The sequence below is a fragment of the Burkholderia sp. MSMB1498 genome (genome assembly GCF_001526245.1).
GTDB lineage: Bacteria > Pseudomonadota > Gammaproteobacteria > Burkholderiales > Burkholderiaceae > Burkholderia > Burkholderia savannae.
The window spans coordinates 111,761-169,431 of record NZ_LOYJ01000128.1; the positions used below are offsets into that span (position 1 = coordinate 111,761).

The 57,671-nt window shown below is 69.0% G+C and carries 48 protein-coding genes and 1 riboswitch (2 of these 49 running past the window's edge); of the genes, 15 read left to right on the plus strand and 33 right to left on the minus strand.

Going from position 1 to position 57,671, the window contains the following annotated elements; all coding sequences use genetic code 11:
• Positions 1-1,124, minus strand: partial view of an acyl-CoA dehydrogenase family protein gene (locus WS91_RS30685; protein ID WP_038744327.1) — the 5' portion only. Its footprint begins 109 nt before the window's first position; only the first 1,124 of its 1,233 coding nucleotides appear in the window; the start codon lies at positions 1,122-1,124; its stop codon lies off the left edge, out of view.
• A 153-nt stretch (positions 1,125-1,277) separates the two neighbouring features.
• On the opposite strand from WS91_RS30685, the gene WS91_RS30690 reads away from it, so the two are divergent.
• Both WS91_RS30690 and WS91_RS30695 read left to right on the plus strand, forming a co-directional pair.
• Positions 1,278-2,204: a LysR family transcriptional regulator gene (locus tag WS91_RS30690; protein ID WP_059671651.1), complete on the plus strand. Its 927-nt coding sequence runs from the start codon at positions 1,278-1,280 to the stop codon at positions 2,202-2,204.
• Between the two features lie 90 nt (positions 2,205-2,294).
• Positions 2,295-2,696: an OsmC family protein gene (locus WS91_RS30695; RefSeq protein ID WP_059644556.1), complete on the plus strand. Its 402-nt coding sequence runs from the start codon at positions 2,295-2,297 to the stop codon at positions 2,694-2,696.
• Positions 2,697-3,191: 495 nt separating this feature from the next.
• Here WS91_RS30695 and WS91_RS30700 read toward each other — a convergent pair whose 3' ends face one another.
• A complete protein-coding gene (locus WS91_RS30700; protein WP_052145000.1) occupies positions 3,192-4,418 on the minus strand; it encodes a DUF3472 domain-containing protein in 1,227 nt (408 codons plus the stop codon).
• A 107-nt stretch (positions 4,419-4,525) separates the two neighbouring features.
• Between WS91_RS30700 and WS91_RS36555 the strand changes: the two genes are divergently transcribed.
• The gene (locus WS91_RS36555; protein WP_156432572.1) at positions 4,526-4,675 is read left to right on the plus strand and encodes a hypothetical protein; all 150 of its coding nucleotides are present in this window, start codon (positions 4,526-4,528) and stop codon (positions 4,673-4,675) included.
• A 74-nt stretch (positions 4,676-4,749) separates the two neighbouring features.
• On the opposite strand, the gene WS91_RS38265 is transcribed toward WS91_RS36555, so the two are convergent.
• The gene (locus WS91_RS38265; protein WP_082758440.1) at positions 4,750-5,253 is read right to left on the minus strand and encodes a LysR substrate-binding domain-containing protein; all 504 of its coding nucleotides are present in this window, start codon (positions 5,251-5,253) and stop codon (positions 4,750-4,752) included.
• A 45-nt stretch (positions 5,254-5,298) separates the two neighbouring features.
• Positions 5,299-6,180 (minus strand): Dyp-type peroxidase, encoded by an 882-nt coding sequence (locus WS91_RS30715; protein WP_059581132.1) that lies wholly within the window; start codon positions 6,178-6,180, stop codon positions 5,299-5,301.
• A 1,000-nt stretch (positions 6,181-7,180) separates the two neighbouring features.
• Here WS91_RS30715 and WS91_RS30720 point away from each other — a divergent pair.
• The gene (locus tag WS91_RS30720) at positions 7,181-9,175 is read left to right on the plus strand and encodes an ABC transporter ATP-binding protein (RefSeq protein ID WP_059671630.1); all 1,995 of its coding nucleotides are present in this window, start codon (positions 7,181-7,183) and stop codon (positions 9,173-9,175) included.
• Positions 9,176-9,542: 367 nt separating this feature from the next.
• On the opposite strand, the gene WS91_RS30725 is transcribed toward WS91_RS30720, so the two are convergent.
• On the minus strand, positions 9,543-10,241 hold the full coding sequence (locus tag WS91_RS30725) for a DJ-1/PfpI family protein (protein ID WP_059581126.1): 699 nt from the start codon (positions 10,239-10,241) through the stop codon (positions 9,543-9,545).
• Between the two features lie 87 nt (positions 10,242-10,328).
• Between WS91_RS30725 and WS91_RS30730 the strand changes: the two genes are divergently transcribed.
• The 5 genes from WS91_RS30730 (at position 10,329) to WS91_RS30750 (ending at position 15,530) form a co-directional block, all read left to right on the plus strand.
• Positions 10,329-11,393 (plus strand): GlxA family transcriptional regulator, encoded by a 1,065-nt coding sequence (locus WS91_RS30730; RefSeq protein WP_059581121.1) that lies wholly within the window; start codon positions 10,329-10,331, stop codon positions 11,391-11,393.
• A 167-nt stretch (positions 11,394-11,560) separates the two neighbouring features.
• Positions 11,561-12,601: a tryptophan--tRNA ligase gene (gene trpS, locus WS91_RS30735; RefSeq protein ID WP_038751052.1), complete on the plus strand. Its 1,041-nt coding sequence runs from the start codon at positions 11,561-11,563 to the stop codon at positions 12,599-12,601.
• Positions 12,602-13,002: 401 nt separating this feature from the next.
• On the plus strand, positions 13,003-13,674 hold the full coding sequence (locus tag WS91_RS30740; RefSeq protein ID WP_059671631.1) for a glycine zipper 2TM domain-containing protein: 672 nt from the start codon (positions 13,003-13,005) through the stop codon (positions 13,672-13,674).
• Positions 13,675-13,953: 279 nt separating this feature from the next.
• Positions 13,954-14,229, plus strand: a complete 276-nt coding sequence (locus WS91_RS35180) for a DUF4180 domain-containing protein (protein WP_060356297.1) — start codon at positions 13,954-13,956, stop codon at positions 14,227-14,229.
• Positions 14,230-14,582: 353 nt separating this feature from the next.
• Positions 14,583-15,530: a CPBP family intramembrane glutamic endopeptidase gene (locus tag WS91_RS30750; RefSeq protein ID WP_059671633.1), complete on the plus strand. Its 948-nt coding sequence runs from the start codon at positions 14,583-14,585 to the stop codon at positions 15,528-15,530.
• A 106-nt stretch (positions 15,531-15,636) separates the two neighbouring features.
• Here WS91_RS30750 and WS91_RS30755 read toward each other — a convergent pair whose 3' ends face one another.
• The 9 genes from WS91_RS30755 to WS91_RS30795 all read right to left on the minus strand — a co-directional run bounded on the left by WS91_RS30755 (position 15,637) and on the right by WS91_RS30795 (position 28,169).
• Positions 15,637-16,920, minus strand: a complete 1,284-nt coding sequence (locus WS91_RS30755; RefSeq protein WP_059581112.1) for a chloride channel protein — start codon at positions 16,918-16,920, stop codon at positions 15,637-15,639.
• Positions 16,921-17,003: 83 nt separating this feature from the next.
• Positions 17,004-17,070, minus strand: a riboswitch (Fluoride riboswitch).
• A 146-nt stretch (positions 17,071-17,216) separates the two neighbouring features.
• The gene (locus WS91_RS30760) at positions 17,217-17,939 is read right to left on the minus strand and encodes a haloacid dehalogenase type II (protein WP_038751047.1); all 723 of its coding nucleotides are present in this window, start codon (positions 17,937-17,939) and stop codon (positions 17,217-17,219) included.
• 403 nt (positions 17,940-18,342) lie between these two features.
• Positions 18,343-19,371, minus strand: coding sequence for a chemotaxis response regulator protein-glutamate methylesterase (locus WS91_RS30765; protein WP_038751045.1), 1,029 nt, complete (start codon positions 19,369-19,371; stop codon positions 18,343-18,345).
• Positions 19,372-19,375: 4 nt separating this feature from the next.
• Positions 19,376-21,787 carry a hybrid sensor histidine kinase/response regulator gene (locus WS91_RS30770; RefSeq protein ID WP_059671634.1) on the minus strand — a complete coding sequence of 804 codons (2,412 nt, stop codon included), beginning with the start codon at positions 21,785-21,787 and terminating at the stop codon, positions 19,376-19,378.
• The gene (locus tag WS91_RS30775; RefSeq protein ID WP_059581104.1) at positions 21,784-22,512 is read right to left on the minus strand and encodes a chemotaxis protein CheW; all 729 of its coding nucleotides are present in this window, start codon (positions 22,510-22,512) and stop codon (positions 21,784-21,786) included. The genes WS91_RS30770 and WS91_RS30775 overlap by 4 nt, the downstream gene beginning before the upstream one ends.
• Complete coding sequence (locus WS91_RS30780) at positions 22,493-24,640, minus strand: CheR family methyltransferase (RefSeq protein ID WP_059671635.1); 2,148 nt, start codon at positions 24,638-24,640, stop codon at positions 22,493-22,495. Before WS91_RS30780 ends, WS91_RS30775 begins: the two co-directional genes overlap by 20 nt.
• Positions 24,637-25,173 carry a chemotaxis protein CheW gene (locus WS91_RS30785; protein ID WP_038751037.1) on the minus strand — a complete coding sequence of 179 codons (537 nt, stop codon included), beginning with the start codon at positions 25,171-25,173 and terminating at the stop codon, positions 24,637-24,639. The genes WS91_RS30780 and WS91_RS30785 overlap by 4 nt, the downstream gene beginning before the upstream one ends.
• A 28-nt stretch (positions 25,174-25,201) precedes the next feature.
• A complete protein-coding gene (locus WS91_RS30790) occupies positions 25,202-26,878 on the minus strand; it encodes a methyl-accepting chemotaxis protein (RefSeq protein WP_059671636.1) in 1,677 nt (558 codons plus the stop codon).
• Between the two features lie 193 nt (positions 26,879-27,071).
• Positions 27,072-28,169 (minus strand): hybrid sensor histidine kinase/response regulator, encoded by a 1,098-nt coding sequence (locus WS91_RS30795; RefSeq protein WP_059581092.1) that lies wholly within the window; start codon positions 28,167-28,169, stop codon positions 27,072-27,074.
• 820 nt (positions 28,170-28,989) lie between these two features.
• Between WS91_RS30795 and WS91_RS37710 the strand changes: the two genes are divergently transcribed.
• Positions 28,990-29,430: a MaoC family dehydratase gene (locus WS91_RS37710; protein ID WP_231752118.1), complete on the plus strand. Its 441-nt coding sequence runs from the start codon at positions 28,990-28,992 to the stop codon at positions 29,428-29,430.
• A gap of 248 nt (positions 29,431-29,678) precedes the next feature.
• Here WS91_RS37710 and WS91_RS30805 read toward each other — a convergent pair whose 3' ends face one another.
• From WS91_RS30805 to WS91_RS30830, 5 genes are all read right to left on the minus strand, one after another.
• Entirely contained in the window at positions 29,679-31,112 is a 1,434-nt protein-coding gene (locus WS91_RS30805; RefSeq protein WP_059671637.1) for an aldehyde dehydrogenase family protein, read from the minus strand.
• A gap of 46 nt (positions 31,113-31,158) precedes the next feature.
• Positions 31,159-32,799, minus strand: coding sequence for an acetolactate synthase large subunit (locus WS91_RS30810; protein ID WP_038751030.1), 1,641 nt, complete (start codon positions 32,797-32,799; stop codon positions 31,159-31,161).
• A gap of 328 nt (positions 32,800-33,127) precedes the next feature.
• On the minus strand, positions 33,128-34,708 hold the full coding sequence (locus WS91_RS30815; protein ID WP_059581084.1) for a Na+/H+ antiporter: 1,581 nt from the start codon (positions 34,706-34,708) through the stop codon (positions 33,128-33,130).
• Between the two features lie 198 nt (positions 34,709-34,906).
• Entirely contained in the window at positions 34,907-36,193 is a 1,287-nt protein-coding gene (locus WS91_RS30825) for a DUF445 domain-containing protein (RefSeq protein ID WP_038751025.1), read from the minus strand.
• Positions 36,194-36,222: 29 nt separating this feature from the next.
• The gene (locus WS91_RS30830; RefSeq protein WP_038751067.1) at positions 36,223-36,756 is read right to left on the minus strand and encodes a GNAT family N-acetyltransferase; all 534 of its coding nucleotides are present in this window, start codon (positions 36,754-36,756) and stop codon (positions 36,223-36,225) included.
• 170 nt (positions 36,757-36,926) lie between these two features.
• On the opposite strand from WS91_RS30830, the gene WS91_RS30835 reads away from it, so the two are divergent.
• Positions 36,927-38,579 carry a phospholipase D family protein gene (locus tag WS91_RS30835; RefSeq protein ID WP_038751065.1) on the plus strand — a complete coding sequence of 551 codons (1,653 nt, stop codon included), beginning with the start codon at positions 36,927-36,929 and terminating at the stop codon, positions 38,577-38,579.
• Positions 38,580-38,633: 54 nt separating this feature from the next.
• Here WS91_RS30835 and WS91_RS30840 read toward each other — a convergent pair whose 3' ends face one another.
• The 5 genes from WS91_RS30840 to andAc form a co-directional block, all read right to left on the minus strand.
• Positions 38,634-39,050 (minus strand): HIT family protein, encoded by a 417-nt coding sequence (locus WS91_RS30840; protein ID WP_038751023.1) that lies wholly within the window; start codon positions 39,048-39,050, stop codon positions 38,634-38,636.
• Between the two features lie 183 nt (positions 39,051-39,233).
• Positions 39,234-40,475, minus strand: coding sequence for an anthranilate 1,2-dioxygenase system ferredoxin--NAD(+) reductase (gene andAa, locus WS91_RS30845; protein ID WP_059671638.1), 1,242 nt, complete (start codon positions 40,473-40,475; stop codon positions 39,234-39,236).
• Positions 40,462-40,791 (minus strand): anthranilate 1,2-dioxygenase ferredoxin subunit AndAb, encoded by a 330-nt coding sequence (gene andAb, locus WS91_RS30850; RefSeq protein ID WP_038751020.1) that lies wholly within the window; start codon positions 40,789-40,791, stop codon positions 40,462-40,464. Before andAb ends, andAa begins: the two co-directional genes overlap by 14 nt.
• A 21-nt stretch (positions 40,792-40,812) precedes the next feature.
• On the minus strand, positions 40,813-41,310 hold the full coding sequence (gene andAd / locus WS91_RS30855; RefSeq protein WP_038751018.1) for an anthranilate 1,2-dioxygenase small subunit AndAd: 498 nt from the start codon (positions 41,308-41,310) through the stop codon (positions 40,813-40,815).
• Between the two features lie 13 nt (positions 41,311-41,323).
• Positions 41,324-42,601: an anthranilate 1,2-dioxygenase large subunit AndAc gene (gene andAc, locus WS91_RS30860; RefSeq protein ID WP_038751016.1), complete on the minus strand. Its 1,278-nt coding sequence runs from the start codon at positions 42,599-42,601 to the stop codon at positions 41,324-41,326.
• A gap of 202 nt (positions 42,602-42,803) precedes the next feature.
• Here andAc and andR point away from each other — a divergent pair, with 202 nt between their 5' ends.
• Positions 42,804-43,829, plus strand: a complete 1,026-nt coding sequence (andR, locus tag WS91_RS30865; protein ID WP_059671639.1) for an anthranilate 1,2-dioxygenase regulatory protein AndR — start codon at positions 42,804-42,806, stop codon at positions 43,827-43,829.
• Between the two features lie 37 nt (positions 43,830-43,866).
• On the opposite strand, the gene WS91_RS30870 is transcribed toward andR, so the two are convergent.
• Positions 43,867-44,754 (minus strand): LysR family transcriptional regulator, encoded by an 888-nt coding sequence (locus WS91_RS30870; RefSeq protein ID WP_038751012.1) that lies wholly within the window; start codon positions 44,752-44,754, stop codon positions 43,867-43,869.
• Positions 44,755-44,843: 89 nt separating this feature from the next.
• On the opposite strand from WS91_RS30870, the gene WS91_RS30875 reads away from it, so the two are divergent.
• Genes WS91_RS30875 through catC form a run of 3 tightly spaced genes read left to right on the plus strand, consistent with a single transcriptional unit; the run spans position 44,844 to position 47,241 of the window.
• Complete coding sequence (locus tag WS91_RS30875; RefSeq protein ID WP_038751011.1) at positions 44,844-45,977, plus strand: muconate/chloromuconate family cycloisomerase; 1,134 nt, start codon at positions 44,844-44,846, stop codon at positions 45,975-45,977.
• Between the two features lie 33 nt (positions 45,978-46,010).
• Positions 46,011-46,913 carry a catechol 1,2-dioxygenase gene (gene catA / locus WS91_RS30880; RefSeq protein WP_059671652.1) on the plus strand — a complete coding sequence of 301 codons (903 nt, stop codon included), beginning with the start codon at positions 46,011-46,013 and terminating at the stop codon, positions 46,911-46,913.
• Positions 46,914-46,950: 37 nt separating this feature from the next.
• Positions 46,951-47,241, plus strand: a complete 291-nt coding sequence (gene catC / locus WS91_RS30885) for a muconolactone Delta-isomerase (protein WP_038751009.1) — start codon at positions 46,951-46,953, stop codon at positions 47,239-47,241.
• Positions 47,242-47,503: 262 nt separating this feature from the next.
• On the opposite strand, the gene WS91_RS30890 is transcribed toward catC, so the two are convergent.
• From WS91_RS30890 to cyoB, 8 genes are all read right to left on the minus strand, one after another.
• Positions 47,504-48,913 carry an efflux transporter outer membrane subunit gene (locus WS91_RS30890; protein WP_038751007.1) on the minus strand — a complete coding sequence of 470 codons (1,410 nt, stop codon included), beginning with the start codon at positions 48,911-48,913 and terminating at the stop codon, positions 47,504-47,506.
• Positions 48,910-52,095, minus strand: a complete 3,186-nt coding sequence (locus WS91_RS30895) for an efflux RND transporter permease subunit (protein ID WP_059671640.1) — start codon at positions 52,093-52,095, stop codon at positions 48,910-48,912. Before WS91_RS30895 ends, WS91_RS30890 begins: the two co-directional genes overlap by 4 nt.
• Before the next feature lie 10 nt (positions 52,096-52,105).
• Positions 52,106-53,314, minus strand: a complete 1,209-nt coding sequence (locus WS91_RS30900; RefSeq protein WP_059671641.1) for an efflux RND transporter periplasmic adaptor subunit — start codon at positions 53,312-53,314, stop codon at positions 52,106-52,108.
• A gap of 162 nt (positions 53,315-53,476) precedes the next feature.
• On the minus strand, positions 53,477-54,766 hold the full coding sequence (locus WS91_RS30905; protein ID WP_059671642.1) for an ATP-binding protein: 1,290 nt from the start codon (positions 54,764-54,766) through the stop codon (positions 53,477-53,479).
• The gene (locus WS91_RS30910; protein WP_059671643.1) at positions 54,750-55,496 is read right to left on the minus strand and encodes a response regulator; all 747 of its coding nucleotides are present in this window, start codon (positions 55,494-55,496) and stop codon (positions 54,750-54,752) included. The genes WS91_RS30905 and WS91_RS30910 overlap by 17 nt, the downstream gene beginning before the upstream one ends.
• A 339-nt stretch (positions 55,497-55,835) precedes the next feature.
• Positions 55,836-56,168, minus strand: a complete 333-nt coding sequence (cyoD, locus tag WS91_RS30915; RefSeq protein WP_010110343.1) for a cytochrome o ubiquinol oxidase subunit IV — start codon at positions 56,166-56,168, stop codon at positions 55,836-55,838.
• Positions 56,169-56,777, minus strand: a complete 609-nt coding sequence (cyoC, locus tag WS91_RS30920; protein WP_059671644.1) for a cytochrome o ubiquinol oxidase subunit III — start codon at positions 56,775-56,777, stop codon at positions 56,169-56,171.
• Positions 56,777-57,671: the final stretch of a cytochrome o ubiquinol oxidase subunit I gene (cyoB, locus tag WS91_RS30925; protein WP_059671645.1), read on the minus strand. 1,112 nt of this gene lie beyond the right edge of the window; only the last 895 of its 2,007 coding nucleotides appear in the window; its start codon lies off the right edge, out of view; its stop codon occupies positions 56,777-56,779. The genes cyoC and cyoB overlap by 1 nt, the downstream gene beginning before the upstream one ends.

The window sequence follows — 57,671 nt, forward strand, 5'->3', positions numbered from 1 at the left end:
TAGAGCGCCGCGAGCGGAAAGTCGTTCGACAGGCCCGCGCCGCCGTGGATCTGGATCGCCGCGTCGGCCGCCTGCTGCGCGACCGCCGGCACGACCACCTTGATCTGCGAGATCAGCGACAGCGCCGCCTTCACGCCCTGCGTGTCGATCGTCCACGCGGCCTTCAGCGTCAGGAGGCGCGCCTGCTCGATCGACATCCGCAGGTTCGCGACGACGTCGCCGTTGCCGCCGAGCTTGACGAGCGGCTTGCCGAACGCGGTGCGCGTCGTCGCGCGCGCGCACAGCAGCGTGAGCGCCTTCTCCGCCGCGCCGAGCGCGCGCATGCAATGGTGGATACGGCCCGGCCCGAGCCGGCCTTGCGCGATCTCGAAACCGCGCCCCGGCCCGAGGATCACGTTCGACGCGGGCAGCCGCACGTTCGTGAAGCTGACTTCGCCGTGGCCCGACGGCTCGTCGTACGCATTGAACACGGGCAGCATCCGTTCGATCTTCACGCCGGGCGCGTCGAGCGGGCACAGCACCATCGTGTGCCGGCGGTGCGGCTCCGCCTGCGGATCGGTGAGCCCCATGAAGATCACGACGCGCGCGAGCGGATGGCCGATGCCCGTCGACCACCACTTGCGGCCGTTCAGCACGACTTCGTCGCCGTCGATCGCCGCGGTGGCCCGCATGTTCGTCGCGTCCGACGACGCGACCTCCGGCTCCGTCATGCAGAACGCCGAGCGAATCTCGCCCGCGAGGAGCGGCTCGAGCCAGCGGCGGCGCTGCTCGGGCGAGCCGTAGCGCGCGAGCACCTCCATGTTGCCGGTGTCGGGCGCGTTGCAGTTGAACGCTTCGGGCGCGATGAACGAGTGCCCCATCAGTTCGGCGAGCGGCGCGTACTCCGCGTTCGACAGCCCCGCGCCGCCGTGCTCGGCCTGCGGCAGGAACAGGTTCCACAGGCCGGCCGCGCGCGCCTTCGCCTTCAGCGTTTCCATCACGTCGGGCTGGCGCCAGAGGCGCCAGTCGGCGCCGCCCGTCGATTGCTCGACATAGCGCGCCTCGACGGGCGCGATCTCGTCGCGCATGAAGCCCGCGATGCGCTCGCTCAGTTCGCGGCTGCGGGCCGAAGGGGAGAAATCCATGGCGTCTCCGTGTGGTCGGTTCGAATGAAGACGAGCGTACGCGATCCTCGACAATCGATGAAATGAATATTTATTATGCAAGGACATAGACTTCACTGATGGGCTTGCGCGATCGCGCGAGCCTTCCCGGAACGCCGAATCCCCGACATGCCGATGCCGCCCGACCACCGACTCGACCTGAACCTGTTCCGCGTGCTCGACGCGGTCTACGTGCAAGGCGGCATCAGCGCCGCCGCGCGCGCGCTGCACCTGACGCAGCCGGCCGTCACGCACGCGCTGAACCGGCTGCGCGCGCACTTCGGCGATCCGCTCTTCGTGCGGCAGGGCAACAAGGTCGTGCCGACCGAGCGCACGCGCGCGGTGATCGCCGACGTCCAGCTGCATCTGAAGGGGCTGCAGGACGCGGCGCGCGCTCAGACGCGCCTCAGCCCGGACGCGCTCGACCTCGGCTTCGTCGTCGGCGTGCGCGACGTGCTCGAATCGATCGCGCTGCCGCAGCTCGTCGCGTCGCTCGCGCGCGACGCGCCCGGCGTGCGGCTCGTGAGCCGCCGCGTGCCCGTCGCCGACATCGAGCGCGAGCTCGGCAGCGGCAACCTCGATCTCGCGATCGAGCGCCGGGTGCCCGCGGGGCCCCGGATCGTCGGCGAAAACGTGGTCGACGACACGCTCGTCGTCGCGATGCGGCGCGATCATCCGCTCGCGGGCGCGCCGCTGCGCCGAGCCGACTATTTCGCCGCGCGGCACGTGACGGTGTCGCCGCTCGGCGAACCGCACACGCTCGACGTGCTGCTCGGCGCCGACGGCCGCTTCCGCCGCATCCAGCTCGTCTGCCAGCACTATTTCGCCGCGTGCCAGATCGCGGCGTCGGGCGATCTGCTGCTGACGCTGCCGCGCTCGTACGCGCTACGCATGACGCGGCTCCTGCCGATCGCGGTCCAGCCGCTGCCGCTGCGGCTCAAGCCCTATCCGATCCTCGCGTACTGGCACGAATCGCGCGAGCTCGACCGCGCGCACCAGTGGCTCCGCGAGCGCGTGATCGATGCCGTGCGCGCGGCGTCGACGCATCCCGCGGGCGCATGACGGCCGCTGCACGCGGGCGCGAAGCCGTTTATGCTCGTGAATCGGGGCCGGCATGCCGGCCGCTCCTTCCCTTTACCTCGAGGACACGCGATGCCGCTCATTCACGCCTCAGCCGAAATGGCGCTCGACGCGCCGAACTACGTCGTCGATCTCGAAGCCGGCAAGCATCGCCTGCAAGGCGACGAAAACGAGCACGAGGGCGGCGGCAACGTCGGGCCCGCGCCGTACGAGCTCGTGCTGTCGGGGCTCGCCGCGTGCACGGTCGCGACGCTGCGGATGTACATGCAGCGCAAGGAATGGCCGGCCGCGCGCCTCGCCGCGCGCGCCGAACTGCACGTCGACCGCGAGGGCGCGCAGTACGTGCGGCGCACGATCGCGGTCGACGGCGCGCTCGATGATGCGCAGCGCAAACGGCTCGCGGAAATCGCCGAGAAGACGCCCGTCACGCTGTTCATCAAGCGCGGGACGCGGATCGAGACGACGTTGAAGTGACGGATGCGGCGGCGCGGCGTAGGGCGGCGCGACGTGCCGCGTTGCGCTGCGACACGCGGCGGCCTCGTGCGTGCCGCGTCGGGCGTGCCGCATTGCGCCGCACCGTGCCGTGTCAGGCGTCAGGCGTCAGGCGTCGGGCGTCGGGCGACGCGGTGACGCGCCTCGATCGCTTAGCGGCGGCGATGCGGGACAAATCGGGCCCGCCCGTTCGATGGATGCGCGTTGCAGGCTCTCGCGCGTGCGCGCTTCGCATCCGCGGCGGCGGCGGTGGCGGTGGCGGCAGCGCCGCTTCAGTCACCGGCGCCGACCTCTCGGCAGCCGCACGTAAGCTCGCCCGCCAGAACCGAACCGGCGGCGGCACCGCGCCCGGCCGTCGCACCGACCGCCCGAACCGCGAGCGACGATGCAACCGGGCGGCATGCAACCAAGCGGCGAGGCGGGGCCAGACGACGCGTCACGCCCCACGCCGCCGAACGGGCGCGACGCGCCCGAGGGTCAAGGCAGCGTCAGCAGAATCGACTTCGGCCCGCCCGGCAGATTGTGCGGCTGCCCCACCGCGTAGCCGCCCGTGCTCATCCGGAAGTTGCCGTTGACCACCGAGAACTGATAGTTCGAGCAGATCTCGTTGTGATCGGGCGTGTAGACGGCCGACGTCGTCGCCTTCTTGACCGCGACCCACCGCCCGGCCACCCTGTCGAACGCCCATACGTTGCCGTACTGTCCGGCCCGCTGCGTCGCGTCGAGACACGACGCGCCTTGCGTCGCCCAATCCTCGACGAAGCTGTTCGCGAAATTCGCCGACTGCAGGCTCTTCTGATAGCGCAGCGTCGCGATCAGCTCGCGCACGTTGGTCGACGTGTCCGTGAACCACACCGAATAGTCGGTCTGGTTCTGCCCGGCGACGGGCGCGATCGACGCCATGAAGCGATATGTCCGGCCCGCGACGGGCGCATGGCTCTTCGAGCACTTGTAGCCGGTGCCTTCGCCGCCGAACTGCGTGCAGCTGACGCCCGGCCCCTTCGCGATGATCTGCGGCGACTTGCCGTTCGCGTCCCACACTGAAAACAGGACCAGGCCGTTCTGCTTGCCGTCGACCGACTGGATGCCGGTGTAAGCGCCCGGCCAGCCGATCGCTTCCCAATAGGTGGTCGGCGCGAGCGCTTCGGGCGTCACGTCGACGCTGAACGCGGTCCAGCCGCTCGCCTGCTGGTAGTTCAGATGGACGGAGTTCGCGCGCGTGCGGTGCGGCTGCGCCGAGCCGCCGATCGCGACGCTCTGCGCCGTGCCGTCGAACCTGCGGATGCTCGCCACCGCCGTTTGCGCGCCGCCGCTGCCGGCGATCCACCACGCGGACGCGACCCCGTCCGCGCCGGTCGACGCGTTCACCGGAAAGAGCCAGCCCGACGCACTGCCTGCGCCCCGCGGCTGCCACGCGACATCGCAGCCGGAAACCGGCTGGCCCTTGTTCGTCACCTTCACCGTCAGCATGACGGGGTTGTGCGTGCGGTTGTTCGACGTGATCGCCGGATCGTAGAGCGTCGACGAGAACGCCGAGCCTTGTCTCGCGACGAGCGGTGCGCTCGTCGACGAAGCGATCACGGAGCCGTTCAGGCAGGCGCCGGCGGCCGTCGCGTCGACGGCCGCCACGGCCAGGACGGTTGCTGCGATGCACTTGAATTTCAATTCGATCCTCCTCGTACGGATGTTTCGATTGGCGGACATGCGTCGTGCACTATAAGCGACGCTCACTCGCCCGATGAAAATAACCGACCATATCCGACGGGATAATCAATTTCTTTTAATATTTAATATGTTATCTACTTGTTTAAATGATCGAAGCCGACTCCGTGAAAATCGGCGCCGCGCTTTTCATCGGCCCGTCCGGCGGCTCGCAACGCGCAACACTGCTCACTTCGCCCGAACGAAGCGGCGCTGCCGACAGGAAATCGAAGCCGTTCGAAAAACGTCCGTTCCGATGAATCGATTGCCGCCGATTAAACATCAGGCTGCCGATTGATTGCGCATTCACGTCGGTATTCGCCGGCAGCGCGAATCAGCCTCGATCGCATTCGAAATCCGTCGACCGGATGCCCCGAACGCCGATTCCCGGAATGCTTCGAGTGACGGGGAACGATCGCCGCGACGCCGCGCCGATGCCGGTTCGTACGAAACCCGGCGTGCCGGGCGCGTCGATGTCGCGATAAACGACCATCTTGCGCCGATCCTCGCGCGGGGATGCGGGAACCGGCGATACGCCGAGCCCCGCGCCGACGAGACTCACGGTGGTGTCCCTCCGGATCGCACGCTGCGAGACCTGCGGCGTGCAGCCCGCCTGAGCGCGCGCGTCGACGATGCGGCCGTGCAAACCCAAGCCTTCGGATTCGGGAGACAAGGCCCACGGCACAGCGGCGAGCGATGCGAGCGGCACGGCGCCGGCGCCGGCGCGGCCGATCGCGAGCCCGGCGTTTCTGCGCAAGCCCTGACGGAAGATTCGGGCGCGCAACGCGGCGACGTGGAACGGTCCGCCGGCACGCGCGCAAATTGACGGACGCTGCACGCGCCGGCCGCACGGACGCCCGTGCGGCGACGCCGCGCGACCGCGTTACAGCCCGAGCGCCGACAGATCGAGCTTGCCGCCCTTGGCGGGCGGACACCAGAAGAACGAGCCGGTGATCGGCTGCGTGAAGCGGAACAGGCCGTCGTGCACGCCGTCGGTCGCGCCGATCATCCGGCGCATCTGCACCTCGAACGCGCGGAACGAATGTCCGAATGCGACGAAATACAAGCCGGCGCGGCGCTCGTCCGCCCACGGCGACGAGCGCCGCAGCACCTTCGCCTCCGGCTTGAAGCTCTCCTGCTCGGTGCGCTTCACGTGCGCGTACGCGGGCGCGTCTTCGAGTTCTTCGTTGTCGTCCTTGCGGCGGCCGATGATCCGGTCCATTTCGTCGCCCGGGATCTCGCGCATCTTGCCGAAGTCGTGCACCCATTGCTGGACCGCGACGAAGCTCGCGCCGTCGAAGCCCGCGCCCTTGCCGGACACGAACGCGGTTTCGATCGCCTCGTCGCCTTCCGGGTTCTCGGTGCCGTCCTCGTAGCCGGACAGGTCGCGGTCGTCCGCGTAGCGGAACGCGTTCGCGGCGCAGTCGAGCTCGAACGCGGGCGCGACGAGCTGCTCGATCTCGCGCGAGCGCACGGTGGCCGCGCCGAGATCGTCGGCGCGCAGCCAGACCCAGAGCGCCGCGGGCGTCGACGGCACCGGCGCGCCCGGCACCGACAGCTCGGGAAACTCCTTCAGGCCGTCGATCTTCTTGTCGAGCGCCTGCACGAGCGACGGCCCGATGCCGATCACCGTGTCGACGCCGTCAATGGCGTCACGCAACGCAGCGAGCGCGCTCGCCGCACGCTCCGGATGCGTGATCCGGAAGGACAGGTAGCGGCTCGCCGCCGGAATCGGAGCCAGAATGCCTTGCTGAAAATCGCTCATCGTTTCCTCGATGCAGTGTTCGGTTCTACAGGGTGGGGGACGCCGGATTGTCCCATAACGTCGGGACGCGCCTGCTTGGGACGTGCCTGCTTGGGAAGTGCCCGTTCGGGACGTGCCCGTTCGGGACATGCCCGTTCGGGAGCGGCCCTTCTGGGAGAGACGCGTTCGGGGCTGCATGTTTGGGACGTGCCCGTCTGGGACGCGCCCGCTTGGGACATGCCCGCTCGGCGGGCGTCCGTTCGCGCCGTCCCGGTCGGGAACGCGTCGTCCCGAGCACATGCGTTCGCCGCGGCCCCCCCGGAACGGGGAGCCACGGTCGCAATACACGCGCTCGAAGCATGTCCGGCCGCGCGCAAGCCCAAACCGACGCACCCGCCCGGGACATATCAGCGGACGCATCCCGCCCGCGACTTCCGCATCGGCGACATGCACGCCGTGACAGCTTCGCGCGCCGCGGACGTGTACGCGCACGCGCGCGCGTACACGTCCGCGTGAACCGCTTCGGCCCGCCGGGCGCGGGCGCGCCGGGCGCATAGCGCCACACGCATACGCCCATACGCCCGTACGCCCGCGCGTGGCAATCGCGGCGCACGTCGAGTCCCGATGCCAACCCACTCCCTCCGCCCCCAATCGAACGCGGCGAGCCGCATCGCCGCGCATCGCCCCGTATCGAATCGGCAACATCCATTCGTCTGACATTGCAGCAATGCGAAACGGCCGCTAGAATCGCTTCACGAGTTGAACTCCGCTCGCTTTCACTCCACTCACCCAACGTTCGAAGGAGGTGCCAGATGTCGCGAATGCATGTCACCTCCCCGACGGCAGTTCCACGACGCGCGTTCTAAGTCGTCGTCTTCGCGGGCCGCTATCCAGCCCGCACAGCTTCCGGACAGTTCCCCGCCTTCGCTTCGCGCGCTGACGCGCAGCGGCATGCGTCCGGCTTTCGTTTCGAACAACAATCGACAAGTCCCGTTCGCCACGAGCGACCGGGCCCCGACAAATGGCCCAAAAAACAACCCATCCGGGTGGACGAGCGTTTACCGACGTGCTCGCGTTCACCTTCCGGCACTGGCGCGCGCAACCCGCGCGCATCGCCGCCATCGCGTTCTTCGCGCTCGCCACCGCGCTCGGCGACGTGCTGACGCCGCTCTTCGCGGGACGCCTCGTCGACGCGCTGTCGCACGGCGTCACCGCCGCGGACAAGGCGCTCGCATGGAGCCGCGCGCTGCACGCGTTCGGCATGCTGATCGGCATCGGGCTCGCTTGCACGCTGCTGCGGCAGGCGGCGTTCCGCAACATCATCGTGCTGACGCTCGAGATGATGAGCCAGATCGCGGCGAACGCGTTCCATCGCGTGCAGCGCTTTTCGACCGACTGGCACGCGAACAGCTTCGCCGGCTCGACCGTGCGCAAGATCACGCGCGGCATGTGGGCGATCGACCTGCTCAACGACACGCTGCTCGTCGCGCTGCTGCCGTCCGTCGTGATGCTCGCGGGCGCGACGCTGCTGCTCGGCTCGCACTGGCCGGTGATGGGCGCGGTGGTCGGCGGCGGCTCCGTCGTGTTCATCGCGGTGACGGTCACGATGTCGCTGCGCTTCGTCGCGCCCGCCGCGCGGCTCGGCAACCTGTGGGACACGCGTATGGGCGGCGCGCTCGCCGACGCGGTGAGCTGCAACCCGGTCGTCAAGGCGTTCGGCGCGGAGACCCGCGAAGAGGCGCGGCTCGACGGCGTCGTGTCGAAGTGGCGCGCGCGCACCCGCCGCGCGTGGCGGCGCGGCACGCTGAACGGCGGCGTGCAGGGCGCGATGCTCGTCGCGATGCAGGCGGCGATCCTCGGCGCGGCGCTGTGGCTGTGGGCGCACGATCGCGCGAGCGTCGGCGACATCGCGTTCGCGCTCACGACGTTCCTCGTGCTGCAAGGCTATCTGCGCGACATCGGGATGCACATCCGCAACCTGCAGCGCTCCGTCAACGACATGGAGGAGCTCGTGTCGCTCGAGCGGCAGCCGCTCGGCATCGACGACAAGCCGGGCGCGAAGCCGATCTCGATCGCGCACGGCGAGATCCGCTTCGAGCACGTGACGTTCGGCTACAGCGGCGCGCATGCGAAGCCGCTGTACGACGATTTCTCGATCCGGATCGCGCCGGGCGAGCGGATCGGGCTCGTCGGGCATTCGGGCTCGGGCAAGACGTCGTTCATCAAGCTGATTCAGCGGCTGTACGACGTCGACGGCGGGCGCATCGCGATCGACGGGCAGAACATCGCCGACGTCACGCAGGCTTCGCTGCGCAGCCAGATCGCGATCGTCCAGCAGGAGCCGCTGCTGTTCCACCGCACGCTCGCCGAGAACATCGCGTATGCGCGGCCCGGCGCGACGCGCGGCGAGATCGAGCGCGCCGCGCGGCTCGCGAGCGCGCACGAGTTCATCGCCGAGCTGCCGCAGGGCTACGACACGCTCGTCGGCGAACGCGGGATCAAGCTGTCGGGCGGCGAGCGGCAACGCGTGGCGATCGCGCGCGCGTTCCTCGCCGACGCGCCGGTGCTGATCCTCGACGAAGCGACGTCGAGCCTCGATAGCGAAAGCGAAGTGCTGATCCAGCAGGCGATGGAGCGGCTGATGGTCGGACGCACGACGCTCGTCGTCGCGCACCGGCTGTCGACGGTGCGCGCGCTCGATCGGCTGATCGTGCTCGACAAGGGGCGCATGATCGAGGAAGGCAGCCACGACGAGCTGATCCGGCTCGAAGGCGGCGTCTACCGGCGGCTGTTCGAGCGGCAGGCGCTCGAGCTCGCGAAGGGCCTGATCGAGCAGACGGGCGGCGACGCCGCCGAGTGGCTGCGCGACGAGCATGACGGACGCGACGAGCGCAACGAGCGCGGCGAACGCGACAAGCCCGGCGTGCTCGACGGACACGACGCGCGGCGCGCGCATCGCGCGCCCGACGGCGGCGACGGGCGGATCGACGATTCGGCGGTCGCTGTCGAGAAGTAGCCGCGGGCGCGACGAAGGCAAGGCACGGGCGCGCGCGAGCGCGCCGACCGTCTTGCGTCGCTTCGTCTTGCGTCGCGCTCGCGCGATGCGCTTCACGCGACGCGCGCACATCACGCGCAATCGCGACGCCCCGCACGCACGCCCCGCGTGAACGGCGCGCAGCGTCGCGGCGTTCGATCCACGCGGTCAAACGCGATTCGATCGAATCGCGACGAACGGAGCGGAGCCACGCAGCGCGGCGTCGCTTCGAAGCGCACGCTGTCCGCGCGAGCGCCGCCCCGCGATCCGGCGGCATCCGCCCGCGCCCCGCGCCGCCGCGCTCCGCTATCTCCGGCTCGCGCCCCCGTCCGTCAACGGACCATACGCGTCAACGCTCCGCCCGGCCGCGCTCCAGCGCCGCCGCCACGCGCGCGACCACCTGCTCGCGCCGCGCGAGCACCGGCTTCGACCGCTCGCGCACGCGCTCGACGATCCGCGCCGGCGCGGTGTCCGGATCGCCCGCGTCGAACGGCGGCGCCGGCGCGTATTCGAGTTGCAATTGCACGGCCTGCGCAACGTCCTCGCCGACGAGTTCCGCCGCGAGCGTCAGCGCGAAATCGATCCCCGCCGTCACGCCGCCGCCCGTCACGAGGTTGCCGTCGCGCACGACGCGCTCGCGCACCGGAATCGCGCCGAGCGGCGCGAGCAGCGAATGGAACGCCCAGTGCGTCGTCGCGCGCCGGCCGCGCAGCAGCCCCGCCGCGCCGAGCACGAGCGCGCCCGTGCACACCGAGCTCACGTAGCGCGCGTGCGCCGCCTGCCGGCGGATGAACGCGAGCGTGTCCGCGTCCTCCATCAGATCGGCGACGCCCATGCCGCCCGGCACGCAGATCACGTCGAGCGGCGGACAGTCGTCGAACGTCGCGTCCGGCGCGAGCGCGAGCCCGCTGCTCGCCGCAACCGGCTCGCGCGTTTTCCAGACGAGCCGCGCCGTGACGCCCGGCAGCGACGCGAACACGTCGTGCGGCCCGGTCAGGTCGAGTTGCTGCACCTGCGGAAACAACAGTAATCCCACTTCGATGGCCATTCCTCACCTCCTCCTTTTCGCAGTTGTCGCACCGCGCCGCGCGCCCGCGCCGGCGTCGTGGACAAACCGACTGTACGCAAGTACCGTATGGCGGATATGCCAAAGTCCCCACGAATCCCGCCAGCCGAGCCGCTCATATCCGTGCCCGCGCCCGCCGCCGCGCGCCGCGCCGTACACGTGCTCGCCTTCGACGACGTGCAGTTGCTCGACGTCGCCGGGCCGCTCCAGGTGTTCTCGACCGCGAACGACTTCGCGGCGCAACGCGGCCTCGCGATTCCGTACGCGCCGCGCGTCGTCGCCGCGAACGCGCGTTCGGTGGCGTCGTCGGCGGGGCTTGCGTTCGTCGCCGCGCCGCTGCCCGCCGCGCGCGAGCCGTCCGACACGCTGATCGTCGCGGGCGGCTGGGGCGTCCACGACGCGGCGCGCGATCCGCGGCTCGTCGACTGGGTGCGCCGCCGCGCGGCCCGGACGCGGCGCGTCGCGTCGGTGTGCTCGGGCGCGTTCGTGCTCGCGGCGGCGGGGCTGCTCGACGGCCGCCGCGCCGTCACGCACTGGTCGCGCTGCGAAGAACTCGCGCGGCGCTACCCCGGCGTGCGCGTCGACCCCGATCCCATTTTCGTACGCGACGGCAACGTCTGGACGTCGGCAGGCGTCACGGCCGGCATCGATCTGGCGCTCGCGCTCGTCGAGAACGATCTCGGCCGCGCGCTCGCGCTCGACGTCGCGCGGCATCTCGTCGTGTTCCTGAAGCGGCCGGGCGGCCAGGCGCAATTCAGCACGGCGCTGACGCTGCAGCATGAAGGCGGCGGCTTCAGCGAACTGCACGCGTGGGCGGCCGCGAATCCGGGCGCGGATCTGTCGGTCGCGGCGCTCGCCGCGCGCGCCGGCATGAGCGAGCGCAGCTTCATGCGCCGCTATCGCGAGGCGACCGGCAAGACGCCCGCGCGCGCGATCGAGCAGATGCGCGTCGAGGCGGCGCGCAATCTGCTGGCCGGCGGGCCGCTGCCGATCAAGCGCATCGCCGCGCGCTGCGGGTTCGGTTGCGAGGAAACGATGCGGCGCAGCTTCCTGCGCATACTCGGCGTGACGCCGCGGGCGTACCGCGAGCGGTTCGCGCCGCATGGCGCGAGAACCGAAAATGTGCGACCCTAGCCGCATGTCCACGCAGCTTCCTCCCCTCTCGCACTGCTGGCGCCGCGCCTGACGCAGCGGCATAGTCACATCCCGTTCACGACCATGCCGCCGCATCCGGCCGGCATTGCGTCGATCGCGCCCCAGCTCGGCCCGGATTGCGGCGGTTCTTCCCGGAGAAACCGTTCATGCAAGACGACATCTCGATCCCGGCACGAGCGCCGATCGCGCTGACGGGCGACCGCCCGACCGGCCCGCTGCACCTCGGCCATTACGTCGGCTCGCTGAAGACGCGCATCGCGCTGCAGGACACCCACCGGCAGTTCATCCTCGTCGCCGACACGCAAGCGCTGACCGACAACGCGCACGATCCCGACAAGGTCCGCCGCAACGTGATCGAGGTCGCGCTCGACTATCTGGCCGTCGGCATCGATCCGCGCAGGAGCACGATCGCCGTGCAATCGGGGCTGCCCGCGCTCGCCGAGCTGACGCTCTTCTATCTGAACTTCGTCACCGTCGCGCGTCTGGAGCGCAACCCGACGATCAAGGACGAGATCCACGCGCGCGGCTTCGGCCGCGACATTCCCGCGGGCTTTCTCTGCTACCCGGTCGCGCAGGCGGCCGACATCACCGCGTTCAAGGCCGACACGGTGCCCGTCGGCGACGATCAACTGCCGCTCATCGAGCAGACGAACGAGATCGTCCGGCGCATCAACCGGCAGGCGGGCGTCGACGTGCTGCCCGAGGCGAGCGCGCTGATCTCGTCGACGGGGCGGCTGCCGGGCGTCGACGGCCGGGCGAAGATGAGCAAATCGCAGGGCAACGCGATTGCGCTGTCGTCGCCGCCGGCGGCGATCGCCGATGCGGTCAAGCGGATGTACACCGATCCGAACCACTTGCGCGTGTCCGATCCGGGCACGGTCGAAGGCAACGTCGTGTTCACGTATCTCGACGCGTTCGACGACGAGCCGGACGAAGTCGAGCGGCTGAAGGCCGCGTATCGCGCGGGCGGGCTCGGCGACATGACGCTCAAGCGCCGCCTCGAAGACAAGCTGCAGGCGCTGATCGCGCCGATCCGCGAACGGCGCGCGCAGCTCGCGCGCGAGCCGGGCTACGTCGTCGACGTGCTGAAGGAAGGCACCGCGCGCGCGAACGACGTCACGCAGCGCACGCTCGACGACGTGCGCGATGCGCTGGGCGCGTTTTCGTACCGGCGGTTCGTCGGGTGACGCGCGCGTCGGCGCGGAGCGACGTTGCGCCTTTTCGCCTTTTCGCCCGTTTCACCGTTTCACCGTTTCACCGTTTCACCGTTTCACCGTTTCGACGTTTCGACGTTTCGACGTTTCGCCGCAGCACCGGGACGCTGGAGCGTCTGGGTATCGCTGCATGGCGGCATCGCTTGGCGTGTGCCGTTCGAGCGTGTCGGTCGGATCGCTCGACGCACGCGCTCGACAACGCGCCGTTTCCTCGGACGAATCGTTTCACCGGCCCGAAAACAGCCGTCCCGGACGGGATTTCCGCACGCGCCGACCGCGCGGCTACAGACTTTACACACTGTTACGCGCGGCGCTCATCCAACGATGACGGCATTCCCTATACTGCCGCCGTGCAATAGCAACCACCCGCTACCATGAACACGAAGCCCATCCGAAAGACGGCAACGCAGCGCCCGGCTTTCACGAAGACTGCTCTGCTCGCGTCGCTCGCCGCGACGGCCGCGCTGTCGCTGAGCGCATGCGTCGCGCCGGGTGCGTACGGACCGTATGGTTCGCAGCCGCAGTACGGCGCGCCCGTCTATTCGCAGCCGTCGTATGCGCAGCCGTCGTACTCGCAACCGTCGTACGCGCAGCCCGATTACTCACAGCCTGCACAGCCTGATTACTCGCAGCCCGGTTATCCGCAGCAAGGCTATGCGCAGCCCGGCTATCAATCCGGCTATCAGCAGGGCTATCAGCCCGGCTACTCGACCCAGTACGGCACGATCGCCGGCATCCGCCCGATCGGCGGCGCGATCGGCCCGTCGGGCGTCGCGGGCACGGTCGTCGGCGCGCTCGTCGGCGGCGTGCTCGGCAACCAGATCGGCCGCGGCCATGGCCGCGACGCCGCGACGGTCATCGGCGCGCTCGGCGGCGCGGTCGCGGGCAACCAGATCGGCCAGCAGATGGGCGCGCAGCCGAGCGCCTATCGCGTCGACGTGCAATTGAGCGACGGCTCGATGCGCTCGTTCGACCTGCAGACGCCGGGCGATCTGCGCCCAGGCGATCGCGTGCGCATCGACGGCAATCAGATTTCACGGTATTGAATCGCGCCGCCCGACAGCGGCGGCGGCCGCGTACGCGGCGCATGAGCAAAGCGACGGAAAGCTCGGGGCCGGCCGTTACGGCCGCCCGGCTCCCGTCGTTTTTTTATGCGGCATCGCGAAGCCCGCCTCGAACGTCCGGCCGCGTGATCGTTCGACGATTACGGCCGCCCGGCTCCCGTCGTTTTTTTATGCGGCGTCGCGAAGCCCGTCTCGAACGTCCGGCCGCGTGATCGTTCGACGATTCGCGGCATGCGCCGGACTGCACGAGCCGACGCATCCTTGCGTCCCTTTCGCCTTCCTCGTCTTCGCGAGCAGGCGTACATCGACTTCCTTGGCCTCGTCACGCGCGTCGCCGGACACCTCGCGCGGAAGCCGATCCACTATCGCGCGAGGCTCGCCGCCGTCGGCGACATCGACGCGGCGCTCGCGCGCGGCCGCGCGTTGCGCGAACTCGTGCACGAAACAAATCGCGGCGATACGTTCTGGTTCGCCGCAGATGTCGGCGCGCTCGCGCAACGGCTGCCCGAGCGCAGCCGCGCCGCCGGCGCGCACTGAGCGCGCGGAGCCATCGCGTCGCGCGCGCGCCGAACCGCACGGATCGCGAACCCGAATCGGCGCGTCGATCCCGTGCGGCGCCCAGCGCGAGGCGATGCGAACGGCGTTGCGGCGCACCCGACGCATCGCCGCCCGCCCCGGACGCACGCGCTGAAACCGCTCGCTGAACCCGCGCGAGGCCCCGCCGCGCATCGCGCGACACATCGCGACCATTCTCCACAATCCGCGACACCACATTTCCTCGCGCCGGATGTACCATTCGGCCCGGTACGCACCGCATTCCGAGACCTGGCCGAGCGACGTACGCGAAGGCAATTCGTAAGCATTTCCATCGAAAAACCAGTGACGCGCAAATGGGAGATGTGAACAAAACCGGCTGGCCGCCCCCGTCATCGCCTCGACTCAAACGCATCTGGTACGGCGCCCACGGCCTGCGAGCCGGCTGGGCCGTGCTGCTGTATGCGGCGATCGTCGTGGCGATCGTGCTCGCGCTCGGCTACGCGGCTCGCATCGCGCACCATCCGTTTCGTCCGCACATCGAGTCGAGCGCGGCCGGCCAGATTCCGTTCGAGCTCGCGCTGTGCGCGGCATCGCTGATCGCGACGCGCGTGATGAGCCGCATCGACCGTCGCTCATGGCTCGACTACGGGCTGCGCGCGCCGCACAGCGCGTCGCACTTCGTCTGGGGCGCGCTCTGCAGTCTCGTCGCCGTGTCGGCGATCATGGGCCTGCTCGTGCTGACGTGCGGCGCGACGATCGAATACTCGGGCGCGAGCCGGGCGGCCGCGCTCGAATCGGCGCTCGCGTGGGCGGCCGCGTTCGCGCTCATCGCACTCGCCGAGGAAGTGGCGTTTCGCGGCTACCCGTTCTTCAAGCTCGCGCAGCGCGCGCATCCCGTCGTCGCGGCGGCGCTCACGTCGCTCGCGTTCGGCATGTCGCACGTATCGAATCGCAACGAGAACATCGCGGGCATCGTGCCCATCGTGATGTACGGGCTCGTCGCGTGCGTCGCGATCTGGCGCACCGGCTCGCTGTGGTGGGCGCTCGGCGAGCATGCGATGTGGGACTGGAGCGAGTCGTTCCTGTTCGGCGCGGCCGACAGCGGGCTCACCGCGCACGACACGCTGTTCAGGAGCCACGCGATCGGCCCCGTCTGGCTGAGCGGCGGCACGGTCGGCCCCGAGGCGAGCGTGCTCGTGTTTCCGGCGCTCGCGGCGCTTGCATACGTCGCATGGCGCCTGCCGCCGCGCGCGGCGTCGAACGATCCGGCGCTCGCGCACAAGCGCCGACAGATGATCTGAGCCGCCTGCGGCGGTCGATTCACAATCGGCGCGCGGCCGGCGCGCTGCAACGCGCCTTTAGAGATCACGCACGCGCCGCCCCGTCCCCACGCGCCGCGGCGCGCGCTCACCTCGCCGCCGCCTCCTTCGCAGCCGGCTGCGCGACGCTCGCTTCGCCGCGCGGCCCCGGCAGCTTCGCTTGACCGACGCGCTGCGCGCGATAGATGCCCGCCTGCCCGGAGAACAGATACGCGACGACGCAGGCCAGCGCCGCATACACGCCGATCGGCGCGCCGAACAGTTCGATCGCCATGATCGTCGACGCAATCGGCGTGTTCGCCGCGCCGGCGAACACCGCGACGAAGCCGAGCCCCGCGAGCACGGGCAAGGGCAGCGCGAGCAGATGCGACAGCGCGTTGCCGATCGTCGCGCCGATGTAGAAGAGCGGCGTCACTTCGCCGCCCTTGAAACCCGACGCGAGCGTGACGACCGTGAACGCGAACTTGCCCGCGAAATCGTAGACGGGCAGCGGCCCGCGAAACGCGGCTTCGATCGTCGGAATGCCGAGGCCGAGATACTGCGGCGTGTGAAGGAGCGTCGCCGCGAGCGCGACGAGCGCGCCGCCCGCGACGGGACGCAACGGCGCATAGGCGATCCACCGCTTCGCGCGCGCGCCGAGTGCATGCGTCGCCGCGGCGAACAACCGGCCGACGATGCCGAACGCGATGCCGGCCGCCACCGCCGACGCGGCGCCCGCCGCGCTCAACGCGGGCACGAACGGCACCGCATAGACAGTGTGATGGATGCCCCACATCCGGCACACGGCATCGGCGACGACCGACGCCGCGACGCACGCGAGCAGCGCGTCGTAACGCAGCCGTCCGATCGCGAGCACTTCGAGGCCGAACACCGCGCCCGCGAGCGGCGTGCCGAACACCGATGCGAAGCCGGCGGCGATCCCGCCCATCAGCATGATCCGGCGGTCGTCGCGGCCGAGTGCGAAAAGCTGCGTGACGCGATCGGCGAGCGCGCCGCCCATCTGCACCGCGGTGCCTTCGCGCCCCGCCGAACCGCCGAACAGATGCGTGAGAACGGTCGCGGCGAGCACGAGCGGCGCCATCCGCTTCGGCACGATGCGCTGCGGATCGTGGATCTCGTCGATCAGCAGGTTGTTGCCGCGCTCGACGGACCGGCCGGCGCGATGATAGACCCAGCCGGTCGCGAAGCCCGCGGCGGGCAGGAGCCACAGCAGCCACGGATGCGCGACGCGCGCGCCCGTCGCGAGATCGAGCGCCCGGAGAAAGAACGCGGACGCCGAGCCGGCGAGCGCGCCGACGACGGCCGACAACGCGAGCCAGCGGCACAGATGCGCGAGCGCCGCGACGGGCTCGAGGGTGTGCAGACGTTTCATGGATTTCCAGATTCGACAGGACATCAAACCCGGGCGGCAGGATGCCGCTTGTTGACGGATGGCCTACGACCTCCTGCACCCAGGAACGCGTAGGCATCATCAGCCGGCTCGCCGGCGGTTGTACGGAGGCATGCCATCTCCGGTCGCCGCGGATTGTACGCGATGCGGCTCGCGCGCGGCAACCGTCGCGGCGAACGCGGCGCGGCGGTTGCCGCGCGCCCTCGGCCCTCAGCGCATGCGCGGCCGGTCGAGGCACGGCGCGCGGCCCGTCGACCGGCCGCGCGCCGCGTCGCTCGTCACGCGCCGAGCCGCTGCGCGAGCTCGACGAAATCCGCCGCGACGACGTCCCAATCCTGCTCCGCGCGCAGATCCGTCGTCTGCGCGGGGCCGTGCTCGCGCGGGCGCGCGACGAACGCGCTGCGGTAGCCGCAGCGCCGCGCGGCCGCGAGATCGCCGTTGTGCGCGGCGACGAGGCACACCTGCTCGGGCCGCAGCGCGAGGATGTCGGCCGTGCGCAGATACGCTTCGGGCGTCGGCTTGTACGCCTGTGCGAGTTCGGCGCCGAGGATCGCGTCCCACGGCAGACCGGCGCGCTTGGCCATGTCGATCATCAGGATCACGTTGCCGTTCGACAGCGGCGCGATGATGTAATGCGCCTTCAGCCGGGCGAGCCCCGCGACCGAATCGGGCCACGGATCGAGCCGGTGCCACGCGAGATTCAATTCGTCGAGATCGGTGTCGGGCACGCTCGCGCGATCGACGCCGAACGCGGGCAGGATCGCCTCGAGATTCTCCCGGTGCAGCACGTCGAGCCGCGTGAACGGCCGCCGGCCGCTTCGCACTTCCTCCATCGCGGGCGAATAGCTCGCGCGCCACGCATCGGCGAACGCCGCGGGATCGGCCCCCGCGCGGCCATACTTCGCCAGAAAGGGGCCCGCGTCGCGAATGATGCCCGCGCGCCAATCGACCACGGTGCCGAACACGTCGAAAACCAACGCCTTCACGCCAAGCGCTTGCATGATGCTCTCCTGAGTCGTGGGATGAGGTTTCAGGATGCAGCGGGCCCGTCGGGGAAATCGTGCGGTGCTCGTCGGCCGTGCGCGCGCGGCCGGCTCGTGCCACGACCGGCCGCGCGGGCGGGATCGACGAACGCAGAACCGCCCCGTGCGGCCGCCGAACGCAATCTGCCGAACGCGGACCGCCGCTCCTGCACGTCTGGAAAATCGCACATCTGCCGCTCGACATTATCGGCGAATAGCGCGCGCGCTTTCGCTAGGACGCAATCGAGGCAGAAGTCGATGTCGATGTCGAATTGGAAGCCGAATCCGCGGTGCGAAGGGGAACTCGGGGAAGACATCGAACGCTTCGAACGCTTCGAACGCTTCGAACGCTTCGAACGCTTCGAACGCTTCGAACGCGCGCTCAGCGCCAGCGATGCTTGCTGCGCGGAACGAGCGAGATCAGTTGATCGGCGATCCGGTCGAGCGGCAGCACGGCGGTCGCCGCGCCGATCGCGGCGGCCGCCTTCGGCATGCCGTACACGGCGCTCGTCGCCTCGTCCTGCGCGATCGTGTAATGCCCCTTCGTGCGCATCGCCTTCAGGCCAAGCGCGCCGTCGCGTCCCATGCCCGTCAGCAGCACGCCGATCGCCCCGCCCTTCCAGTGCTCGACGATGCTGTGAAAGAACACGTCGACCGACGGCCGATAAGGCGTCTCCTCCGGCCGCCGCGTGTAGCCGAGCAGCCCGCGCGGCGTCAGATGCAGGTGATCGTTCGTCGCCGCGAGCAGCACCTCGCCCATCTGCGGCACGCTGCCCTGCCGCGCGATGCGCACCGGCAGCGGCGAGTAGCCGTCGAGCCATTGCGCCATCCCGATCGCGAACGCCTGATCGACGTGCTGGACGATCACGATCGCCGCCGGGAAATCCTCCGGCAGCCGCCGCAGCAGCGCGGTCAACGCGGTCGGCCCGCCCGCCGACGCGCCGATCGCGACGAGCGGCGGCAGCGCGCCCTGCGGCGCGGGCGCGGCGGCGGACGGCGCGGCGGACGGCGTGCGCGTCGCGAGCAGCCGGCCGATCTGGTCGATCTTCGCGAGCAGCGGCTGCGACGGATCGGCGCTGCCGCCCTGCTCGAGCGTGGGCGTGTCGACCGCGTCGAGCGCGCCTTCGCCCATCGCCTCGTACACGTACGACGCATTCGCGCCGACGTTCGCGGTGACGATCAGGATCGCGCACGGCGAGCGCGCCATGATGCTGCGCGTCGCCGACACGCCGTCGATTCTCGGCATCACGAGATCCATCAAGACGAGGTCGGGCGGCTGCGCGACGCAGAAATCGACGGCCTGCGCGCCGTCCGTCGCGACCCACAGCACGCGATGCTCGGGCCGCAGCGCGATCGTGCGGCGCAACGCCTCGACGGCGAGCGGCAAGTCGTTGACGATGCCGATGTTCATGGCTTTACGCGTCCCCAATCAGGTCGTGCACGGCGTCGAGCAACGCCTCGTCGTGGAAGCCGCCCTTCGCCAGGTAATAGTCGGCGCCCGCTTCGAGCCCGCGCCGGCGGTCCTCGTCGCGATCCTTGTACGAGACGATCATCACGGGCACCGATTTCAGCAGCGGATCGCCCTTGATCAGCGTGACGAGCTCGATGCCGTCCATCCGCGGCATGTCGATGTCGGTGACGACCAGGTCGAAGCTGTCGCTGCGAATCGCGTTCCAGCCATCCATCCCGTCGATCGCGATCGTCACGTCGTAGCCGCGCTTCTCGAGCAATTTTCGCTCCAGCTCGCGCACGGTCAGCGAATCGTCGACGACGAGCACGCGCTTGCTGCGCCGCGCGAGCGCGTCCTGATCGCCGCGCCGCACCTTCGCGAGCTCGCCGCCGCGAATCAGCTTGTCGATCGAGCGGATCAGATCCTCGACGTCGACGATCAGCACCGGATCGCCATTTTCCAGCAAAGCGCCCGCCGCAATGTTCTGAATTTTGTTGAGGCGTCCGTCTAAAGGCTGCACGACGAGCATCCGCTCGCCGAGAAAGCGATCGACCGCGACGCCGTAGGTTTCCGGCTCGCCGCCCACGACGACGACGGCCGTCGTCGGCCGGCCCTCGTCGAGCTCGCCTGCGTCGAGCAGCTGATGCGCGGTGACGAGGCCGACGCGGCGGTCGTCGAGCGGGAAATGCTGCTGGCCTTCGAGCACGTCGATGTCCGCGCGGTCGAGCTCGAGCGTGCGGCGCACCTGCACGAGCGGGAACGCGTACGGCTCGCCGCCGACCTCGACGATCAGGCTGCGGATCACCGACAGCGTGAGCGGCAGCTGCAGCACGAAGCGCATGCCGAGGCCCGGCTCGTTGAAGATCCGCACCGCGCCGCGCACCGATTTCACCATCTCCTGCACCGCGTCGAGGCCGACGCCGCGGCCGGACACGTCCGTCACCTGCTCGCGCATCGAGAAGCCCGGCAGCAGCAGGAATTCGAGCAGTTCCTGATCGGACAGGCGCGCGGCCGTGTCCTCGTCGGTCAGGTTGTGGCGGACGATCGCCGCGCGCACCGCGGCGAGATCGGCGCCGGGGCCGTCGTCGCTCACGCTGACGAGCAGCGACCCGGCGCTGTGCCGCGCCTCGAGCGTGATGGCCGCTTCAGCCGGCTTGCCGCGCGCGAGCCGCGCATCGGGCGGCTCGACGCCGTGGTCGATCGCGTTGCGCAGCAGGTGGCCGAGCGGCGCGTCGAGCATGTCGAGGATGTCGCGGTCGACCTGCGTCGCTTCGCCGGCGATCGAAAAGCGCACACGTTTGCCGAGCGAGCGCGCGAGATCGCGCACGACGCGCGGATACGCGCGCGTCGCGTCGCCGAACGGGCGCATCCGGCATTGCAGCGCTTCGTCGTAGAGCTGCTCGGCGATGTGCGAGCTGCGGCGCTCGAAGCGGTCGAGCTCGTCGAGCCGCGTCGCGAACGTGCGCTGCACGTCGGTGAACATCTGCCGCGCCTCGTTGAGCGCGCCGAGCACTCGCGGGTCGGCGTCGTCGGCGAGCGATTCGACGAGCGCGTCGAGCGAGCGGGCCGCATCGCGCTGCGCGCGCTTCACGCGCAGCATCGATTCGGCGAACGGCTTCAGCCAGCGCGATTCGACGAGCGATTCGCCGGACAGGCTCAGCAGGCGGTTCAGCGTGTCCGCGCGCACGCGGCGCATCGAGCCGGATGCGCCGCGTGCTTCGCCGGCGTCCGATGCAACGCGAACGCCACCGACACCGGCCGCATCACTCGCATCACCCGCGCCACTCGCGCCGCCCATGCCGCTCGCATCGCCCGCGCCGACCGCGCCGACCACACCGCCCGCACCGCGTCCGCCGCCGCTTGCGCGCATCGCGTCGGTCTTCCCGCTCGATCCGGCGGCGGCATCTCCGCCCGCCGCCCCGCCGCCGCGCGCGCCCGCGCCATCCGCCTCGCCTGCGTCGCCCGTCTGCGCGTCGCCCGTCCCCGCATCCGCCGCCGCGAGCGCCGCCGCGAACGCGTCGATCTCGTGCTGCGCGACCAACGCCGCCGCCTGCGGATCGCCCACGCGCACGAGCAGGTCGACGCCCGTCAGCAGCGCGTCGACATGACACGGCGTCAGCGGCCGCCGCCCGTGCTGCGCGGCGACGAAGCAATCCTCCATTCGCCCCGCGATGTCGACGCCCTGCGGCACCCCGACGATCCGCGCCGCGCCCTTGAGCGAATGCGCGGCGCGCATGCACGCCTCGAGCGTCGCCGCGTCCTGCGCGCCGCGCTCGAGCGCGAGCAGCCGCTCGGAGAGCGCCTGCGTCTGCGTGTGCGTCTCCTCGCGGAACAGCTCGAGCAGCGACGCGCGGCCGAAATCGTCGTCGTGACTCATCGCAGGCTCCGCGTGAGCGAATCGAACAGGCGGTCCTCGTCGAGCAGGCCGATCGTCTTGCCGCGCCACGCGAACACGCCGCGCGAATGCGCGTCGCCCGTGCGCGCGACGGTCGCCGGCACCGGCATCCACTCGGCCGGCGTGAAGCGCAGCACGCCTTCGACTTCGTCGACCGGGAACACGACCGGATCGCCGCGATGCGCGACGACGAGCATGCGCGTGAAGCTCGCGCGCGACGCGGCGCTATCGGCGCGCGCATCGAGGCTCAGCAGCTCCGCGAGCGACACCGCGACGCGCAGCGTGCCGCGCACGTTGACGATGCCGAGCACCGCACGGTTGCGGCGATGCGGCAGCGGATGAATCGATCGCGTGTCGGTAATCTCGCGCAGCACGCGGATCGGCAGCGCGAGCCATTCGTCGGCGACGCGAAACGCGAACGCCGAATGAACGGTCTCGGCCGCGCCGTCGCGCGCCGCCGACGGGGCCGGGGCCGCGTTCGCGCGCGGCGCGCGCTCGGCGGCGAGGCGCGCCGCGTCGGCGAGATCCGCGTCGGTCAGCGGGCGGTCGAGCAGCAGCGCCGCGTGACGCTCGAACACGGGGCAATTCAGGCAGCGGCGGTACGTATCGAGCCGCTCGCACGAACGGTCGCCGCGCGTGCCGATGCGATTCCAGCAAGCGTCGATGTCGAATGCGATCCGTGGTCGCTCAACGGCGTCGCGGTCCATGGGTTCCTCTCGGTTCGCCGCCGTCCGTGTCGGTCACGGACGCGGCCGATTCGTATTGGGCCGCGCGCCGGGCCCGTTGCATCAGCCACTGTGCGCCGTCGCGATCGCCCGCTATGTCGAGCAGCGTCGCCAAATGAGTCAACGCTTCGTAATGCGACGGCTCGAGGTACAGCGCCTTCCGATAGCAGTCCGCCGCTTCGTCGCCGCGGCCTCGCGCATCGGCGATCAGGCCGAGCAGGTAGAAGGCGTCGGCGCACGGGCCGGACTGTTCGATCGACGCATGCACCGCCTGCTGCGCGGCGTCGAGCGCGCCCGCGTCGGCGAGGCGGCGGGCCACGTCGAGCAGCGCCTCGGGCGGCGCGCCGATGCGCGGATCACCGGTCGCGCGCTGCGCGGCGTCGATCGCGGCGCCCATCGCGGCGGCGCCGCCGAGCGCCGGCGAGCCGGGCGCGCGCGGCGCGGGTGCCGGCTGCGCGACGCCGGCCGCGCCGGCGATCGGCCCAGACGCGAGCCACGCGGTGTCGAACGCCCGCGCGAGCGACGCGGACGTGCGCGGCACGGCGCCGGCATCGCGCGCGATCGGCCCGGCAGCGGGCCAGCCGGCGTCGGCCGCCGCCGTGGGCAGCGATTCGAGCGCCGGACGCGCGACGTTCGCGCGACGCGCAAGCGGCTCGGCCGCGACATGCGCGCCGCCGCCCGCACGCTCGAACGCATCGGCGTGCGCGTGCGCGCCGCCGGGCGCGCGCGAGAACGCGCCGGCCGCCGCCCAGCCCGCATCGAACGCGTTCGCTTGCGGCGAGATCGCGGCGCGTGCGGCGTCGCGAACCGCTCGCGCGAGCGGGACGCCACCGGGCCGCGCGACGTCCGGCGCGCGCGCGAATGCGCCGACGGCCCGCCAGCCGGGATCGGAGCCGGAGTTGAAACCGGAGTTGAAGCCGGAGTCGAAGTCGAAGTCGGAATCGGAGCTGAAGTCGGAATCGGATTCGGAATCACCGCCACGCGCGAGCGGCTCGGATGCGGAGCGCATCGCGGCCGGCGCGGGCACCGACGATCCGGCGGACGGCTCGGCCGGTGCGCCGTCGATCGCGCGCGCGATCGGCTCGGGCGTCGGCCATCCGGCATCGAAGAACCATTCATGCGCGATCGCGCGCAACGTGCCGCCGAGCGTCAACGTGCGATCGGCGCCCGCGATGCCCGCCGCCGCCGATCCGCCTCGCCACGCGGCGCCCGCCGCATGCGCGCCGGTGCCGTTCGCGCCGGGCCACGCCGACGCGTCCACGGCCGGCTTGCGAAACGCGAATGCCAACGGAATCTGCGCGGACGTCAACCCCTGCCGCATCACGACCCCTGTCTCGGCCGGCCCGACGAACAGGATTCCGCGCTCGTCGAGCTGCTCCTCGACGATCCGCACGACGCGATCCTGCGCGTCGCGATCGAAATAGATCAGCACGTTGCGGCAAAACACGAAGTCGTACGGTTCGCCGGGGCAGCCGAGCAGATCGAGCAGATTCGCCTGCCGGAACCGCACGCACGCGCGCACTCGCTCGTCGAGCACCCAGGCGTCGGCCGCCGCCTTGAAGTGCCGGCCGCGAAAGCCGAGCGCGTGGCCGCGAAACGAGTTGCGCCCGTAGCGCGCGCGCTCCGCGTGCGCGATCGCGCGCGCGCTGATGTCGAGCGCGTCGATCTCGAAGCGCGCCGGATCGATGCCCGCGTCGAGCAGCGCCATCGCCGCCGAATACGGCTCCTCGCCCGTCGAGCACGGCGCGCTCAGGACCCGCAGCGCGCGCGCGGGCTGAGCCGACAGCCGCTGCGCGCCGAGCCGCGCGAGCGCGCCGAACGCCTCGCGCTCGCGGAAAAACCACGTCTCCGGCACGACGAACAGCTCGATCAGCGCGCGCCGCTCGTCGTCCGACGCGTTCAGGCGCTGCCAGTACGCATCGAGCGCTTCGCTCGCGATCGGCTGCGGCGAACGTGCGGCCGGCTCGGCCGCATCGCCGCCCGCGCCCGGCTGCGTCGCGGCGATCCGCTCGGCGAGCGCGCGCGCGACGAAGTCGTTGCCGAGCGAGGCCGGATCGATCCCCGTCTCGCGCGACAGCCACGCCTGAAAGCGCGGATCGAACGCGTTCATCGGCCGCCTCCCGTCGGTGCGCCCGCGAGCGGCGCGCTCGCGCCGGCCGGATCGAGCGCCGCCGCGTAGTCGAACAGCAATGCGCGCGCATCGCCGCTAACGATGTGCTGGACCGCGACCCACTGGACGACGCCGTCCGCGTCGCTCGCGATCGGCCCGAGCCAGCGCGCGTGCGGCGTCGCGATTCCGCTGTCGCGGAACGCGTCGCGCGCGATTCGCGCGGTCTGCGTCGCGCGCTCGACGATGAGCCCGAGCAGACGCACGCGCGGCGGCGCGACCGCCGGCTCGGCGGCAGGCAGCCGGTAGCGCACGAGCACGAGCCGCGTCGAGCGCAACGGCTGCGCGGCGCGGCCGAGCGCGAGCCGCGGCACGTCGATCACCGGCACCGGCTCGCCGCGATGCATGAGGATGCCGGCCGCCCACGCGGGCGCGCCGGGAATCGTCTTGGTCGCGGCGAGCGGCAGCACTTCGGCGATCTCCGCCGCATCGAGCGCGTAGCGCTCGCCGTCTAGGTGAAACAGCAGGAACAGCATGTCGGCTCCGCTTGGCGCGTCACGCACATCACGCGTCGACCTTGAAGCGCGACACGCCCGTGCGCAACTGGTTCGCGACGAGCGTCAGATCGTCGATCGCCTGCGACGACTGCCGCAGCGATTCCGCCGTCTGCTGCGCGGCCTCCGACAGTTGCGACAGCGCCTGCGTGATCTGCTCGGCGCCGCTCGCCTGCGTCTGCATCCCTTCGTTGACCATCTGGAAGCGCGGCGCGAGCGTCTGCACTTCGGCGATGATCTGCGACAGCTGGCCGCCCACCTGCTGCACGTCGCGCATTCCGCGCCGCACTTCCTCGGAAAACTTGTCCATCCCCATCACGCCCGCCGACACTGCCGACTGGATCTCCTTCACCGTCTGCTCGATGTCGTACGTCGCGACCGCCGTCTGATCCGCGAGGCGGCGGATCTCGGTCGCGACGACCGCGAAGCCGCGGCCGTACTCGCCCGCCTTCTCCGCTTCGATCGCGGCGTTCAGCGACAGCAGGTTGGTCTGGTCGGCGACCTTCGTGATCGTCGCGACGACCTGGTTGATGTTGATCGCCTTCTCGTTGAGGATCGCGAGCTTCGCGTTCACCGAGCCCGCCGCATCCATCACGCTGCGCATCGTCTCGCCCATCCGCGTGAGGCCGCTCTGGCCGACGCCCGCGAGCGTCGCCGACTGCTCGGCGACCGCCGACACCTCGTTCATCGTGCGCAGCAGATCGCGCGACGTCGCGAAGATCTCGCGCGAGGTCGCGCCGATCTCGGTCGTCGTCGCCGCCGTTTCGTTCGCCGTCGCCTGCTGCTCGCGCGACGTCGCCGCGATCTCGGCGACCGACGTCGTCACCTGCAGCGACGACTGCTGCGCCTGCGCGACGAGCGCGGTCAGCTCGTCGGCCATGCGGTTGAAGCCGCTCTCGAGCGTGCCGAATTCGTCGCTGCGGCCGAGGTTCAGGCGCTGCGTCAGATCGCCCGTGCGCATCACGTCGTGCACGTCGACGAGCCGCGCCATCGGCACCGTCACCGCGCGATAGAGAAAATAGCCGAGCACGAGCGCGGCGACGAGCACGACGCCAAGCGCGACCGCGAGCGTGATCTCGGTGCCGTGCACCGATTCGCGGATCAGCGTCGCCGACTGCTCGGCGAAGCGCCGGTTCTCCTGCACGAGAACGTTGGCGGTGCGAATCACCTCTTCCCACGCGGGCGTCATCTTCGCGTACGCGGCGAGCGAATCGGGCTTCGCGCCGTGCGCCTTCTGCACGGTGTCGTTCAGGAGCGGCACGTAGCGCTCGTAGGACGCGCGAAACGCGTTGAAGCGCTCCTGATCGTCGTTGCGGAAGATCGACGCCTGATACGCGGACATCAGCTTGTCGGTTTCCTCGAGCAGGCTGGGCACCTTCGCGAGATCGCGCCGGACGGCGTCGGCGTCGGCGTCGACGAACACCGCGCGCTGCAGCGCGATGTACGATTCGTTCGTCGCCGCGCGCAACGAAGCGGCGAGATAGACGCCCGGAAGGGAATCGCGCTCGATGCTGATCGCTTCGTCGTTGATCGCGCGCAGGCGCTGATAGGACAGCGCCGCCATGAACAGCATCAGCACGAACAGCGCGCCGAAGCTGAACAGTATCCGGTTGCCCAGCGTGAGCCGGCTGCCGGCGGCGGGTTTGCGAAGAATCTCGTGGCTGGCGCGAGGCGTCACTGTGGGCATGTCGTTTTATCCGGCTGGCGGAAAATCAGATGAGGAAAGCGTCGCGCTACGCACGGGGCGGATCGCATCGATCCCGGCGCGACGCGAAACCCGGGCATCGCGAGTGTAACTTGAACCATCGTGAACGAGGACAGGTCGGTGCGCGCGAAGCGGATCGTGTCGCACGGACGGCGGCGTGCGGCCAGCGCGCGCGTCACGCGGCGCTCGCATCCTTCGGAATCCGAAGTCCCGCGAGGAAGCCGCGCGGCGTGTAGCGCATCAGGATCAGACCGCGATGCTTCGCGGCCGTCGCGCGCACGAACGCGAGCCCGAGCCCGAAGCCGCCGCGCTGCGCGCCGCCCGCCGGCACGAGCCGCACGAACGATTCGGTCGCGGCCGCGCGCTGCTCGGGCGCGATGCCGGCGCCTTCGTCCTCGACGCCGATCAGCCAGCCGTCGCCGTCCTCGACGAGCGTGCAGCGCACCTCCGAGCCCGCCGGCCCATACTTCAGCGCGTTGTCGACGAGATTGGCGACCGCGCGCGTGAGCATCATCCGGTCGCCGATGCACAGGCACTCCGTCGGCGGCACGTCGGCGCTCACGCGGCTGCCGACGCTGCCCGCTTTCTCCCACATCTGGTCGACGGCATCGAGCACGACCTCGTTCAGGCTCACCGTCTCGCTCGGCCGCTTCTCCGATTGCGCGCGCGTCAGATGAATGAAGCCGTCGGCGAGCGCGAGCGCGCGGCGCGCGTGCGTCTCGATCCGCTCGAGAATCGGCGGCATCGCGCCGTGCTCGTTGCGATAGACGTCGAGCAGCGCGAGGATCGACGTCTGCGGCGTGCGCATGTCGTGCGACAGGAAATCGAGCACCTCGTCGCGCTGCCGCAGCATCAGGTAGGAATTCGAGTGGTAGCGGATGCGCGCGATCAGCTCGATCGTGTCGGGCAACTTGACGAGATAGTCGTTCGCGCCGGCGACGAACGCCGCGCGCTTGACGACAGGCTCTTCCTTCGCCGAGAGCACGATGATCGGCACGCGCGCCGTCTGCGCGTCGGCGCGCCATGCGCGCACGAGATCAAGGCCGTCGATGTCGGGCATCACGAGGTCCTGCAGGATCACGGTCGGCTTCACTTCCCTCGCCATCGCGAGCGCGCGCTGCGCGTCGGTGCACGTGTGCAGCACGATGTCGCGCTCCGGGACGAGCGAGCGGCGAATCACTTCGCCGACGAACGCCTGGTCGTCGACCAGCAGCACCGAGATCCCCGATTCAAGCGAATCCGAAGCATTATCCCTACTCGTTTTGTTCATCATGTCGTAGCGCTACGCAATCGTTGCCTTGTTGCCTGTTCCAGCCCCGTTCGTCGCTCGCCTGCCCGGCTGGTTCAGCATGCGATCGCGTGAGCGCGAGCCCGCCGTTCCTCGTGAACGGCAATGAAACGGGCCCTCATTCTTTCTTAAAACGAATATAAAGTGCTGATGTTAAATGAAATTAAGTCCGCTCGCTGATCTCGCTCGATAATCGATGCGCATTTCACTCCTTTTTACGATCGAGTCATCGTTCGATCAGGTAAAAGCGTGTGTCGGAGCGGCCCGGCTGATTTCGTGGTCACAATGCGCCGGATACGCGCGGCGCGCAATTGCATCCGAGCAGTGTGTTATCTGCTCGCCACAGTGCGGTTTATCAATCGAGCTCGCGACGCCGGAAGATGAAGGGAGCGCAAACGTTTTCTTCGACGCAAGTCATCGCATGTTCGCCGAACCTGCGCGGCCTGCCGGAAATCGGCCTGCGGCGCCCGCTCGACGGGCGTTTGACGCGCGCGCGCGACACGCGCCGGCGCTCGGCTCTCGGCTCTCGGCTCTCGGCTCGACGCCTCACACATGCACGAAGCCGCCCGGTTCGGCCGGACGCGCCGTCAGATTGACCGTCCGGTCGGTGAACGATAGCATCTCCAATCGATGCGGCGGCGCGCATCGCCGTCAATGCCGGCGTGAGCGGGAACGCTTCGCGCGCCGCCCCCCCGGTTTTTCGAGACGGCGACGATCGCGACCATTGCCGCCTTATCTCGATATTCGGCAATTGCCGTTTAATACGCGGCCGCCACTTTCTTATCCAATTATTCTGCGCATCCTCATGAATACGAGTTACAACGTCGGCGAAACTATCTCGAAAATGGTCACGTTCGACATTGAATCCGTTCGCCGATTTGCCGCGCTCGCCGGCGACATGAATCCGCTGCATCACGACGAGGCGCTCGCCGGATCGACGCGATTCGGCGGACTGATCGTCAGCGGCACGCACTATTCGGCGCTGATGATGGGGATGGTCGCGACGTTCCTCAGCGAGCGGCGGCCGGCGCTCGGGCTCGAATTCGAATTTCAGTTCCGCAAGGCGGTCGCGGCGGGCGATACGGCGACGATGGAATGGCGGATCGTCGCGATCGAGCCGAACCCGAAGCTCAAAGGCGACGTCGTGCGCCTCGAAGGCACGCTGCGCAACGCGGCGGGCGACGTCTGCGTGCTCGCGAAGTCGACGAGCCTCAGCCTGCCGGGCCACGCGATCGCGGCGGCGTAGCGCGCAAGGCGCCGTTGCCGCGATTCGCGGCCGTCTTGTCGCGGCGGCCGCTGCGCATTTCGCCCTGCATCGACGCCAAGCACCGCCCGTCGCGCTCGCCCGCTTCCCGCGCGCCGATCCGCCGGATGCTCGTGACGAAAGGATAGGTCTGCGGAATCGCACGCCGAGCGCACCGAACAAGCCGAGCGCGCAGCGAAGCGGCGGCGACGCGCGCGACGGCGGCACCGCATCACGCCGCCGCGCCGCAATCAACGCTTGCGCACCACCATGAGCCGCAGCTCGGTCATGTCCTCGATCGCGTAGCGAATCCCTTCGCGGCCGAGCCCCGAATCCTTCACGCCGCCGTACGGCATGTTGTCGACGCGGAACGACGGCACATCGTTGATCACGACGCCGCCCACTTCGAGCTCGTCCCACGCGCGCTGCGCGTGCGCGAGCGAATCGGTGAACACGCCCGCCTGCAGGCCGAAATCGCTGTCGTTCACGCGCGCGAGCGCGTCGTCGAAATCGGAGAACGTCTCGAGCAGCGCGACGGGGCCGAACGCCTCCTTGCGATACAGATCCTGATCGCGGCCGACGTTCTCGAGCAGCGTCGCCTCGAACATCGCGCCGTCGACGCCGCCGCCCGCGACTATCCTCGCGCCCGCCGCGACGGCCGCTTCCATCCAGCCGGCCAGCCGCCGCGCCTCGGATTCGGAGATCATCGGGCCGACGAACGTCGCCGGGTCCTTCGGATCGCCCATCTTCAGCGAGCGCGTCTTCGCGATCAGCTTCTCGCGCAGCGCGTCGTAGACATCCGCATGCGCGATGATCCGCTGCACGCCGATGCAACTCTGCCCGGACTGATAGTACGCGCCGAACGCGAGCCGCTCGACGACGTAGTCGAGCCGCTCGCGCTGATCGGCGTCGACGATCGCGGCCGCGTTGCCGCCGAGTTCGAGCACGACCTTCTTCTTGCCCGCCTTCTCCTTCAGCGCCCAGCCGACCGCGGGCGAGCCCGTGAACGACAGCAGCTTGAAGCGCTCGTCGGTCGTGAAGAGATCGGCGCCGTCGCGATGCGCGGGCAGGATCGAGAACGCGCCCTTCGGCAAATCGGTTTGCGCGAGCACTTCGCCGATGATCAGCGCGCCGATCGGCGTGCGGCTCGCGGGCTTCAGCACGAACGGGCAGCCCGCGGCGAGCGCGGGCGCGACCTTGTGCGCGGCGAGGTTCAGCGGAAAGTTGAACGGCGAGATGAACGAGCACGGCCCGATCGGCACGCGCTTGTAATAGCCGCTGTAGCCCTGCGCGCGCGGCGAGATTTCGAGGTTGATGAGGCCGCCCTCGATGCGCACCGATTCCTCCGCCGCGACGCGGAACGTGTCGATGAGGCGCGTCACTTCACCCTTCGAATCGTTGATCGGCTTGCCCGCCTCGATGCACAGCGCTTCGGCCAGCTCGTCGAAGCGCTCGCGAAACCGCGCGACGCAGTGCTCGAGGATCGCCTGCCGCCTGAACGCCGGCAGCTCGCGCAGCGGCTTTTGCGCGGCGACGGCCGCGCCGATCGCGGCGTCGATCGCCTTCGCGTCGGCGAGCGCGACGCGCGTCGCGACCTCGCCGCTGTACTTGTCGGTGACGTCGAGATCGGTGTTCGCGTACACCGCCTCGTTCGCGAGGTAATACGGATAGGTTTCCTTCAGCATGTCGAATCACTCCGTCCGGTTTGATGCGCCGTGCCGCCCACTGCGGTCACAACTGCGCCGACAGGCGCTTGATTTCGCGATTGAGCACGCGCTCGTTGTCCGAGTAGTCGATCGGCACGTCGATCAGATGCACGCCCGGCGACGCAAAGCATTCGCGCACGAGAGGCTCGAGTTCGTCGGCCGACGCGATCCGGTGCCCATGCGCGCCGTAGCTCTGCGCGTACGCGACGAAATCCGGGTTCGCGAGCGTCATCGCGTAATCGGGGAAGTTCATGTTCTCCTGCTTCCAGCGGATCATTCCGAACGCGTCGTCGCGCAGGATCATCACGACGAGGTCGAGCTTGAGCCGCACCGCCGTTTCGAGCTCCTGAGAATTCATCATGAAGCCGCCGTCGCCGCACACGGCCATCACCTTGCGTTGCGGATGCACGATCTTCGTCGCGATCGCCGACGGCAGGCCCGCGCCCATCGACGCAAGCGCGTTGTCGAGCAGCAGCGAATTCGGCTCGTGCGCGCGCCAGTAGCGCGCGAACCAGATCTTGTACATGCCGTTGTCGAGGCAGACGATGCCGTCCTCCGGCATCGACCGGTACAGATCGTTGACGATCCGCACCGGATACATCGGAAAGCGCGGATCGTCCTGCCCTTTCTTCAGGTGCGCCTCGAAGTGCTCCTTGATCAGCATGAAGCGCGAGAAATCCCAGTGCGGCTGGCGCGCGAGCGTCTCCTTCATCTGCCACACCGCGTTCGCGATGTCCCCGACGACCTCGATCTGCGGGAAGTACACGGGATCGACCTGCGCGCCGAGGAAGTTCACGTGGATCACGGTCTTGTCGTCGGCGCGCATGAAGAACGGCGGCTTCTCGATCACGTCGTGGCCGACGTTGATGATGCAGTCCGCGTGCTCGATCGCGCGGTGCACGAAATCGCCGTCCGACAGCGTCGCGTTGCCGAGCCACAGCGGATGCGTTTCGTCGATCACGCCCTTGCCCATCTGCGTCGTGAAGAACGGTATGCCCGTCGTGTCGACGAATTCCTTGAGCATCTTGCGGGTCGTCTTGCGATTGCCGCCCGCGCCGATCATCAAGAGCGGATGGCGCGCCGCCTGGATCGCTTCGGCCGCGTGCGCGACCGCCTTCTCCTCGGCGATCGGCCGACGGCTGTAGCTCGCGGGAATCGGCTTGCCGTCGCCCTCCTCGTGCGCGATGTCCTCGGGCAATTCGAGGTGCGTGGCGCCGGGGCGCTCTTCCTCCGCGCGCCGGAACGCCTCGCGCACCGCCGACGGAATGTTGCCGATCGACACGATCTGCCGCGTGAGCTTCGTGAGCGGCTGCATCATCCCGACCACGTCGACGATCTGGAAATGGCCCTGCTTGCTCGACTTGATCGGCTTTTGCCCGGTGATCATCAGCATCGGCATGCCGCCCAGCTGCGCATACGCGGCCGCCGTCACGAAATTCGTCGCGCCGGGGCCGAGCGTCGCGAGGCACACGCCCGTCTTGCCGGTCAGCCGCCCGTAGGTGGCCGCCATGAAGCCCGCCGCCTGCTCGTGGCGGGTCAGTACGAGCTTGATGCGGGAGCGCCGCAGGGACTCGAGGAGATCGAGGTTTTCCTCGCCGGGAATGCCGAACACATACTGGACGCCTTCCGCCTCCAGCGCCTTCACGAACAGATCGGATGCTTTCATGGGGACTCTCGGTTGGTGCCGCGCCTCCGGCTTACGGCGCGCGCGGCGTTGAGCGACGCTTACGCCGGCCTACGGCGCACGCGACCCTTTCCTTCGACAGACAAAAGCAAAAGCAAGCAGAGCGAAACAGCCGCGGCGATGGGCTGCGCGGCCCGCTATTTCCGGCCGCGGCCGGACGGCTGCCGGCGCGCGATCGACGCCGCATCGGCGGCGCATCGGTGGCGGCGATTCTCGATTGTAGGAGATCGCCGAAAAAGCCGCTTCGAGGCGGGCAGCTTACGAAACGATGACACGCCGGAGGGCAATGCGCGTCGCGCCGCGCACACCGCTATCCCTTCGCGTGCTGCGCCGCGATCTCCTGCAAGTCGAGATCGCGTTCGAGCAGGTACAGCATCTCGTCGTGGATCTGGCCGCCGCGATGCAGCCGCAGCAGCTCCGCACGGCCGGCCGCGATCGCCGCGAGCACGACGTCGTAGTGCGCGTTGCGCTCGTGCTCCGGAAACGCCGGCTCGTTCTGATGGCGCGCGGTCACGTTCGCGCGGTACGTATATTGCTCGAGCAGCCGCGGATGAATGAGGTTGCCGCCGGCGTCGCGCACGAGCGGCTGGATCGCCGTGAGCTGCGCGGCCTCGACGCGCGCCCACGTCTGCGGTTCCGTCAGATGATGCGGCGCGGGCCCCGGATCGCGCAGCCTCAGCAGTTGAATCAGCGGCCCGATCGTCGTGCCCTGCAGCAGCACGGTGACGAGGATCACCGCGAATGCGGCGACGAGGATCAAATCGCGGCCCGGCATCGCGTCCGGCAGCGACAGCGCGATCGCGAGCGTCACGACGCCGCGCATTCCCGCCCAGCTCATCACGGCCGCCGCCTTCCAGTCGGCGAGCGGTCCACGCCCGCGCACGCGCGCGACGGGCGCCTTCAGCAGCTCGACCGCGAACACCCAGACGAAGCGCGACACGACGACGGCGGCCAGCACCGCGACCACCGCGGGCGTCATCGTCGCGAACACCTCGCCGAGCCCGCCGAGCCGCTCGATCACGCCGCGCAGCGACAGGCCGATCAACACGAACACGAGCGCCTCGAGCAGGAACACGATCACCTGCCAGAACGCGGTGCCGCGATTGCGCACCGACGCGGAGAACACCTCGTGCTGATGCCAGCCGAGCATCATCCCGGTCGTCACGGTCGCGATCACGCCGGACACCTCGAACATCTCGCCCGCGATGTAGCTGATCCATGCGGCGAGAACGGCCGTCGTGATCACGAGATAGTCGTCCTCGATGAGTTTCAGGAAGCGCACGATCAGCCAGCCGACGACGAAGCCCACCGCGACGCCGCCGAAGCCGAGCTCCGCGAAGCGCACGAGCGCGTCGCCCGCGCTGAACGCGCCCGTCAGCGCGGCGGCGAGCGCGAAGCGAAACAGCACGAGCCCCGCCGCGTCGTTCAGCAGGCTCTCGCCTTCGAGCAGCACCATCAGCCGGCGCGGCAGCGCGACGCGCTCGAGCACGGCCTTCGCGGCGACCGCGTCGGGCGGCGACACGATCGCGCCGAGCGCGAAGCACGCGGCCCATGGCAGGCCCGGCGCGACGAGATGCACGGCCAAGCCGACCGCGAACGTGGTGAACGCGACCGCGCCGATCGCGAGCATCATGATGCCGCCGACGTTGCGCTTGAACTCCTCCCATACCGAGAAGTACGCGCCGTCCATCAGCAGCGGCGGCAAGAACACGATCAGCACGAGATCGGGATCGAGATCGACGGGCGGCAAGCCGGGCAGGAACGCGATGCCCGCGCCGCCGACGAGCAGCGCGGCGGCGGGCGGCAGCTTGAGCCGCTTCGCGAGCAGCTCGAGCGCGACGATCGCGAGAAACGACAGCAGGACGAGCTTGAATGCCGAGACCGGAGACATGGGTGCGCCTTCCACGCGAGAGTTAAACGGCCGAACGACGGGCGGCCGATCGCGCGATTACAGCATGCCGACGCATGCGGCGTCGAGCGCGCAATCGTCAAATTCGTTCAGGATGCCGATGCTTCGGCGCGCTGATCTCGCTGATCTCGCTGATCCCGGCGAAAGCGCCGAAAACGCAGCGGCGACGAACGCGCGCGCTCAGAAAGGCAGCGCGCCCGCCCAGCGCGCGAGGCTCGACACCGCATAGAGCCCGAGCCCGATCAGCCCGCCGACCAGCGTGCCGTTGATCCGGATGTATTGCAGATCCTTGCCGATGTTCAGCTCGATCTGCCGCGACATCTCGCGCGCGTCCCAGTTCTTCACGGTGTCGCTGATGTGCCGCGTCAGGAACTCGGCGAACTCGGGCGCCATCTCGCTCGCCGCGCGCTCGACGTGCTCGTTCATCGAGTCGCGCAATTGCGGGCTCTGCGCGAGCCGCTCGCCGAGCCAGCCGCCGAGCGCCGTCGCGCGCTGGTGGACGACCGAATCGTCGCGCGCGAGATCGGCCTTCAGCCAGGCGCGAAGCTGGTCCCACATGTCCTTCACGTAGCGGTTGAACACGTCGCCGTCGCGCAGATAGCGTTTGATTTCCTCACCCTTCTCGATGAACGCGGGGTCGCGCTTCAATCGCACCACGAGGCGCGCTGCCGCGTCGTCGAAGCTGCGCCGCAGCCGATGCTCGGGGTCCTCGGCGATCTGCGTGAGCACTCGCGTCACGACGTTCGAGATCAGCTCCGCGCCGTGCTCGCCGAGCCAGCTCGTCGGCAGCAGCTTCTCCATCTTCGGAAACTGGTATTTCAGCCAGTCGACGATGTACGTCGCGATCGACGCGCGATTGTCGGGATCGCGAAGGAATCCGACGATCTGCGCGATCCCGTCGTCGAGCAACGCCTGATGGCGGCCGTCCTTCGTCAGCGTGTCGAGGATCGCGCCCGCGGATCGCGACAGGTCGATCCGGTCGAGCGCCGCATGAAACGCGTCCTTCACGAACGACTGGATTCGCGCGTCGTCGGTCATGTCGAGCCCGAACGCGACGAGACGCGTCGCGTAGCCGCCCAGCACGTGCGCGTTGCGCGGCGTCGCGAGCCACTGCGCGAGCCGGGCCGCCGGGTCGTGCCGCTTGATCAGCGCGACGATCGACGCCGGGTCGAGAAACTTCTCCTGCACGAATGCGGCGAGATTGTCGGCGATCTTTTCCTTGTTCTGCGGAATGATCTCCGTGTGCCGCGACACGAACGGTATCGGCACGCGCCGAAACAGCGCGACGACCGCGAACCAGTCGGCGAGCGCGCCAACCATCGACGCCTCCGCGATCGCCTTGACGCCGTCGATCCAGAAGCCGCGCGGCGCGAACAGCGTCGCCGCGAACACGCCCGCCGCGGCGAGCAGCAGCGCGAGCGCGCGCCGCTTGCTGTTTCGGAGTTCCCGTTCCTTGTCGTCGAGCATCGCGATCCGGTCGTATCGATTTCGTCTCGTCACGCGCGCGGCGGCGCGGACGGCAGGAACTTCACCATCAACCATTCGTCCGCGTAGCCGTTCGCTCCCTTGAGCGCGCGCGGCTCGACGCCGTACGCGACGAAGCCGTGCCGCTCGTAGAACGCGCGCGCCGCGCCGTTGCCGTCGGCGACGGCGAGCGTCACCTGCTCGGCCGCTTGCTCCGCGGCCGCGAGCACCGCATCGAGCAGCGCCGCGCCGACGCCGCGCCGCCTTGCAGCGGGTGCGACATACATGCCCCACAGGAAGCCCTTGTGACGCTCCTTCGCGCCTTCCCGACGCTTGAAGCCGGCCATGCCTGCGATCGCGCCGTCGACGTACGCACCGAACACGATCGCGCTGTCGAGCCGCTCGGCGAACGCGACCGGCGGCCGCGCGGCCTCGGCTTCGTAAGTCGAGCCGAATGCGTCCGGCGCGTCCTTCAGCGCGGCGAGGCGGATCGCGCGATAGTCGGCCGCGTGCGCGGCGCGAAGGCGCCTGATTTCGATGCAAGGCGAGGATGCCGGATGGGCCATGACGGGCTTCGCGAGCAGGAATGACGGACTCGTCAGATGGTACACCGGGCGGCGCGCGGCTCGGTTGACCCGCGTCGCCGGCGCCACTTAGAATGCCTTCGCGCGGCGCCCGGCCTGCCGCGCCGTCGATTCGACGATCATCCAGACAGATGCCCGAAGGAGGTCTCAACGTGCCGGATCGTGCCGCCCGCCGCGGCTTGCCGCTGCACCGCCCCACCCGCTTCATGACGGCCGCCGCGTGCGCGCTCGTGGTGTGCGCGGCGCTCGGGCTCGCCGGCTGCGCGACGCATCCGCCCGCCACGGCGCTCGATCGCACGGTCTCCTACGCGTTGCCGCCCGGCACGTCGACGCCCCTCGCGGCCGCGCTCGCCACGCAAGCGCCGCTGCACCCGGGCGAATCGGGCTTTCTCGTGCTGCCGCGCGGCGACGAGGCGCTGCAGATGCGCATCGCGGTCGCGCGCGCGGCGACGAAGACGCTCGACATTCAGTACTACATCGCCGCCGAGGACACGACGGGCAAGCTGCTGCTCGGCGCCGCGCTGTATGCGGCCGACCGCGGCGTGCGCGTGCGGATGCTCGTCGACGATCTGAATTTCAAGGACGTCGACAAGCTGATGTCCGCGCTCGACGCGCACGCGAACCTCGAAGTGCGCGTGTTCAATCCGTTCGGCGCCGCACGCCGTGGGATGCTCGCGCGCACGACGAACCTCTTCACGCAGATCGACAATTTCACGCGCCGGATGCACAACAAGGCAATGATCGCGGACAACCAGATCGCGATCGTCGGCGGCCGCAATCTCGGCGACGAGTATTTCAACGCGAGCCCGACGCTGCAGTTCCGCGATCTCGACGTGCTCGCGGCCGGCCCTGTCACGCGCGACATTTCGGCGAGCTTCGACGCGTACTGGGCGAGCGCGCTCACGTATCCGCTGCCGGCGCTGAATCGGCGGCACTACGACGCGACCGATCTGGACGCGGCGCGCGAGGCGCTGCGGGCGCACTGGCGCGCGAACGCGACGCCGTACAACGCGAAGCCGCTGAACGCGACGCCGCTTTCCGCGCAGATCGCGCGCAGCGAACTCGGCCTCGTCTGGGCGAGCGCCGAGTTCACCGCCGATTCGCCCGACAAGATCGCCGCGCCCGACGACAGCTACAAAAGCCCGCCGATGCAGCGGCTCATCGCGCTGACGCGCGACGCGCAGCGCGAATTCCTCGTGCTGTCGCCGTATTTCGTGCCGCACAAGGCGGGCGTGAAGGCGCTCGGCCAGTTGACCGCGCGCGGCGTACGCGTAGCGATCCTGACGAATTCGCTCGCGGCGACGGATGCCGTCGCCGTGCAGGCCGGCTACGCGCCGTATCGCGTGCCGATGTTGCGGCACGGCGTCGAGCTGTACGAATACAAGCCGGATCAGGCACGCGCGCGCATCGGCATGCTCGGCTCGCGCTCGCGCGCGAGCCTGCATGCGAAGGCGTACGTGATCGATCGGAAAATTCTCGTGATCGGCTCGATGAATCTCGATCCGCGCTCCGCGCACCTGAACACGGAGCTCGCGCTCGTGATTCACAGCCCGCAACTCGCGAACGAAGTCGCGAACCTGTTCGACGAAGTGACGAAGCCGGCGATCAGCTACCGCGTGACGCTCGCGCCCCACGCGCCGGATGCGCTCCAGACGGCGGGCGCGAGCGCGACGGCGTGGCCGCTCGTGTGGACCGAGGTCGCCGACGGCCGCGTGCGCACGTACAGCGTCGATCCGAACGCGGGCTTCTATCGGAACCTGCTGGCGGGGCTGTGCCTGCTGTTGCCGATCGACGATCAGCTTTGACGCGCGGCGCGGCGCAGCCCGTCGCCGCGCCGCGCCCGCCCGCGCATGTTGCGCTTACAACGCCGCGCGAATCCGCTCCGCCAGCGCTTGCAGTTCCGCCGCATCGGCCATCTCGCGCGCGTGCATCTTGAGCGGCTCGTCGGCCCAGCGCGGGATCACGTGGAAATGCACGTGCGGCACCGTCTGGCCCGCCGCCGCGCCGTTGAACTGGCCGATGAACAGCCCTTCCGGTTCGAGCGTCTTGCGCAGCGCGAGCGCGACGCGCTTCACCATCTTCATCGATTCCGCCGCCGCTTCTTCGGACAGCTCGTAGAACGTCTCCGCCGCCTCCTTCGGCACGACGAGCGCATGGCCCTTCGATTGCGGCATGATGTCCATGAACGCGAGCGTCGTGTCCGTTTCGCACAACCGGATGCACGGCACCTCGCCACGCAGGATCTTCGCAAAAATGTTCGATTGATCGTAGGCCATCAAAGTCTCCCGGCTCGCGAGCCTGTCTGTCGGATGTCAGTCAACACGCGATTCTTACCGCTCGCGCGCGAACGCGCAAGCGATACGGCGCGAGAAGGCGCACGCGCGCAAGCGTCCGGCGCTCGCACGCGTGCGTGACGGCATCGATCGGGCAGCCGTTCCGCAAGGCGCGGACGCTACGCGCTACGCACCGCGAGGCAACATCGAGCGCAACGCGGCGGACGGGTCCGCGAGGCGCGCGGGATCGAGCACGACGTTCGCCGTCATCAATCGGCGGCACGCGGCGATCTCGCGCCCCGCGTTGACGGCCGCGACCGCCTTCAGCTCGCCGCGCGCGTTCAGCGCGAACACGCAAAACGCGCCGTCGCGCTCGGGCGAGCCGCGCAGCACGAGCGTCTGCTCGCCGTCGAAGAGGCCGAGCGTCTGCAGGTTGCAGTCGTACTGATCGGACCACAACCACGGCCATTCCGCGTAAGTCTCGGCGCCGCCGAGCATGTTCGCCGCCGCGACGGCCGGCTGGTTCTCCGCGACCTGCCACGACTCGATCCGCAGATCACGGCCGACGAGCGGATTGAAATGCCGCGTGACCTCGCCCGCCGCGAAGATCGCCGGATCGGCGGTGCGGCACCCGTCGTCCACGCAGATGCCGTTGTCGACGTCGAGCCCCGCCGCCTGCGCGAGCTCGACGTTCGGCACGACGCCGATGCCGGCCACGACCACGTCGGCCTCGACGTCGCCCGCGCTCGTCTCGACGACGGCCGCGCCGCTCGCGCAACGGCGGATGCGCTCGGGCAGCGCGGCGAGCCGCACGTCGACGCCGCGCCGCGCATGCAGCGCGAGCGCGAATGCGCTGACGACTTCGGGCATTCCGCGCTGAAGCAGGCGCGGCGCGGGATCGACGACCGTCGCGCGGCAGCCGAGCCGCACGGCCGACGCGGCCACTTCGAGCCCGATGAAGCCTCCGCCCAGCACCACGACGCGCTTGCCCGGCGCGAGCGCCGCGCGCAACGCGCGCGCGTCGGCGACCGTGCGCACGTAGTGAACAGGCACGCCGGCGTCGATCGGCCCGGCGAAGCGCCGAACGCGCGAGCCGGTCGCGATCAGCAAACGCGCGTAGCCGACGCTCGTGCCGTCGCTCAAGCGCACCCGCTGCGCGGCGCGCTCGATCGCGTCGACGCGCACGCCGAGCCGCAGCGCGATGTCGCGCTCGCGATACCACGCGGCGTCGCGCACGAACGCGCGGCGCTCGCCTTCGTCCGCTTCGACGAGCGCGTCCTTCGACAGCGCCGGCCGGTCGTACGGCAGCTCGGGCTCCGCGCCGATCATCACGATGCGCGCGGCCGGATCGCGCGCGCGCAGCGTCTCGGCCGCGCGCCGCGCCGCGTGCCCGCCGCCCGCGATCAGATACGGATCATTCGTCGACATGGATCTCGACCTGTCCGTCGACGATGCGGATCGGATACGCGCGCACGGCTTCGGTCACCGGCGCGCATTTCGGCGCGCCCGTCCGGATGTCGAAGAGCCCCTGATGCAGCGGGCACTCGACGCAGCCGTCCTCAACGAATCCTTCGGACAACCGCGCATGCCCGTGCGTGCACAGGTCGTGCAGCGCGAACACGTCGTCGCCGATCCGAAACACCGCGACCGGCCTGTTGCCGACGACGCGCGCGGCCGGCTCGTCCGCCGAGAACTCGTCGAGTGCGCCGAGCGGATGCCACGCGGCGACGGTTTCGTTGCTCATGCTTCGAACTCCTGGTGAGAATCAGATCGGCGTCGCGAGCAGCGTCTGCACGCGCGACGTGTCGTAAATCACGCGCTTCTTCTTGTAGCGCAGCCCCTCGGCCGTGCGCACGACCGTGTCGTAATACTTGCCCGCCTGGTAGACGTTCGATTCGCCGTCGCTGCGCGTCTGCACGACGACGTAGCTGCTCTCCGTCTCGATCTCGCCGCCGTTCCCGCCGACGATCGTGAGCCCGGACGTCATGTGCCGGTACGTGTGCGCCTCGTAAATGTTCGCGTGGCGCAGCGATACGACGCGGTCGCGCAGCATCCGCCGGTTCGTGCAGTAGACGATGCCGATCGGCAAGCCCATGTCGGCGTTTTCCTTCGGAACGATCTCGTACAGGCAGTCTTCGGTGAAAAGCTCCGGCCACCGTTCGAGCCGATCGTTGTCGAGGTGGCCGATGTAACGGTCCTGCAGCATGTGCAGTTCGAACCAGGTGCGGATATCGCCGGTGATGTCGTCGGTGATGTCGGTCATGTTCGTCTCCCCTTCAATAGCCCATCAGCTTCTGGTAGCCGACCCAGAACTTGCGGATCAGGCTTTCGGTGATCGCCGTGTCCTGCTGGTCCGGATTGCCTCGCGACATCTCGATCACCGACGCCGCATCCGCGTCGCGCACCGTGCCGCGCTGCACGAGCTCGGTCGCCTCGGTGTCCTCCATCGAGATGTAGCCCGCGGGCCCGACGAGGTTCGCCTGCTTGATCCGCAATGCGCGCAGCTCGGGCGTGTCGTCCGCGTAGCCGAAGAAGTGGAAGATCAGCTCGAAGTTCTTCGGCCCTTTCGGCAGCAGCTGACGCGCGACGAGCGTGTTGTGGATCTGCTGGATCACGAGCTGCGGAAAGATCGGCTGGATGTGGTTCGTCGTGTCCTCGTCGTACTCGGACACGAGCGCGAGGATCGAATCGTCCTCGAGCGAGAAACCTTCGTCGAACGAACGGATGTTCTGCTGCTTGTATGCGCTCGCGGTGTCGGCGTCCTCGCGCGTCTTCGTCATCGTGATGATGCTGTGCAGGCCGTGCGTCGCATCGGGAATCGAGCGCGCCTTCATCCCGACGCGGAAGATGTTGAACGTCGTGTGAAACAGGTGCAGCATGCTCGCGTGATACGGGTCCTTCACGTTCTCGAAGTACAGCTTCCAGTTCGATTTCGAATACTGGCGCGTGCAGCCGAGATACTCGACCGGCTTATGGAAGATGCGGTCGATCCACGGGCGCATCTGCGCGCCGAGATAGTCGGGCAACGGCGCGACGTCGTCGCTGAACGTCGCGAACACGAGGCCCTTGTAGCTGTCGACGCGCAGCTTGCGCAGCCCGTGGTTTTTCGGATCGAAATCCGCGGGCATCCCGGTCATGCCCTTCTGGCCGCGCCGAAACGGCACGCCGAGCAGGTTGCCCTGATTGTCGAAGCTCCACTGGTGGTAGACGCACGTGTGCGAGCTCGCGTTGCCGCGCGCCTTGCGGCACACCTGCGCGCCGCGATGCGCGCAGCGGTTCACCCACACGGCGAGCGCGCCGTCCTCGCCTCGCGTGACGACGACGGGCGTGTCGCCGACGAACGTGCTCTTGAAGTCGCCAGGCTTCGGAATCTCCGCTTCGAGCGCGACGAAATTCCACGTCGGCCCGCGGAAGATCCGCTCCTGCTCGCGGTCGTACACCGCTTGCGAGCTGAACACCTTGTACGGCACGCGCGATCCGTCGTCGCGCGGGAATCGCACGTCGGACGAATCGGCGCGATTGATCAGCGATACTGGCGATTCGGTCGTTTCCATCGTTGTCTCCTGTCGATCGGAGCCAGCGCTTCAGCGCTCACTCCACTCCCATGCAAGATGCTTGCGGTTGAGGCGGACGACAATCCGCCTGACGAGACCGATTTTTGAAACGCTAGAATTCGCCGTCTATCCGGAAAGTGCGATTGCGGCGGCGCAGTATCCACTTCCGGCGGATTTCCGCGCTACGATGCGCGCATCAGACATGCCGCCCGGCCGACGAACGATATTCAGGATGCCGGCGCTTTGTGCGAGGCAGACGATCATGCCCCCGACCCCATTCGACCCGCTCGCGCTGCGCGGGCACCGGCTGTTCGAATCGCGCGACCTCGACGAGACGCGCGAGCGGATCTCGCGCGTGATGCAGCCGCATGCGCTGCTGCCGGACGGCACGCGCCATGGGCCGTCGCACATGGATTTCGTGCGGCTCGGCGGGCTTGGAATCGGAACCATTGCGTTCGGCGACGCGATGCGCGTGCGCATCGACGCGGTCGACGGCTACCACCTGCTGATGTTTTGTCTGACCGGCAGCGCGCAGGTCCGCACGATGGGCCGCGCGTTCGACGTCGATGCGCACACGGGCGTGCTGTGCGCGCCCGGCGAGCCGTTCGACGCGCATTTGTCCCGCGATTGCGAGCAGTTCGTCCTCCGTATCGATGCGGCGACGCTCGCCGCGCACGCGGGCGACGCGGCCGCGTCGCTCGACCCGGTGATCGGCGTCGACGATTCGGCGCTGAGCGCGTGGATGCAGCAGTTGAAGCTCGTCGCGCGCTCGCCCGAGCTGATCGCGAGCGCGAGCGCGAACCCGCGCGTCGCGGCCGCGCTCGAACAACTGCTGCTCGATCTGCTGATCGACGGCCATCCGCCCGCCGCCGCGCCCGTGCGGCGCGCCGATCCCGCGCCCGGCTTCGTGCGGCGCGCGCAGGAATTCATTGACGTCCAGTTCGCGCTGCCGCTGCAACTCGCCGACATCGCACAGGCGGCGGGCGTGCCCGAGCGCACGCTGCGCGACGGCTTCCTGCAGTTTCGCGGGATGAGCCCGATGCAGTACCTGCGCAAGCTGCGCCTCGACCGCGCGCGCGAACTGCTGCGCGCGGCGGGGCCCGACCGCCGGATCGCCGAGATCGCGCTCGACTGCGGATTCGCGCATTTCGGCCGCTTCGCGCTCGCATACCGGGAACGGTTCGGCGAACTGCCTTCCGCGACGCTCGCCGGCGAGCGCGACGCCTGATTCTTACGTTTCCCCTTCATCCGCGCGGCGCGCGGCGTCAGCGGCCCGCCATCAGCTCGCGCGCGAGCGAGCAGAACAGCGCGGTCGCGCGGCTTTCGTCGTGCAGCCGCCGGCTCAGGATGATCGGCGACGTCGCGACGGGCTCCGGCAGCCGCCGGTAGACGACGCCCTTCACCCTCACCCCTTCGACGCTCTCCGGCACGAGCGACACGCCCACTTGCGCGGCGACGAGCCCGAGCGCCGTCTGCAGCTCGCGCACCTCGTGCACCGCCGCGGGCGCGAGCCCGCCGTCGCGCAGCGCGGACAGCTGCTGATCGGCGAAGCTCGGCCGCGGCGTGCTCGGGTACACGATCAGCGTCTGCCCGGCGACGTCCGCGAGCGAGATCGGCGCATCCGGCGCGGCGAGCGGATGGCCGTGCGGCAGCGCCGCGATCAGCCGCTCCTCGACGAGCACCTCGCGCACGAGCTGGTCGTCGTCGAAACGCAGCCGGCCGAAGCCGATGTCGATACGCCCGCCCTTGAGCGCGCCCAGTTGCTCTAGCGTGAACATTTCGATCAGCGACAGCTCGACCGCCGGCGCGGCCTCGCGAAACGCGCGGATCACGTCGGGCAGCGCGCCGTACAGCGTCGACGGCACGAAGCCGATCACGATGCGCTCGGCCGCCTGCGCGAGCCGCCGCGTGAGCGGCGCGAGTTCGTCGGCCTGCTCGAGCACGCGCCGCGCCTGCGCGTACAGCACCCGCCCCGCGTCGGTCAGCTTCAGCGGCCGCGCGCCGCGCTCGAAGAGCGGCAGGCCGATCTCGTCCTCGATCAGTTGCAACTGGCGGCTGAGCGGCGGCTGCGTCATGTGCAGCCGCTGCGCGGCGCGCGTGATGTTCATCTCCTCGGCCACCGCGATGAAATACCGGAGCTGACGCAGTTCCATGCATACCTCGAAAGTATGGAAGTAGTCGGAAAGGGTGTTGGACGCCGCCGCGCGTTTGTTTCTACCATGTGTGCGACAGGAGGATTCCGATGATAGCAACAGGCATCACCATCGACCGCATCGAGACGCTGCTCGTCGACGTGCCGACGATCCGGCCGCACAAGCTGTCGGTTGCGACGATGAACCGCCAGACGCTCGTGCTCGTGCGCGTTCGATGCTCGGACGGTATCGAAGGCGTCGGCGAAGGCACGACGATCGGCGGTCTCGCGTACGGCGAAGAAAGCCCCGAGAGCATCAAGACGAACGTCGACACCTATTTCGCGCCGCTGCTGCAAGGCGCGGACGCGACCCGTCCGGGCGCCGCGATGGCGCACGTGCGCAAGCTGTTCCAGGGCAACCGCTTCGCGAAATGCGCGCTCGAGACGGCCCTCTTCGACGCGCAGGCGCGCCGTCTCGGCGTGCCGCTCTCCGAACTGTTCGGCGGCCGCGCGACCGATGCGCTCGACGTCGCATGGACGCTCGCGAGCGGCGACACCGGCCGCGACATTGCGGAGGCCGAAGCGATGCTCGAGGCGCGCCGCCATCGCGCGTTCAAGCTGAAGATCGGCGCGCGCGCGGTGGCCGACGACGTCGCGCACGTCGTCGCGATCAAGCGCGCGCTCGGCGAGCGCGGCGACGTGCGCGTCGACGTGAACCAGGCGTGGACCGAAAGCGAGGCGGTGTGGGCGGGCGCAAGGCTCGCGCAAGCCGGCGTGAGCCTCGTCGAGCAGCCGATCGCCGCCGCGAACCGCGCGGGCCTCAAACGCCTGACCGCGCTCGCGCACATTCCGATCATGGCCGACGAGGCGCTGCACGGCCCCGTCGATGCGTTCGCGCTCGCGCGCGACCGCGCGGCCGACGTGTTCGCGGTGAAGATCGCGCAATCGGGCGGCCTGCAAGGCGCGGCCGCCGTCGCCGCGATCGCGGCCGCGGCCGGCATCGAGCTGTACGGCGGCACGATGCTCGAAGGCGCGGCCGGCACGATCGCGTCGGCGCAGCTCTTCAGCACGTTCGGCCCGCTCAAGTGGGGCACCGAGCTGTTCGGCCCGCTGCTGCTGACCGAGGAGATTCTCGTCGAGCCGCTGCGCTACGCGGATTTCAAGCTGCACCTGCCGGCCGCCCCCGGCCTCGGCATCACATTCGACTGGGCCCGCATCGAGCGGATGCGACGCCGGGCCCGCTGACCACGCCATCATTCTTTGATATTGGAGACGCAGATGAACAAGGAAGCCATCGACGCCCTGCTGAAGTCGTTCGACGACGCCGCGACGAAGCCCGGCAACCCGCGCGTGCGCGCGATCGTCAATCGGATCGTGAAGGATCTGTTCCACACGATCGAGGATTTCGACGTGCAGCCGAGCGAGTTCTGGACCGCGCTCAACTACCTGAACGAAGCGGGCAAGGAATTCGGCCTGATCGCAGCCGGCCTCGGCTTCGAGCGCTTCCTGGACGTGCGGATGGACGAAGCCGAAGCGAAAGCGGGCCTGCAAGGCGGCACGCCGCGCACGATCGAAGGGCCGCTGTACGTCGCGGGCGCGCCGGAATCGGTCGGCCACGCGCGGCTCGACGACGGCACCGATCCGGGCCAGACGCTCGTGATGCGCGGCCGCGTGCTCGGGCAAGACGGCGCGCCGCTCGCGAACGCGCTCGTCGAAGTGTGGCACGCGAACCATCTCGGCAATTATTCGTACTTCGATCCGTCTCAGCCGGCGTTCAATCTGCGCCGCTCGATCCGCACCGGCGCCGACGGCCGCTACAGCTTCCGCAGCGTGCTGCCCGTCGGCTACAGCGTGCCGCCCGGCAGCAAGACCGAGCAGTTGCTCGACCAGCTCGGCCGCCACGGGCACCGCCCCGCGCACATCCACTTCTTCGTGTCCGCGCCGGGCCATCGCAAGCTGACGACGCAGATCAACATCGAGGGCGATCCGCACATCTGGGACGACTTCGCGTTCGCGACACGCGAGGGCCTGATTCCGAAGGTCGAGCAGGCCGAAGGCGCGCAAGGCAAGCCGTACGGCGTCGACGGCCGGTTCGCGCTGATCGATTTCGACTTCTCGCTGACGCCCGAGCGCGGCGACGTGCCGGCGAGCGAAGTCGAGCGCGTTCGCGCGCAAGCGTGACGGGTGTCGCGATCACGTTCAACACAAGGAGCGAGCCATGCTGTTTCATGTGGAAATGACCGTCAACCTGCCCGTCGACATCGATCCGGTGAAGGCGGCGAGCCTGAAGTCGGAAGAAAAGGAAATGGCGCAGCGGCTGCAGCGCGAAGGCGTGTGGCGGCACCTGTGGCGCGTCGCGGGCCGCTACGCGAACGTCAGCATCTTCGACGTCGAGAGCCCCGCGCACCTGCACGACGTGCTGAGCCAATTGCCGCTGTTCCCGTACATGCAGATCGACGTGCGCGCGCTGTGCCGTCATCCGTCGTCGATCCGCGACGACGATCGCTGAGCGGCGGCGCACCTCTTCGCAATGCGCCGCCCCGACGAAAACGCCGCCCGTCGCCGGGCGGCGCGCATCGCTCGATCGCTGCCGCCCGGCTCGCTCGTCGGAGACTTACGCGCGTGCGATGCCGCCCGCGCACCCGCTGAGGCGCGCCGCCCGGATTGAGCCGATCGCCCGCCGATGCGCCTGCTCATTCGCCTGCTCATTCACCGACCAACTCGCCTCGACACGACGACGCCGACATCCCCGAGCGTCGCATTCCGCCGCGCTACCCGCTGCGCCCCGGCGCCGACCAGCCGCCGCCGAGCGCCTTGTACAGCGTGATCAGGTTCGACTGCTTCGCCAGCAGATCCGTGACGAGCTGCTGTTGCGCAGTGTACAGCGTACGCTGCGCGTCGAGCAGCGTGAGGAAGCTGTCGGTGCCATTCCGGTAGCGCGCCTGGGCAAGCGCGTAGTATTCCTGCGCCGACGCGACGTATTCGCGGTCGGCTGCCACCTGCTCGACATAGGTCTCGCGCCCGACAAGCGCATTCGCGACTTCCTTGAACGCGGTCTGGATCGCCTTCTCGTAGTCGGCGATGTCGATGTCCTTCTCGATCTTCGCGACGTCGAGCGACGCCTTGTTGCTGCCGTAATCGAAAATCGGCATCGTGATCGTCGGCGCGAACGTCCATGCGCCGCTGCCCGCCTTGAATAGGCCCGACAGGCTGCTGCTCGACGTGCCCGCCGACGCGGTCAACGCGATCTTCGGGAAGAACGCCGCGCGCGCCGCGCCGATATTCGCGTTCGCGGCCTTCAGCGTGTGCTCGGCCTCGACGATGTCCGGCCGGCGCGCCAGCAGGTCCGACGGCACGCCCGCGCCGATATCCTCCAGCAGGCTCCGGCTCTCCAGCGTCCCGGCGGGCGGCAGATCGTCGGGCAGCGGACAGCCGATCGCCGCGACGAGATTGTTGAGATCCTGCTCGACCGCGCGCGTGTAGGACGCGAGGCTCGCCCGCGCGCTCGCGAGCGAGTTCTGCGCCTGCCGAACGTCCTGCAGCGACGCGTTGCCGATCTTCATGCTCGCCATCGTCAAATCGAGCGTCTGCCGATCGGCGGCCACCGTGTCGGCGGCGATCTTCAACAGCGCGCCGTCCGCGAGCCATTGCAGATAATCGGTCGCCACCGTCGCGATCAGACTGATCTGCGTGCTCGTGCGCGACGCGTCGGTCGCGAGATACTGTTCGAGCGCCTGCCGCTTCAGGCTGCGCAGCCGCCCAAAGAAATCAATCTCCCAAGACGTGGTGCCGACACTCACGCTGCTGGAGCCGAGACCGGACTCCGTGCCGAGCGCGCGCTCGCGCGTGAGCGAGCCGGACGCGTCGATCGCCGGCGCGAGATTCGCCCGTGCGATCCGGTACTGCGCCTCGTATTCGGCGACGTTCAGCGCGGCGACGCGCAAATCGCGGTTATTGTCGAGCGCGAGCGCGATCAGCCGCTGCAGCCGCGCGTCCTTGAAGAAATCGCGCCAGCCCACGTCGGCCGCGAGCGGCGCCTGCGCCGTACGCGACACCGCGGCATCGGATGCGTACGCCGGCCACGCCGCTTCGACGGGCGACGCGGGACGCTGATACGCGGGATCGAGCGAACAGGCGCTCAGCGCGATCGCGCAGGCTAGACTCAAAGTCTTGAATTTCATGCTTCGCCCTCGCCGGCCTGTTGCGTGTCGCTCGAATGGCCGTGCTCGCCGAACAACCTGCCCACGACGACAAAGAAAATCGGCACGAAGAAGATCGCGAGCGCCGTCGCGGCGACCATCCCGCCCGTCACGCCCGTGCCGATCGCACGCCGGCTCGCCGAGCCCGCGCCCGTGCTGATCACGAGCGGCAGCACGCCGAACACGAACGCGAGCGACGTCATCAGGATCGGCCTCAGCCGCATGTGCGCGGCTTCCAGCGCCGCGTCGATCAACCCGCGCCCTTCCGCCTGCAGATCCTTCGCGAATTCGACGATCAGGATTGCGTTCTTCGTCGACAGCCCGATCGTCGCGAGCAGCCCGACCTTGAAATAGATGTCGTTCGACAGCCCGCGCAGATGCGCGCCGAGCAACGCGCCCAGCACGCCGAGCGGCACCACCAGAATCACCGCGAGCGGCACGGACCAGCTCTCGTAAAGACCCGCCAGGCACAGAAACACGACGATCAGCGAGATCGCGTAAAGATAGACCGCCTGCGATCCGGCGAGCCGCTCCTGATAGGACTGGCCGGTCCATTCGACGCCGAACCCGGCCGGCAACTGCTTCGCGAGCCGCTCGACGGCCGTCATCGCCTGCCCCGTGCTCGCGCCCGGGCCGGTCTGCGCGGACATTTCCATCGCGAGCGTGCGGTTGTAGCGCTCGATCTGCGGCGGCCCGAACGTCCAGCGGCTCGTCGAGAACGCGGAGAACGGCACCATCGATCCGTCGTAATTCGTCGCCCCCGATGACGTGGAAGACGAAGACGAGGACGACGACGAAGCCTTCACGTACCATTGATCGATGTCGGCGGGCATCATCCGGAAGGGCGCGTCGGCCTGCACGTAAACCTTCTGAATGCGCCCCGTATCGACATAGTTGTTCACGTAGGTCGAGCCGAACGCGGTCTGCAACGTGCCGTCGACGTCCGAGATCGACAGCCCGAGCGCGCTTGCCTTCTCGCGATCGATGTCGATGTGGAACTGCGGCGCATCTTCGAGGCCGGACGGCCGCATCAGCGCGAGCGCCGGGTCCTTCGCAGCCAGCGCCATCAGCCGGTTGCGCGCGGCGAGCAGCTTGTCGTGCCCCTGTCCGCCGCGATCCTCGAGCTCGAAATCGAGGCCGCTCTGCGTGCCGAGGTCGTGAATCGCGGGCGGATTCATCACGAACACCTGCGCATCGCGTTCCTTCGCGAAATGCGCGTTCGCGCGCGCGATGATCGCGGTGGCCGTCTGGCCGGACGCGGTCCGCACGCTCCAGTTCTTCAGCGAAACGAATGCGAGCGCGTTGTTCTGGCCTTGTCCGTTGAAGCTGAAACCGTTGACCGTGATCATCTGGTCGACCGACGGTTCGTCCTTCAGGAAGTAGCGTTCGACCCGCTCGACCGTCTTCAGCGTTTGCCCGGCAGGCGTGCCGACCGGCGTCGAGATCGACACGAGGAAATAGCCCTGGTCTTCGTCCGGCAGATACGACGACGGCAGCTTGACGTAAAGCCATGCAACGAGCGCGCCGATCAGCGCGTAGACGATCAGGTAGCGCCCCGGCCGGCCGACCATCCGCACGAGCGTCGCGCTATAGCGAGCGTTGCCGGCCGCGAACGCGCGATTGAACCAGCCGAGGAAACCGCGCCGCGCGTGATGCTCGACGTCGGCGCGCTTGAGCAGCGTCGCGCACAGCGCGGGCGTAAGCGTCATCGCGAGCACGACCGACAGCGCCATCGCCGCGACGATCGTGATCGAAAACTGCCGGTAGATCGCCCCCGTCGACCCGGAAAAGAACGCCATCGGAATGAACACGGCGGTCAGCACCGTCGTGATGCCGACGAGCGCACCCGTGATCTGTCCCATCGCCTTGCGGGTCGCGTCCTTCGGTCCGAGCTTCTCCTCGGCCATGATCCGCTCGACATTCTCGACCACGACGATCGCGTCGTCGACGAGCAGGCCGATTGCGAGCACCATGCCGAACATCGACAGCACGTTGATCGAGAAGCCGACTGCGGCCATCACCGCGAACGTGCCGAGCAGCGCGACCGGCACGACGATGGTCGGGATCAGCGTCGCGCGCACGTTCTGCAGGAACAGGTACATCACGAGGAACACCAGCACGACCGCCTCGACGAGCGTCTTCAGCACCTCCTCGATCGAGATCCGCACGAACGGCGTCGTATCGTACGGATACGTGATTGCGAGGTCATTCGGCAATTGCGGCTTCAGCTCATCGATCTTCGCGCGTACGGCGGTCTCGACCGTCATCGCGTTCGCGCCCGTCGCGAGTTTGATCGCGAGCGCGGCGGCCGGCTTGCCGTTCAGCCGCGACGACGTATCGTAGCTGTCGCCGCCCACTTCGACGCGCGCGACGTCCTTCAATCGCACTTTCGAGCCGTTGGCGTTCACGCGCAGCAGGATGTCGCCGAATTGCTCCGGCGTGGTCAGGAGGCTGGCGGCGGAAATCGTCGCGTTGAGCGCCTGCGCGTCGGTGGCGGGCGCGCCGCCCAACTGCCCGACCGACATCTGCACGTTCTGGTTGGTGATCGCTGTCGTCACGTCGGATGTCGCGACGCCGAAGCCATGCATCTTCACCGGATCGAGCCAGATCCGCATCGCATGTTGCGCGCCGAACAGCGTGACGTCGCCGACGCCGCTTACCTGCGTGAGCTGATCCTCGAGCTGCGTCGCGATCACGTTGCCGAGATCGATCGAATCGAGGCTGCCGCCCGGCGACGACAATGCGACGATCATCAGGAAATCACTCGCCGATTTCGCGACCTGCACGCCCTGCTCCTGCACGGTCTGCGGTAGCGACGACGTCGCCTGGCTGACCTTGTTCTGCACCTGCACCTGCGCGATGTCGGGATCGGTGCCGGGCTGGAACGTCAGCGTGATCGTCGCCTGGCCGGCCGCGCTGCTCTTCGAAGACAGGTACAGCAGATTGTCGATGCCGCTCAGCTTCTGCTCGATCACCTGCGTGACGGTGGCCGCGATCGTCTCGGCGGATGCGCCGGGATAGGTGGCCGTGATCTGCACCGAAGGCGGCGCAATGCTCGGATACTGCTCGACCGGTAGTGTCGTGACCGACGCCGCGCCGATCATCATCACGACGATCGCCATCACCCACGCGAGAATCGGACGGTTGATGAAGAAGCTCGCCATGCCGCCCCCCTCAGTGTGCCGCCGACGCCGCGGTTGCGGCGGACGTGTCGTCGCCGGCGATCCGGACCGGCGTTCCGCTACGCACCTGCTGCAATCCGCTGACGATCACGCGATCGCCCGCCTTCAGCCCCTGTGTGACGATCCATTGATCGCCGTATGCGGTGTCGGCCTTCACCGCCGCCTGCTTCGCGTTGCTTTTCTCGTCGACCACGAATACCGTCGCGCCGCCATCCGATCTGCGCGTCACCGCGAGCTGCGGCACGAGCAGCGCATGATCGTCCGTGCCCTCGTCGAGCCGCGCGCGTACGAACATGCCGGGCAGCAGCGCGTGGTCCGGATTCGGAAAGATCATCCGCAGCGTCACGGAGCCTGTTGTCGCATCGACCGTAATGTCCGAGAACTGCAGCGTGCCGGCTTGCTCGTACTCCGCGCCGTCTTCGAGCAAGAGCTTGACGGCCGCACCGCTCCCCGCCGTTTTCAGCCTGCCCGACGCGAACGCGCGGCGCAGCTTCAGCCAATCGGCGCTCGCGCGGGACACGTCGAGATACATTTCGTCGATCGCCTGGATCGTCGCCAGCGCAGTCGTCTGATCCGCCGTGACGAGCGCCCCTTCGGTGACGCTCGACGCGCCGATCCGCCCCGACACGGGCGCGACGATCCGCGTGTAGCCGAGGTTGACGCGCGCGGATTCGAGCGACGCCTGATCGGCGATCACGTCGGCGGCGTCCTCGCGCACGGCCGCGACCGCGTCGTCGTAATCCTGCCTGCTGACCGCGTTGATCTTGACCAGTTCCGCGTAGCGATCGGCCTTGGTCTTCGCCGACGCGAGCGTCGCCTGCGCCTTCGCGAGCGTGCCGCGCGCCTGATCGTATGCGGCCTGATAGGTCGCCGGATCGATCTGGTACAGCACCTGCCCCGCCTTCACGTCCGAGCCTTCGGTGAAGAGCCGCTTGCGGACGATCCCGCCGATCTGCGGTCGCACCTCGGCGACCTTGATCGCGGACAACCGGCCCGACAATTCGGTGTGCTGGACGATGGACTGCTCGGCTAGCGTCACCACGCCGACTTCGACAGCCGCGGTGCCTGCGCCGGACGCCCCGCGCTGGCCGCACCCCGCTTGCAACGAGACGGCCAGGACGACGAGCGCGAGCGACGCACGCCGGTGCAACGGGCGCGCCGGTGCGCGCGGACGATCGGATGGAATGGGTAGGCGGTTCATGGCTTCTCGTCAGCTCCGTGTCGGTTCCGCCGCACGCGCGACGGCGCGCGCCGAAAGTAGCCGGTGCACGGCGGAACAGGAAACCACGAGCGTAAGGAAATGCCCCTTACGGGTGCTTAGCGCCGCATTACAGCGTGTAACGGACGTCAGGAAATGCGTCGTTCAGCGCCCCAAATCGTCGGGATGCGTGATCGCGCCGCGCGACGGGAGCGGGAAGGTCATCGTCGCGACGAAGCCGCCGTCGGGCGCGTTGCACGCGGCGAGCGCACCGCCGTGATAGCGGACGAGCCGCCTGACGATTGCAAGGCCGAGGCCGCAATGCGCATCGCCGCCGCGCGCGGCGTCGAGCCGAACGAACGGACGCAGCGCGCGTTCGAGCTGCGCGGGTGGAATGCCTGCGCCGTGATCGCGCACGCTCAGCACGTAGCCGCCGGCCGTCGCGCGCGTCGCGATCTCGACGGGCGGCTCGCCGTAGGTGAGCGCGTTCTCGATCAGGTTCGACAAGATCCGGTCCAGATCGACGAGCGGCAGGCCGAAGCCGTCGCCCGCGCGCAGGTCGAGCGTCAGCAGCGCATCTTCGCCCAGGCTGTCGCCGTAATGCTGACGGCAATGCGCATCGACGTTCGCGACCGGCGACGCGTCAGCGGCGTCCCGCGCGAAGTCGAGGAACTGCGTGACGATCCGCGACAGCGATTGCGCGTCGCGCAGGAAGCCCGTGCGATTCGCCTCGTCGGGCAGCAGATCCGCGCGCACCTGCATTCGCGTGATCGGCGCGCGCAGGTCGTGCGCAAGACCCGCCAGCATCACCGATCGCTCCTGCTCCATCAGCGCCAGTTCACGCACCATGTCGTTGAAGTCGCCGACCAGTTCCTTCACCTCGCGCGGCCCGCTCTCCCGCACGACAGGCGGCCGGTGGCCGAGCCGGTACTCGCGGGCCGCCTGCGCGAGCCGCCTGAGCGGCCGCTGCAAGTGCCATGCGCCGAGGACGGCCAGCGCGATCGCCAGCAGCACCGTCAGCGACGACATGCCGATGAAGCGTGCAAATGACGGCATCGCGCTCGTCATCGTCACCCAGTAATGGTCGTCCGGATAGCGCACCCACAGCGCATTGGTGCCTTCGTCGGCCACGACGTGCGAGCCGGGCGGAAGCTGGCGGCGCAGATCGCGCTCGAACGGACCATTCGTATCCGCGCACGACGCGGGACAACCATATGCCGCCGCGTCGCCGACGTTGACGAACGATGCGCCGAGCGTCGAGCTGACGGCGCGCCCCAGTTCGCCGCCCGTCGCGCGCGCCTGCACCGACAGCGCGACGGCACGCCGCGTCTGCTCCACTTCGAGCGCGAAGCGCTCGCGGTCCAGCAGCACGATGCCGAGCACGTGAACCGCGACGATGAGCCCCACCGTCATCAGCGCGAGACGGACGAACAGCGTGTCAGCGGGATTCTTCATCGTCGCCGCTGCTCGCGCCGCCCGGTACGAACATGTAGCCCACGCCGCGCATCGTCCGGATGTAGCGCGGCCGCGCGGGATCGTTTTCCAGCAGGCGGCGCAGGCGCCACACCGGCACGTCGATGCCGCGCTCCGTCAGGTCGGAATACGGGCCGTGCAGCAGGTCGAGCAGCCGCGCGCGCGACAGCGTCTCCATCGGATGCAAAGCGAACGCTTCGAGCAGCGCGTATTCGCTGCCCGTGAGCTTCACCGGCTCGCCGTCGCGCAACAGCGTACGCCCGGCGAAATCGAACCGGAATGGACCGAACCGCAGCGGCGCCCGCTGCCCGGCGCCCTGCCCCCGCGGGCGCGGCGGCGCATGCCGGCGCAGCACCGCGTGAATCCGCGCAAGCAGTTCCTGCGGCATGAACGGCTTGCCGAGATAGTCGTCCGCGCCGAGCTCCAGCCCGACCACCCGGTCGATGCCGTCGGCGCGCGCGGTCAGCATGATGACGGGAATCGTGTCGCCGTTCGCGCGTAGCTGCTTGAGCGCCGTCAGCCCGTCGATGCCCGGCATCATCAGGTCGAGCACGATGATCGACGGCCGCTCGAGTTCAAGCCGGCGCGCAAGCCCGGCGGCGTCGTGGAGAACCGAAACGGCGACGCCGCGTTGCTGGAAGAAGATTCTCAGCAGATCGCGCAGCGCGGCGTCGTCGTCGATCAGCAGGATCTGAAGGGACGTTTCGTGCATGGTCGTGAGCACAAGATGGCGGCAAACGTACAAAGCCGCGAACCCGCGCCGCTTCCCGCCGCGCCGGCAGCCGGCCTTCTGACCCGACGACTATAGCGAAGAACGTGCGCCGATCGGTTGCCGGTTCTTTGCGAGTCTTACCGTTTATTACGGCGCAGTATCGCATGCATGCCCCGCGCGCACCGGGCACGCAAAAAAGCCGCCCCGATGCGAACCGCCCCAAAAAGGCTGGATCAGTGTCCAATCTTTGAGGGGCGATGCGGAAATGGGCGGCTTCTCGACGGGCCGGCCGGCACGGACCCGGGCGCGTCGGCCGTTCGGCGCCTGCTGCGGCGGCCGTCAGCGCGACATCATGTTCATGCCGACGTTGTGCATGACCCAAAGCGTGCCGACGATCAGGATCGCCGCCGTCAGCACCGTGTAGCTGAACGCCATCACGTTCCAGCGCTGGCCGGACGATGCGTTCATGTGCAGGAAATAGACGAGGTGCACGACGATCTGCACGAACGCGAGCGCCGCGAGCGCGATCAGCGACGCGTGCGACGACAGCGCGCCGCTCAGCACGAGTCCGAACGACGCCGCCGTCAACAGGACCGACAGGATGAACCCGGCGACGTAGCCGCCCACCGTGCCGTGCGCTTCGCCGTCGTGAGAGAGGTGCGTATCGGTCATTTAGATCACGCTCGCGAGATAGACAAAGGTAAAGACGCAGATCCAGACGATGTCGAGGAAGTGCCAGAAAAGACTCAGGCAGGTGAGCCGGCGAATGTCGCGCTCGGTCAGCGCCGGGCGGCGCACCGCCTGAAACGCGAGCACGGCCATCCACAAGAGGCCGATCGCGACGTGCAGCCCGTGCGTGCCGACGAGCGTGAAGAACGACGACAGGAACGCGCTGCGCTGCGGCCCCGCGCCTTCGGCGATCATGTGCGAGAACTCGCGCAGCTCGAGGCCGAGGAACGCCGCGCCGAGCGCGAACGTCACCGCGAGCCAGCCGAGCAGCGCGCCGCGGCGGCCGCGCTGCGCGCCGATCATCGCGAAGCCGTACGTGATGCTGCTCGTGAGCAGCAGCGCGGTCTCGAGCGCGACGCCCGGGATGTCGAACAGGTCGACGGCGGTCGGGCCGCCCGCGAACTGGTGCGCCATCACCGCGAACACGGCGAACAGCGCGGCGAAGATCACGCAGTCGGTCATCAGGTACAGCCAGAAGCCGAACACCGAATGCGACGGCGGATGATCGTGCGCGTCCAGATGACGAGCGGCGCTCGCGGATTGATACGACATCAGTTTGCCTCCAGTTCGACTTGCGCCGGCCGCGCGACGAAGCGCGCGCCGCCGCGTTTTTCCTCGATCTTGCGCACGGCTTCGGCCGGGATGTAATAGCCGTCGTTGTCGCTCGCGCTATGCGCGATCACCGTCGCGACGATGCCGACGAGCGCCGCGATCGCGAGCCACCAGATGTGCCATACCGCCGCGAAGCCGAGCACGAGGCTGAACACGCCGACGAACAGTCCCGCGCTCGTGTTCGACGGCATGTGGATGTCGCGATACTCCGCCTGCTTGCCGATGCCGAGGCCGCGCTCCTTGCGGTACGCGAATTCGTCGAGCGCGTGCACGCGCGGAATCGTCGCGAAGTTGTACGCGGGCGGCGGCGACGACGTCGCCCATTCGAGCGTGCGGCCGCCCCACGGGTCGCCCGTGAGATCGCGGTTCTCGGGCTGCTTGCGATCGCGCAGGCTGACGACCAGTTGCAGAAGCTGGCACGCGATGCCGATCGCGATCAGCGCGGCGCCGCATGCGGCGACGATGAGCCACGGATGCCACGCGGGGTTGTCGTAATGATTCAGGCGGCGCGTCATGCCCATGAAGCCGAGCACGTAGAGCGGCACGAACGCGACGTAGAAGCCGACCTGCCAGAACCAGAACGCGGCCCGGCCGAGCTTCTCGTTCAGCTTGAAGCCGAACACCTTCGGGAACCAGTAGTTGAAGCCCGCGAGATAGCCGAACAGCACGCCGCCGATGATCACGTTGTGGAAGTGCGCGATCAGGAACAGGCTGTTGTGCAGCACGAAGTCCGCGCCGGGGATCGCCATCATCACGCCCGTCATCCCGCCGAGCGTGAACGTCACCATGAAGCCGATCGTCCAGAGGATCGGCGTCGAGAATTCGAGCCGGCCG

Bases quoted from the DNA above. Each gene is read 5' to 3' on its own strand.
- WS91_RS30750 (WP_059671633.1), top strand. From the start codon at position 14,583: ATGGGAGATGTGAACAAAACCGGCTGGCCGCCCCCGTCATCGCCTCGA.
- WS91_RS30700 (WP_052145000.1), bottom strand. From the start codon at position 4,418: ATGTCCGCCAATCGAAACATCCGTACGAGGAGGATCGAATTGAAATTC.
- WS91_RS30790 (WP_059671636.1), bottom strand. From the start codon at position 26,878: ATGCCCACAGTGACGCCTCGCGCCAGCCACGAGATTCTTCGCAAACCC.
- WS91_RS30690 (WP_059671651.1), top strand. From the start codon at position 1,278: ATGCCGCCCGACCACCGACTCGACCTGAACCTGTTCCGCGTGCTCGAC.
- WS91_RS30770 (WP_059671634.1), bottom strand. From the start codon at position 21,787: ATGAGTCACGACGACGATTTCGGCCGCGCGTCGCTGCTCGAGCTGTTC.
- WS91_RS37710 (WP_231752118.1), top strand. From the start codon at position 28,990: ATGAATACGAGTTACAACGTCGGCGAAACTATCTCGAAAATGGTCACG.
- catC (WP_038751009.1), top strand. From the start codon at position 46,951: ATGCTGTTTCATGTGGAAATGACCGTCAACCTGCCCGTCGACATCGAT.
- WS91_RS30695 (WP_059644556.1), top strand. From the start codon at position 2,295: ATGCCGCTCATTCACGCCTCAGCCGAAATGGCGCTCGACGCGCCGAAC.
- WS91_RS30775 (WP_059581104.1), bottom strand. From the start codon at position 22,512: ATGGACCGCGACGCCGTTGAGCGACCACGGATCGCATTCGACATCGAC.
- WS91_RS30720 (WP_059671630.1), top strand. From the start codon at position 7,181: ATGGCCCAAAAAACAACCCATCCGGGTGGACGAGCGTTTACCGACGTG.
- WS91_RS30730 (WP_059581121.1), top strand. From the start codon at position 10,329: ATGGCGGATATGCCAAAGTCCCCACGAATCCCGCCAGCCGAGCCGCTC.
- WS91_RS30840 (WP_038751023.1), bottom strand. From the start codon at position 39,050: ATGGCCTACGATCAATCGAACATTTTTGCGAAGATCCTGCGTGGCGAG.
- WS91_RS30870 (WP_038751012.1), bottom strand. From the start codon at position 44,754: ATGGAACTGCGTCAGCTCCGGTATTTCATCGCGGTGGCCGAGGAGATG.
- WS91_RS30755 (WP_059581112.1), bottom strand. From the start codon at position 16,920: ATGAAACGTCTGCACACCCTCGAGCCCGTCGCGGCGCTCGCGCATCTG.
- WS91_RS30780 (WP_059671635.1), bottom strand. From the start codon at position 24,640: ATGAACGCGTTCGATCCGCGCTTTCAGGCGTGGCTGTCGCGCGAGACG.
- WS91_RS30715 (WP_059581132.1), bottom strand. From the start codon at position 6,180: ATGAGCGATTTTCAGCAAGGCATTCTGGCTCCGATTCCGGCGGCGAGC.
- WS91_RS30805 (WP_059671637.1), bottom strand. From the start codon at position 31,112: ATGCTGAAGGAAACCTATCCGTATTACCTCGCGAACGAGGCGGTGTAC.
- WS91_RS30890 (WP_038751007.1), bottom strand. From the start codon at position 48,913: ATGAAATTCAAGACTTTGAGTCTAGCCTGCGCGATCGCGCTGAGCGCC.
- WS91_RS36555 (WP_156432572.1), top strand. From the start codon at position 4,526: ATGATCGAAGCCGACTCCGTGAAAATCGGCGCCGCGCTTTTCATCGGC.
- WS91_RS30875 (WP_038751011.1), top strand. From the start codon at position 44,844: ATGATAGCAACAGGCATCACCATCGACCGCATCGAGACGCTGCTCGTC.
- WS91_RS30765 (WP_038751045.1), bottom strand. From the start codon at position 19,371: ATGAACATCGGCATCGTCAACGACTTGCCGCTCGCCGTCGAGGCGTTG.
- cyoC (WP_059671644.1), bottom strand. From the start codon at position 56,777: ATGTCGTATCAATCCGCGAGCGCCGCTCGTCATCTGGACGCGCACGAT.
- WS91_RS30910 (WP_059671643.1), bottom strand. From the start codon at position 55,496: ATGCACGAAACGTCCCTTCAGATCCTGCTGATCGACGACGACGCCGCG.
- cyoD (WP_010110343.1), bottom strand. From the start codon at position 56,168: ATGACCGATACGCACCTCTCTCACGACGGCGAAGCGCACGGCACGGTG.
- WS91_RS30825 (WP_038751025.1), bottom strand. From the start codon at position 36,193: ATGCTCGACGACAAGGAACGGGAACTCCGAAACAGCAAGCGGCGCGCG.
- WS91_RS30760 (WP_038751047.1), bottom strand. From the start codon at position 17,939: ATGCAAGCGCTTGGCGTGAAGGCGTTGGTTTTCGACGTGTTCGGCACC.
- andAb (WP_038751020.1), bottom strand. From the start codon at position 40,791: ATGAGCAACGAAACCGTCGCCGCGTGGCATCCGCTCGGCGCACTCGAC.
- andAd (WP_038751018.1), bottom strand. From the start codon at position 41,310: ATGACCGACATCACCGACGACATCACCGGCGATATCCGCACCTGGTTC.
- WS91_RS30815 (WP_059581084.1), bottom strand. From the start codon at position 34,708: ATGTCTCCGGTCTCGGCATTCAAGCTCGTCCTGCTGTCGTTTCTCGCG.
- WS91_RS30785 (WP_038751037.1), bottom strand. From the start codon at position 25,173: ATGCTGTTCCTGCTGTTTCACCTAGACGGCGAGCGCTACGCGCTCGAT.
- WS91_RS30810 (WP_038751030.1), bottom strand. From the start codon at position 32,799: ATGAAAGCATCCGATCTGTTCGTGAAGGCGCTGGAGGCGGAAGGCGTC.
- WS91_RS30900 (WP_059671641.1), bottom strand. From the start codon at position 53,314: ATGAACCGCCTACCCATTCCATCCGATCGTCCGCGCGCACCGGCGCGC.
- WS91_RS30905 (WP_059671642.1), bottom strand. From the start codon at position 54,766: ATGAAGAATCCCGCTGACACGCTGTTCGTCCGTCTCGCGCTGATGACG.
- trpS (WP_038751052.1), top strand. From the start codon at position 11,561: ATGCAAGACGACATCTCGATCCCGGCACGAGCGCCGATCGCGCTGACG.
- WS91_RS30725 (WP_059581126.1), bottom strand. From the start codon at position 10,241: ATGGCCATCGAAGTGGGATTACTGTTGTTTCCGCAGGTGCAGCAACTC.
- andR (WP_059671639.1), top strand. From the start codon at position 42,804: ATGCCGCCCGGCCGACGAACGATATTCAGGATGCCGGCGCTTTGTGCG.
- catA (WP_059671652.1), top strand. From the start codon at position 46,011: ATGAACAAGGAAGCCATCGACGCCCTGCTGAAGTCGTTCGACGACGCC.
- WS91_RS30895 (WP_059671640.1), bottom strand. From the start codon at position 52,095: ATGGCGAGCTTCTTCATCAACCGTCCGATTCTCGCGTGGGTGATGGCG.
- andAa (WP_059671638.1), bottom strand. From the start codon at position 40,475: ATGTCGACGAATGATCCGTATCTGATCGCGGGCGGCGGGCACGCGGCG.
- WS91_RS30795 (WP_059581092.1), bottom strand. From the start codon at position 28,169: ATGATGAACAAAACGAGTAGGGATAATGCTTCGGATTCGCTTGAATCG.
- andAc (WP_038751016.1), bottom strand. From the start codon at position 42,601: ATGGAAACGACCGAATCGCCAGTATCGCTGATCAATCGCGCCGATTCG.
- WS91_RS30740 (WP_059671631.1), top strand. From the start codon at position 13,003: ATGAACACGAAGCCCATCCGAAAGACGGCAACGCAGCGCCCGGCTTTC.
- WS91_RS30830 (WP_038751067.1), bottom strand. From the start codon at position 36,756: ATGGCCCATCCGGCATCCTCGCCTTGCATCGAAATCAGGCGCCTTCGC.